Origin of the sequence: Rhizobium sp. BK379, from assembly GCF_014193955.1 — a bacterium.
Lineage (GTDB): Bacteria > Pseudomonadota > Alphaproteobacteria > Rhizobiales > Rhizobiaceae > Rhizobium.
In genome coordinates, this window is record NZ_JACIAD010000007.1 from 283,256 (window position 1) to 338,926 (window position 55,671).

The window sequence follows — 55,671 nt, forward strand, 5'->3', positions numbered from 1 at the left end:
GAATGAGGATGTCACCCGGGCCAAGCCGGATCCGGAAATGTATGTGACGACGATGGAGCGCTTCGGCCTCAGGCCGGATGAGTGCCTTATTCTCGAAGACAATGAATATGGCCTGAAGGCCGCGCGAGACAGCGGCGCTTACGTCATGCAGATCGGAACACCGGCCGACGTTGTGTATGGCCGGATCGTGTCCGAAATCAAGCGTGTATCGGAGGTGATGGCATGATCGTCCTGTTCCCCACCACGGGCACAAGCCCGCATTTCAGCCCGGAAGACTACGCCTATCCGCGCCCGCTTATCGAAGTGGCCGGAAAGCCGATGATCCTGTGGGCGATCGAAAACATGAAGTCGCTCGGCGGCGATACGCATTTCCTCTTCCTCGTCGATCAGCAGGATGCCGTCAAATATTCCTATGAGCGGATCTTCGACCTCAGCACCAATGGTCGCTCCGAAGTCGTCATGCTGAAAGGCGCGACCGCCGGTGCGCTCTGCACCTGCCTGATGGCGATCGACAGGATCGACCCGACCGAGCCGCTGGTGATTGCCAACAGCGACCAGATTATCGACACCCGCCTTGCATCCGTGATTGCCGAATTCGAGGCAGCCAAAGCGGATGCCGGCGTCATCACCTTCGAGACGATCCACCCGCGCTGGTCCTATGTGACGCTTGGCGACGACGGCCTGGTCAACCGTACATCCGAGAAGGATGTGATCAGCAACAAGGCGATCGCAGGATTCTATTATTTCCGCGAGGCCCAGATTTTCTTCAAGGCCGCGACCGCTGCCTTGAGGCACGGGGTGACGGTGGATGACCGCTACTATGTCAGCTCCTCGCTGAACGAGGTTATCCTGGATGGCGGCCGTGTCGTTTCCGCAAGCGTTCCGGCGGACCGCTACCACAGCTTCTACAATCCGAAGATGATCGAGAACTTCGAGCTCAATGGGGTCCGCCGCCTGTCCTCCGCACAGGCCCAGCGACCAGTGCAGCTGGTAGTTCCGGCCGCCGGCCGGGGCAGCCGCTTCGCCAAGGTCGGGTTCACCCGCCCAAAGCCCTTCATCGACGTACTTGGCCGGCCGATGATCCAGCATGTGCTGGAAAACACGCTGCCGCCCGGCGGACAGCCGACGGTCCTGCTGCTGCGAGAACATCTGGACAGCCAGGCGGATGCGGTGGCCGAACTGCGCTCGGAGGGCGTCGGGATCGTTTCGGTCGATCAACTCACCGAAGGCACCGCCTGCACTGTTCTGCTGGCGCGCCAGCACCTCGACGAGGAAGCTCCGCTTCTCATCGCCAATTCCGACCAGGTTGTGGACATGCGTATCGTCGATTTCATCGATGACTGCATGTCGCGCGATCTCGACGGATCGATCCTTGTGTTTCGCGATCCAAAGCGCGACCCGAAATGGTCTTTCGCCGAAACCGATGCGGCAGGCTTCGTGCTCAGGGTTGCCGAAAAGCAGCCGATCTCCGAACTGGCGACGGTTGGTATCTACTTCTTCCGCCGCGCCGGCGATTTCATGAAGGGCGCTCTCGACATGATGGTGCATAACGACCGCACCAACAACGAGTTCTATGTCTGCCCGGCCTATAATTACGCCATTCGCAATGGTGCGCGCATCGGCGTCTACGAGATCGACGTCAGGAACATGCACGGGCTCGGCACGCCCGAGGATCTGGCCGAATATCTGCAGGGTCGCGAGCCTGCCTATGCGTGACGTCGCAACCAGCCCGAGCGCTACGGCGCCGCTGAACATCATCATTCCCATGGCCGGGAATGATTTTGAGCGACCTGACGGCTCGGTGAAGGCGCAAACGCCGGTTGGAAAGACGACATTGCTCGGCGCCACGCTGGAGGCGCGCTCTTGGTGGAGCGGTGCGGCTGTGCCTGTTTTCGTGCTGCGGGACAGGCCAGCATCACAGCGCTACGCCCGCGAAACATTGCTGGCGCGCTATCCAACAGCGCGCATCGTTTGGCTGTCCGAAATGAGCGGTGGCGCCGCCTGGAGCGCTGCGGCCGGTATGGCACTCGTCGCGTTTCCGGACGCGCCTGTCGTCATCGATCTCTGCGATATCATGTTCGATTGCGATGCTGATATTGCCGACATCTTCGCTGCCGACGCCAATCTCGGCGGTCTCGCGCTCACATTCGCTTCCCGCCATCCGCAATACAGCTATCTCAGTCTCGGAAAGGATGGCCGGATGCAGGAGGCAAGGGAAAAGGTCGTCATTTCCGATCATGCATCGGCAGGCGTTTATGCTTTCCGCAACGCCGCCGTTTTTCATCTGGCTCTGGCCCACAGCCTGGAGAACCGAGCGCGCCTTTCGCATAACGGCCTGCTCTTTGTCTGCCCGATGCTGAACGGCGTGGTCGCTCACGGCTTCGATGTCCGGACGCTACCGGCGCGCAATGTGTTCGATGTGAAGATCGCAGACGCGGCCCTTGCCGGCTAGCGTCGACGACGGAGGAAATACTGGTGCCGTCCCGCTTCGACCGGGACAAGCGGAGCCTTGCTGACGATCCCTTGACGCGCTTCTCGGGATCAGAGGACGAGTAAACGGGAGATCATCATGACGGCCGGAACATCAAGCAGATTACCCTCTCTCGCCATTATCATACCCTGCTACAACAATGCTGAAACGCTTGCCGAGGCGCTCGACAGCGCTCTGGCACAGGATTATCCGGACTTCGAGGTTCATATCTGCGACAACGGCTCCACCGACGGCAGCCGGGAAATAATCGAATCCTACTCGTCTCCTTTGCTGAAGCCGGCTCTGCACCGCGACACCGTACCGCGCACGGACAATTGGAACCGCGCCTATACCGCCGGCGCGAATGCTGATTACCTCGTCACACTGCACGCCGACGATCGCCTCGCTCCGGGCGCGTTGCGCGCCATCGGGCGCGCGGCAATGCGCAACCCCGCCCTGATCCACGGCCGTTTCAGGCAGATCACCTATGAAGGAGACCCGATCCCTGGCCACCGCTTCGCGTGGAGTTACAGCAACAGCGGTGAGGCCTTCCGGGAATTGCTGCTGCTCAACAATATGGTCGCGATGCCGGGTGCGACGATCCGGACGGATGTCTTCTTCAAGGCCGGCCGCTGGGATCCGGCCTGGCAATATCTGCAGGATATGGAGCTCTGGTGGCGCTGCGGCGAGCTCGGAGAAGTGGCTTTTGTCGCCGACATGCTTGGCGACCACAGGGCATACAAGCATCCGCAGGCGCTGCACCGGCACGCTGAGGAACATCTGCGCTGGGCGACGCGCAGACTTCGCAACGCTCCAACCGCCCGCCTGCGGCAAGCCGCCGCCGACGGGCTGAACGCCTATCTCACGCGCCTCGAAGCGGAAGTGGATACCTTGCCGGATGTCGCGGCCAGTTTGGTAGAGCCCGTGAGGGCAGCCAGGGCAGCACTCGCGAAGGCACCGGGAACACGCGTAGATGCCCTTCGCCGGCAGAGACTGTTGCGCATGCGGGCCGCATCGCTCTCAGCTATCACAAAGCTCTTCGGGAGACTTTCGCCCTGGCAGGCCTTGTCGCGTTGACGATCGACGGCATCCTCGGTTGAGATCCGTGCAAGCGGTAGTCCTTCAAATCGTCTTCGTGGCACGACTACCGACTGGGCTGGATCCTGCTAGTTCCCGGGCCGTTTGACAGGAGGTCGTGATGAGCTTCATCGCGGCCGGTCAGCACTTGCTGCACGCGGATCCATACACGGCCGCCGCGACGGTCATCGTGATCCCCTGCGGCAAAGAGTGCAGCGAGAATGCCTGCCATCGCAAGCAGGATCGCGATGACAGGCATGGCCAAGGCCACCGGGTCTTTCTTCGGGATAGATCATGGATGACCGGGGAAGAGACGCGGCAGATGCCGCGTCGATATTGAGGTTAGTTGATGACCTGGATCACCTTGCGGGAAGAAGGCTCGACGATGACACGTTCATCGTTCACGATCGCATAGGCATATTTCGGATTGTCCGGAATGGGCGTTACGACAACAGTCTCCGGCAAGGCGTGGCCGACAACGACCTTTTCCTTGACGACCACGCGGGCCGAGGGAGCCGGAGCTTCGCGAACATAGGTGACGACCTTCTGCGGCGGCGGATCGATGGCCGTGCCGACAATTGCACCGGCTACGCCGCCGACTGCCGCACCAACCGGGCCACCGACGATCGCCCCGGTTACGGCGCCACCAGCTGCACCATTGACCGTTGAAGATTGGGCGAGTGCGATGCCTGACATGAGAGACGCGGCAACAGCCGTGCCCACAACTAGCTTGGAGAGCATTTTCTCCTCCTCTGGTTTCGAGGCGGCCTCCTTGACCGCTGCCAAATCAACGGCCCGCATTCCCCGCTGTTCCGGATCCCGGACCTCAGTCGGACTGGCTTCAGACTTTGGTCCGATGCCGCGCGGACTGAAGTCCCTGCTCCGGAACGCACTGCCTGCTCACCCGTTCGGCCCTCCATCGAAAGAGGAGTTAGTGATGGACGACAGGAACGAAATCCCGGAAATTTCCAGCGCATGGAACGCATCCCTGCTTGCGCTTGTCATCTTTCTTGCCGTCATGCTCTACGTCTTCGGCACGGCCATGTCGGGTGATACCGACGAGTTGACCGCCAGCATTCGCGGCGCCGATGTCGTCCAGTCCAGGTGAGGTGGAAAAGTCCGGCCGATGCGATAGTTTGCATGGATCATCGCAAATCAGGTTGGAAATGAACTGGCTCATACGGTGGAACGCCCGCTCCCTCGCCTCCCAATTCTTCATCATGGGAGGACTCGTCTCACTTGCCGCAATGTTCGGGATCGGGCTCATCGTCACCCGACTTATCGAGAATGCCGTCATTCACAATTCCGGGGCTGCAACAGCGCTTTACGTGGACAGCGTGGTCGCACCCCTGCTTCCCGACATGCAGACGGAATCGCTGCTCGATGACGCAAGTGCCCAAGCGCTCGATGAAACACTTGGACAGGGCGCACTTGGCCGCCGTCTCGTGTCGTTCAAGCTGTGGCGCCGTGACGGCACGATCCTCTACTCCAATGAAAAGGAGCTGGTGGGGAAGACATTTCCGGTCAATGGCAAACTCGCCCAGGCGTTTGCAGGCTCGCTGGTCGCGCGTTACGAAGTCGCAAGCGACCCTGAAAGCGCCGAAGAGCGCAATCTCGGCAGGGCGCTCATGGAAATATACAATCCTGTTTTGCAGCCTTGGTCGGGAGAGGCCGTGGCTGTGCTTGAATTCTATGAGACTTCCGAAGGGCTGGAAGACAGCCTTGCACAGGCACGGCTCTGGAGTTGGCTGGCCGTGGCCGGCCTGACCGCGATTTTCTTCCTCACCCTCTCCATTCTTGTCTTTCGCGGCAGCCATACGATCGAAGTGCAACGCGAAGCGCTAAAGGCCAGGGTAGACGAACTCTCCGCACTTCTGGCTGAAAATCGCGGCCTGCAACGCCGACTTCAATTGTCTTCCCAGCGCGCCGCGGCCCTGAACGAAACCTATTTGCGCGGCATCGGTGCCGATCTGCATGACGGCCCGGCGCAGCACATCGCCTATGCCTCGCTGCGGCTCGACAGCAACCTGCTTGTCGACGCCGCTGTCCAGCCGGAGGCACGCGAAAAGGAGCTCACCTGGATCCGTTCGAGTCTCGCCGAGGCGATGAAGGAGATCCGCGACATCTGCAAGGGACTGGTACTGCCGCAAATCGAGAAGGCTTCGATTACGGAAATCGTGAAACGCGTTGTCGAAGCCCACCAAGAAAAGACCGGCACTACTGTCGATACAAAAATTGACGAGGACGATCCGGAACTTGCCACCGCTCTCAAAATTTGCATCTACCGCTTCGTTCAGGAGGCGCTCAACAATGCCTATCGCCACGGTGGCGGCGTGGAGCAGGCAGTCAGAGCAACATCACACGGCGGCGCCGTCCGCGTCGAAGTCAGCGACCGAGGCGAGGGTTTTGATCCGACACTGGTGAGGCCGGCGAGCCTCGGCCTTGCCGGGCTCAAAGAACGGATCGATAGCCTTGGCGGGGAATTCGACATAATAACCGGCGAAGGCGGAACGACTGTCATCATGACCTTCGCGCCTATGGAAGTGGAGGATTAGGATGACGTCCATCAAAATCGGCGTGGTAGACGACCATCCCCTGTTCCGCGAGGGGGTCACCCGCAGCCTCTCCGAGGTCAGCGATTTTGTCGTCGTCGGAGAAGGTGCCAACACATCTGATGCAGCAATGATCGCCGCCGATACCCGTCCGGACGTGCTGCTTCTCGATGTGTCGATGCCCGGGGACGGCCTTTCGGTGATCGACGAGATCCTTTCCATAAGCCCGGAGACCAAAATTCTCATGCTCACGGCTTCAGAGGAAGTCGATACGCTGGTCGAGGCGCTGCAACGCGGCGCAAAAGGTTACATTCTCAAGGGTGTCGGCTCCCGCGGGCTGGCGGACGCCATCCGCACCGTTTTCAAGGGAGCCCGCTACGTCTCCCCCGCGATGTCAGCCAAAGTCATGGAATATTCGTTGAGCGGGCAGGCATCGGACAGGGACGCGCTTACTCCTCGGGAACGCGAGGTGATGGATCTCGTGGCGCAAGGCCTTTCAAACAAGCACATCGGCCTGCGTCTCGACCTGCAGGAGAAAACGGTAAAGCATCATATGACCCAGATCCTGACAAAACTCGGCGTAACGAACAGGACGGAAGCTGCCTTGCGGTGGCGCGAAAAACGCTAGCGCAGCAGGCGCGTGAGCCGCGTGCTGTCAGCCGACGTTGCCCGCCGGTTGATGATCGTACGGCCTTTCGAATCCTTCATGATGTAGCGCCCTGCACGTAGGGTTTCGGTTATTCCATTCGTATGCCGGACATCGATCGAGCCGTCCGTATCTTCGGTCGCGCGTGCACCCGATGTCGAGGACGCATTGCCCGTACTCCCGGCTCCGGTCGAGCTGGATCGTCCGCTCCCGCTACTATTGCCGCTGCCACCGGAATTACCGTTTCCGTTCCCCCCGCCGTTGCCGCTCCCGCCGCCATTGCCGTTGCCGTTTCCCCCGCCGTTACCATTTCCCCCGCCATTACCATTTCCGTTTCCGCCGCCGTTGCCGTTTCCACCACCTCCGCCATTGCCGCCGTTGCCGTTCCCATTTCCCCCGCCATTGCCGTTATCGTTCTTTGCAAAGGCTGCCTGGCTGGCGAGCGAGGGAAACGAACCCGCCACATCAACCTTCAGCGGCGCAGCGGCAAGAAAACTCGCGCCGCAGCCCATCAGAAAATTGCGCTTGGAGATCGCCATCGTCGCTTGCCTTGTCCTTTTTCCTCAAGTGTCTGCTCAAAGCAGGAAGCATGAGATTGACCGCTTGTTCCGAAATTGCAAGACGGTCGGACATAGGTGCCAGATGACCTCGGACTTTGGTCCGGGGCAAAAAGCAAGCGTCATCACCAAGGACGCGATCTTCTCACGGGAAGACTAAAATGATCTTGCCTAGATTACGGGAGCTACACACTGACGTCTTGGCCCGTCGAATGGCTGATAGCTGTTGTCCACAGCGCGATAGGAATTATAGCGGGCGGCGCACCATGATATATGCGGGCTCTGGGCTGCGCCCGCCGCGGGTAGCCCGACGGAGGGCTCTCTTTCTTCGATCACGCACGGTTTGCGGGGTCCCCCGTCAAAAGGCTGATATGTGTTGTCGGCCACATTGTAAGACCGATAACGTTGCTGGCACCGGCTGAGATGACGACCGTCAGCCGTCCATTCCTGCTTCGGCTGCTCGATCGCCCCTGTCATCGTTGCATCAGGCGGCGCAATGGCCGTTACGCCAACCAGCTTGGCCGGCGTTGAGGACAAATCGTTAGCCGCAGCTTGAAGGGGCGGAAGCCGCTCGTAATTTTGCGTTTTTGGATCAACGTGTGTCGGTATCGTCGTCCAGAGCGGCGCATCGAGGTTGGCGAAATGATGCGGCGCCGGTTCGCGAACCCCATAGGAGGCAAAGCCGAGACCGCCAACCAGAACGATCGGGATCACCGGCAGAAACATGGATGGTGTAGCAAGCGACTTCATGACTCAGTCTCTCATTCCCAGTTGACATAGAAATTAGGAAGTGAGGTTTCGGTTCCGCAGCCGGATGGGAAATCGCATCTTTTGATGCTTATTTGGCCGGGATGGTGAGCCGCCTCCTGTAAATAGGAATTTATTGCCATCGCCCCGGTTTTGACGGATAGCTGTTCTATCGGTTGATCCCGTCGACCGCAGCAGATTACGGACAGAAAGAGGAAGCATGTCGCAGAGAGCGGGCAGCGCCGACCTCCCCCTTCACGGAGGGCGCGTGCCGCCATGGCTGGGTAACCGCATGACGACACTCGGCGCTCTGATCGCCGAGGCAATCGTGCACCATTACGGGCGCGATGAATTCCTGCGCCGGCTTGCCCATCCCTTCTGGTTCCAGTCATTCGGCGCCGTCATGGGCATGGATTGGCATTCCTCCGGCATCACGACCAGCGTGCTCGGGGCGTTGAAACGTGGACTGACACCACTCTCCAAGGAACTCGGCCTTCATGTCTGCGGCGGGCGCGGTGCGCAATCACGCAAGACGCCGGACGAACTGATGGCGATCGGCGATCGCACCGGCCTTGACGGTGCCGGCCTTGCAAAGACAAGTCGCCTGGTCGCCAAGGTAGATAGCGCAGCGGTGCAGGATGGTTTCGATCTCTATCTGCACGGCTTCATCGTCGCCGATGACGGCCATTGGGTGATCGTCCAGCAAGGCATGAACGGCGACAAGCGTCAGGCGCGGCGCTATCACTGGTTTTCCGAAGGACTGGAGAGCTTCGTCAATTCCCCGCATGCGGCGATCGAAGGCCGCTCGCAGGGTGAGATCATCAATCTTGCCGACCGCCGTGCTGAAAAATCCCGTCACGACCAGCTCGATCTCCTTGCAACACTTGGACCGGATCGCATCATCCGCGAGGCGGCAGCCCTTGCCCTGGTGGCCGGTCCCGCACCCGCTCCTGAGCCGGCAGAACAGCCGATGCTACCGCACCTCATCATGCCCGCGCACCATGATGTCCGCGAAAGCGACGTCAATATGCGGCGGCTGCACGGCAACCTTGCTGCCGCTGCTGATCGTGGACCGGTCGATTTCGAGAATCTGCTGCTTGTGCCCGGCGTCGGCGCGCGCACAGTCAAGGCGCTGGCGCTCGTCGCCGAAGTCGTGCACGGCGCGCCCTGCCGTTTCTCCGATCCCGCCCGCTTTTCGATCGCTCACGGCGGCAAGGACAGGCACCCCTTCCCTGTACCGCTCAAAGTCTACGACGAGACCATCAATGTGATGAAATCCGCGATCGTGAAGGGCAAACTCGGGCGCGATGAGGAACTGCAGGCCTTGCGTCGTCTCGACGACCAGTCGCGCAGCATGGAGCGCTACGTCACCGGCCCCGACCTCAAGGAGATTGTCGCAGGCGAATTCCGGCAGTCCTCGGCCTTCGGCGGCCGAAGCGTCTTTGGCTGGGAACAGCCGCCGGAAGATACGCCTGTGGAAGAAACAGCACGCCCTCGTAAAGATCTCCGCTGAGCGCGTGCATGCCACCGGTATCGAGCATTTCGGCGGTTTTCATCTCGAAACGATGAGGAAGCGGCGCGAACGGAGTGTTCGTCGCCGAGAAGCGATCGACAGGAACATCCAGTCCTGAGATCGCTTCCTCGACATTGTTGAACGGCTACCCGATCAGCAGCTTAACCCAGGCCTCGACATCATCGCCGCTGCTCAGGTCCGGCCGCACCAATCCGTCGATCATAAAGGTCGGGGAGACATGGATGCCGTTCTGGCGGGCATATTTGCAGTGCCATTTGATCTCCTTGTCGAGATCGGGGATAGCGAAGGCCTCTTTCAGCGCCACGCCGCTGTAGTGCTCGAGGCGCTCGATGATCTCATTCGGGGTGGCATCCATATTAGGACCGCCGGCGTGACGCTCGAACTCGAATTCCTCACGATGGGCGGCGACGGCCGCCATGACCTTCTTTGCGGTTTCCTTGCCACCATTCAGTGTCGAGGCTGCAAGAACAGAACGCACGATCACGCCGGAATAGAGATGCCAGGGCTGCGACTGCAGGCGGATCTTGATTGTGATCCTGTCCGCTCCGGCCTGTTCGAGCAACGCATCCAGCTTGTTGAATGTCCTGACGGAATAGGGGCAGGTCGGCTCCAGAAAGGCCTCGAAAATGCGCGGTCCGAAACCCCAAGCGAGCGGGTCTGCGTGCCATGAAGTCGTTGTCATGTTCATGTCCTTTTGTCCTGCGGATCGATGTTACCGGTCAGCATAATCACCGGAGCAGCCTCCGTCGCTGATGATATGGCTGTTTCCTGCCTAATTATTCATGGCACATGAAAGGCATAAGACCGTTCGTTCCATCATCCCCCTTTCACAACGGCACCAAGCCGCTATGCTGTTCTCAGGGATCAGATGATGGATAATTCGATGACGCAGACACGGCAGGGGGGGTTGCGCGAGCGAATGACGATCCTCGGCGATGTCGATGCGGCCTCGTTCATTCCGTGGATCCGTCGCCATGCCGACAAGCTTGGACTGTCCCAGGATTTCTTTTACATGGGCGCCGACCGAATCGAACTTGAGGTCGCAGGTCCCGTTGAGCTGATCGACATGCTGGAAATGGGGTGTTCGCTCGGTCCAATCGACGTCTGGGTGGACGAGATTCAGCGCAGGATTGTAGACCCTGCCGACACACCGTAGCCCTGACCACATTTGGGGCCTGCCCTTTATTTAATCATTGTTGCCAATGCGGTTTTTTTATGCAAGCCTCTGACAGCTGAGGCCGCTAGCTCGGCAACCGTGCACGGCCGGCGGCACTAAAGCCTTGGGAATATTGAGGACTTATACGTTATGCCATCTGATACGGCCGGCTCTTGGACGCCAGTCGCCCTGTCTGCTGATCTGCCGCCGGCAACCGTCATACCGGCCTGGACGCCAGCAGGATCGATCGCTCTCTGGCGCACTCAGTCGGGGCGCGTATCGGCATCGTCGGATCGCTGTCCGCATCGCGGGATGCGATTGTCCCACGGCTTCGTGCGCGGCGAGGCACTCTCCTGCATCTATCACGGCTGGAGCTATTCTCCGGCGGGAGGATGCATCCGCATCCCTGCCCACCCCGACCTCGTGCCGCCGGAAACGATCCGTGTCGCAATTCATGAGGTCGAGGAATCGGGTGGTGTCATCTGGGTTGCCGTTGGAGAACCCTCGGCGTCACAGCCATCGCTTGATGATCTCTTGCCGTTGCGCTCGTTGACTGCCGAGGCCGGCATTCCGGCGCTCGAAGCCGCTGCGGGCGCGAAAATTGGTATGGACGGGCTCATTCCAATTGCGAACTGTCCATGGGTCCGGCTGCTATCGACTGAGCAAGCAGGACGCACGCTCATTCACGTCATGATCGAAAAGGATCGCAGCCCGGCGGACCGAGTCACGGCGTCCCGCGTCGCCGAAGCCGTGCGTCGGCAGGCGGAAGCGCGGCAGAAGGAGGTGGCATGACGAAGGCTGGCGCAATGATCGACGAATGGTATCCGGTCGGCCTTTTTTCCCGCCTCGGCGAAACCGGCACAAAGACCGCTCTGATGGGCGAGCCCATAGTAGTCGCGCGCACCTCCGATGACAATGCGCAGGTGACATCAGCCGATGGGCGCAGCCTTCCGGTCCGCATCCGCTACGGCCATGTCTGGTCGTCGCTGGGCAATCCCGGCAAGGAGCTTTTTGCCATTCCCGAGGCGGACCAGCCCGGCCGCCGCTTCGTCGATGTGGGCGTCGTGCGGGTGCGCTGCTCACCGCTGCGGGCGGTCGAGAACTTCCTCGACATTGCCCATTTCCCCTTCGTCCATACCGATATTCTGGGCGCCGAGCCTCATACGGAAGTCCAGAACTACAAGGTCGAGATCCGCGAAGACGAGGACGAGGTCTGGGCAACGCAGGTGAAATTCTATCAACCGCAGGCCGCCAAGTCGGCGACCGGCGGCATCACCACCGAATATATGTATCGCGTGCCGGCACCTACCTGCTCGGTACTCTACAAGACCTGCCCTCCCCGCCCCAGCGAATGGGACGTCATTACCCTCTTCGTCCAACCGCTTGCGGAAGACCTTTGCGACGTGTGGCCATGGATGGCACTCTTTGATGACGACACACCGATGACAGATCTCATTCATTTCCAGCAGATGATCTTCCTGCAGGACCGCTCGATCCTCGAGAACCAGATCCCAGCCCTTCTGCCGCTCGATCCCGGCATGGAAATACCGACGCGCGCGGACCTGACTTCGGTCGCCTACAGACGCTGGCTCAAGCGCCACAACTATATCTACGGTGCACAGTTGGTCGCGCAATGAAGCTCTACGACTACATTCTCTCGCCGAGTTGCTACAAGATCCGCCTGATGGCGGCGATCCTCGGTATCAAACTGGATATCCGGGCGGTGGATTTTCATCCAGGCGCTGAACATCGCGGCCCGGAACTTCTGGCGCTCAATCCGGCAGGGTCGATTCCGATCCTGGAAGATGGCGATCTCGTTCTGACGGAATCCTCCGCCATTCTCGCCTATCTCGCCGCCCAAGGCGCGCCGGAATGGTTGGGTACCAGCACGCCTGAAGAGACGGCGCGAGTGCAGCAGTGGCTGTCCTTCTCGCATCGGCTGACCGCCAGTCTCGGCGGCGCGCGGCTGCATGAAATGCTTCTGCGCCCCGGCAATATCGAAAGCCTTCAGGCGCAGGGCATCGCCGCGCTGCGCGAGCTGGAGGCTGGTCTCTTCGAACAGCAGCTTCGCGGTATGCGCTTCCTGGCGTCGAACCGCGCCACGATCGCCGATATCGCCTGTTTCCCCTATGTGGCGCTCGCGCCCGATGGCGGCATCTCGCTCGATCCCTATCCAAACATCCGGCTCTGGTTGAGGGCCGTCCGCAGCCTCGGCGGCTTCATCGAGATGCCCGGCATTCACCGCCTGCACGAGCTGAAGCCCGATCCTCATCCTGCGAAGGAGGAAAGCTGAGATGGCCGGCTACCTCCTGAAAAATTGCGCAGCCGTCATCGTCAATGAGGGCAACGGACCAAGCGTGCGCCGGAACGTGGACGTGCTGACCAATGGTCCGGCGATCCAGGCAATTGGCACGAACCTGTCACAGGAGCCCCTGCCATCAGGCACGATCGTCCAGGATGCCGCCGGCTGGTTCGTTTATCCCGGCCTCGTCAACACGCATCACCATTTCTTTCAGTGCTTCGTGCGCAACCGGGCCGATCTCGACTGGACGAAACTGTCGGTCATCGAGTGGCTGGACCGCATCTACCCGATCTTCTCGCGGCTGAACGAGGATTGCTTCTACCATTCCTCGGTTACCGCCATGGCCGAGATGATCAAGCATGGCTGCACGACGGCTTTCGACCACCAATATTGCTTTCCCCGGCACGCCGGAAAGCGCCTGATCGACCGACAGTTCGAGGCGGCCGAGCTTCTCGGCATGCGTTTCCATGCAGGCCGCGGCGGCAATACGCTGCCGAAATCCGAGGGATCGACGATCCCGGATGCCATGCTGGAAACGACGGATGAATTCATAGCCGATTGCGCCCGGCTGATCGACAGCTACCACGATGCCGGTCCCTTCAGCATGCGGCAGGTGGTCGTTGCGCCCTGCCAGCCGGTCAATTGCTATCGCGAGACCTTCGTTGAATCGGTGGCCCTTGCCCGCGACCGCGGCGTGTTTTTGCACACCCATGTCGGCGAAGGCGAAAGCCCTGTCATCGAGGCGCGGCACGGCATGCGTACGGTCGATTACTGTACGGAACTCGGCTTTGCAGGTCCCGACACCTTCTATGCTCACTGCTGGGAACTGACGCATGACGAACTCCGCAAGATGGCGGCAAGCGGCACCGGCGTCTCCCATTGCCCGGAGCCGGTCTATCTTGTCGGCGCAGAGGTGACGGATGTTCCGGCCATGTCGGCCTTCGACCTGCGCGTCGGGCTTGGCTGCGACGGCGCTGCCTCGAACGACAATTCCAACCTCATGCACTGCATCCACTCCGCCTATATGCTGCAATGCCTGTCGGCATCGACACGCGCTCACCCTGTCCCGCCGCCGGTCGATTTCCTTGGTTACGCAACGACGGGCGGCGCAAGCCTGCTCGGCCGCCGCGATATCGGCCGTCTCGCGCCGGGCATGGCAGCAGACCTTTTCGCGATCGATACGCGGCGGATGGACTATGTCGGCACGCGACACGACCCGCTGAGCCTGATTGCCAAGGTCGGGATCGGCATGCCGACTGACCTCACCATGATCAACGGGCGCATCGTCTGGCAGGCAGGTGAATTCACCGGTCTCGACGAATTCAAGCTTTTCGCGGACGCCGAAGCGGCGCTCGCGGCTGTGGAATTCTGAACAACCAAAAGAGGGGAACTGACATGTCCAACAATCTGACCCGCAGAACGCTGATGAAGAGCGCCGCGGCTGCTGGCCTTGCCACGGCCTTTGCCGGCCGCTCTGCATTTGCTGCCGACGAACCGCTCGGCATCGCTCTCGTCGTACCCTCGCCGATCGGCGATGTCGGCTGGGGTCACGCGCTTGCCGCCGGCATCGATCCGATCAAGGCCGCCTATGGCGACAAGGTGAAGGTCACGATCATCGAAAACATCGCCGAGGGCCCGGATGCCGATCGCATCATGAACAAGACGGTCGCAGACGGAAACCATTTCCTGATCGCCGGCTCCTTCGGCTATCAGAACGGTGCTTTGCAGATCGCTCGCCGCAATCCAAAGGTCACCGTCCTGCATGCCTCGGGCTTCCAGGTCGCGCCGAACTTCTCGCCCTTCGCTGCCAAATATTTCCAGGGCACCTATCTGCTCGGAATGGCGGCCGCCGCTGTCTCCAAGACCGGCAAGCTCGGCTCGGTTTCGGCCTTTGCCATTCCCGAACTGATCACCTCGATCAATGCCTTCACGCTCGGCGCGCAGGCCGTCAAACCCGACATCGAAGTCTCCGTCGTCTGGGTCAACTCCTGGTTCGATCCGGCCAAGGAACAGGAAGCCGCCAAGGCTTTGATCTCGCAGGGCTGCGACGTCATCTTCTCGAATGCGCAGGATACGCCTTCGGTCATCTCCGCCTGCGAGGAAGCCGGTATCTATGCCTTCAACCTGAACTCCTCGATGAAGAAATATGCCGAGAAGACCTATCTCGGCTGCGTGGCCACCGACTGGTCGCCCTTCTTCAAGGCATCGGTCGATGCCCACCTCGCCGGCACCTTCAAGGGCGCCAACGCCTTCCTCGGCGTTGCCGACAAGGTGGTCGAGGTTGTCGACTGGAACCCGGCCATCCCAGCCGACACGATGAGCAAGATCAAGGAAATCGAGGCCAAGATCGCCAGCGGCAGCTTCTCGCCGTTTACAGGCCCAATAGCCAAGGCGGATGGCAGTGAAGGTGTCGCCTCTGGCGCCACGCTGACGGACGCGCAGATCGTCGCGATGGATTGGCACGTCAAGGGTGTCAAGACGCCGTTGCCGAAATAAGCCATGGAAAGCCCGCTCCTGTCGCTACGCGGCATTTCCAAGAGCTACGGCCAGGTCCATGCCAACCAGCAGATCGACCTTGACGTCTCTCCCCGCTCGATCCATGCCATCCTCGGAGAAAACGGGGCCGGCAAATCGACTCTGATGAAGCTGATCTATGGCGTCGAGCAGCCGGACAACGGAACTGTTGCCTGGAACGGGCACAACCTCAGCCTTGCCTCTCCCGCAGAGGCAAGGCGTGCCGGCATCGGCATGGTCTTTCAGCATTTCTCCCTGTTCGAGAGCCTGACGGTCGTCGAGAATATCCGCCTGATCGTCGCCGGCAACAAAGCCGAACTTGCGGAGCGTATCCGCAAGCTCGGACACGAATTCGGCCTGGAGGTCGATCCGCTGGCCCATGTGCACTCGCTTTCGGTCGGCGAGCGACAACGCGTGGAAATCATCCGCTGCCTGATGACCAATCCGAAGCTGCTGATCCTGGACGAACCAACATCCGTCCTGCCGCCGCAGGCCGTGGAGAAGCTTTTCGAGACCCTGCGCCGGCTGCGCGACGGCGGCGTTTCCATCCTTTTCATTTCCCATAAGCTGGAAGAAATCCAGTCGCTCTGCGACCGCGCGACGATCCTGCGCGGCGGACGCGTGACCGGTCATGTCGATCCGCGCGAGCATGATGCCCATGACCTTGCCCGTATGATGATCGGCCGTGACATGCCGGAAGCCATGCCGGCGCTGCCGCTTGACGAAGGCGAGAAGCGGCTGGAACTGATAGGGCTCGATTACAGGCCGGATGATCCTTTTGCCGTGCCGCTCTCCCAGGTCAGCCTTGTCGTCCGCGCCGGAGAAATCCTCGGCATTGCCGGGATTTCCGGCAACGGCCAAAGCGAGCTTGCCGCGCTGATCTCCGGCGAAACGATCCTGCCGCGCGACCAACGCGACCAGATCTTCATGATGGGCAAGGATGTCGGCATGCTCGAGCCGGCAGCCCGCCGGCAGCTCGGATTTGCCTTCGTGCCGGAGGACCGGCTCGGCCGTGGCGCGGTCCCCGAAATGTCGCTCACCCTCAATAGCCTGCTAACCGCCCATCCCCTCAGTCTCGTCAAACGCGGCCTGCTCGACAAGGCACAGGCGACCGCGTTCACCAACGAATGCATCCGTGACTACGACGTACGCACGCGCGGTCCCGAGGCCGAGGCCGGCTCGCTCTCCGGCGGCAATTTGCAGAAGTTCATCGTCGGGCGCGAAATCATGCTGGCGCCGAAGCTGCTCTTCCTCGCCCAACCTACCTGGGGCGTCGATATCGGTGCTGCCTCGGCAATCCGCAAGCGGCTCATCACGCTGCGCAACGAAGGCATGGCAATCCTCGTCATTTCCGAGGAGCTCGAAGAATTGTTCGAGCTCAGCGACTTCATCCAGGTCCTTCACCACGGCACGCTGAGCCCGCCGCTCGTCACACGCGATACGAAGCCCGAGGACATCGGCCGATACATGATCGGCGCCCAGTCACAGCGCGAGAAAGCGATTGCATGAGCAGACCCGTGTTTGCCGCCTTGCCAACCCTTGTCCGCCGGGAACGCGCCTCGCTTGCCGCTACGCTGCTCGCCCCGCCGATCGCGCTCGCCGTCACGATCATCCTCAATCTCGGCCTTTATGTCGTCATGGGGCGTGACCCGGCCGCAGTCATCTATGCGATGCTGATCGAGCCCTTCTATTCCTGGGCGTCGTTTTCGGAGGTGCTCCTGAAGACCGGGCCGCTGCTGCTCATCGCGCAGGGGCTTGCGATCGGCTTTCGCGCCAAAGTCTTCAATATCGGCGCCGAGGGGCAATTCGTGCTGGGAGCGATCTTTGCCTCTGCCATTCCGATCTGGTGGCCGGACGCCACCGGCCAGTGGATCTGGCCGGCAATGCTGCTGCTCGGCATGATCGGCGGCGCGCTCTGGGCATCGCTAACTGCCTTCTGGCGCGTCCGGCTCAATGCCAACGAAATCCTGGTCTCGCTGATGCTGAGTTTCGTCGCCGCGCAGCTTCTCAATTATCTGCTGCTCGGCCCCTGGAAGGATCCGAATGGCTTCAACTTCCCGCAGTCGGTGATGTTCCAGTATGACGCCATGGTCCCGATCCTGTTTGAAGGAACGCGCGTCAACGTCTCGCTCATCCTCGCCGGTATCCTGTCGGTTGCAGCATGGATCTTCATGCAGAAGAGCTTCATCGGCTACAGGTTACAAGTCGGGGGGCTGGCGCCACGCGCTGCAAGCTATGCCGGTTTCAAAGAGAGCTGGGCAATCTGGCTGTCGCTGCTGATCGGTGGCGCAGCCGCTGGGCTGGCGGGTTCAGCCGAAGTCGCCGGCCCGCTCGGCCAGTTGCAGCGCTCGATCTCGACCGGCTACGGCTATGCGGCAATCATCGTCGCCTATCTCGGCGGCCTGCATCCGATCGGCATCGTCATATCCTCTATCGTCATGGCCGCACTCTACATCGGCGGCGACAATGCCATGGTCTCGGCCAACCTGCCGATTGCTGCCGTCCGTGTCTTCCAGGGCAGTCTGCTGCTCATCTATCTGATTGCTGTTGCCTTCGTCCGCTATCGCCTTGCCTGGCCCCCGGCCGCCATCCGGAGCCCATCATGAATGCGATCGAGTTCATCCTGGCCGGCATGCTGGCGGCTGCGACACCCTTTCTGCTGGCGGCCCTCGGTGAACTGGTCGTTGAACGCGCCGGGGTTCTCAATCTCGGCGTCGAGGGATTGATGGCATTCGGCGCCGTCATTGCCTTCATCATCGTCTATCATGGTGGCGGCCACATCCTCGCATTTGTCGCGGCCGGGCTCGGCGGCAGTCTGCTGTCACTGATCTTTGCCGGCATCATCCTCGGCTTCAACGCGAACCAGGTCGCGACCGGGCTTGCGATCGGCATTCTCGGCCAGGGCCTGTCGGCACTCTTCGGCAAGAGCTATGAAAGCCTGACAGTCAAAGCGCTGCCGAAAATCACAATTCCGGGCCTTTCCGAGATCCCGGTCGTCGGCGGCCTCTTCACACAGGATATCGTTGTCTGGCTCTCGCTTCTGGTGACGGTCGCGATCTGGGCGACTTTCGCCTATGCGAAGGTTGGACTGGTCATTCGCGCCGTCGGTGAAAACCCGAAAGCAGCCCATGCGATCGGCTACCCTGTCATTGCCGTCCGCTTCGCCGCCGTGGCATTCGGCGGAATGATGGCGGGCTTTGCCGGCGCCTATGCGTCAACGATCTATACGCCGCTCTGGGCGGATGGAATGATTGCCGGCCGCGGCTGGATCGCCATTGCGCTCGTCGTCTTCGGAACCTGGCTGACAGGCCGGATATTCCTCGGCGCGTGTCTCTTCGGTGCCGTATCGCTGATGGGGCTAGCCGCGCAGGCGACTGGGCTCGACGTGCCCTCGCAGTTGCTGGCGTGCCTGCCCTATCTGGTAACGATCGTCGTACTCGGCATCATCTCCGCGGACCGCCGCTTGTTGAAGCTAAACGGCGTCGCTTCGCTCGGCGAGCCGTTCGAACGGTAGAGGAGGTGCGGCCGTCGGCGCCGGCCGCGGGGCGCGATCAATCGTGCCTTGTAAGGAAGGCAGAAACAACGTCCAGGCAAAGCTCGCGTTCCTCGACATGCGGCATGTGGCTGGAATTCTCGAAGAGCACCCATTCGCAACCCTGCACATGATCGACATAGGGTTTGACGACGAGCGGAGTCGCCTCGTCATATTTGCCAGAGATCAGAAGCGTGGGCGCCTCGATAAGCGGCAACCGACCTTCGATCGTCCAGTCCTTCATCGTGCCGATGACGTGGAATTCAGTCGGACCGTTCATGTTGCGGTAGACGGTATTGTCCTCGTCCATGATCGCAAAAGTGCGCGCGACTTCCGGCGGCCAGGGAGAAACCCGGCAGACATGCAGGTCATAAAAGACGCGCGACGCGGCAATATAGTCCGGATCGGTGATGGTTCCGGCTTCCTCGTGTTTCAGAAGCGTGTCCTGCACCGCCTGCGGCAGCTCTCGACGCAAGCGGTTCGCCTCGGCCACCCAGGTATGCATGTTGGCTGGCGAATTGGCGATGACGAGCGCCTTCAGGCCCTTTGGCCGGCGCACCGCATGTTCGGCGCCAAGCATGCCGCCCCAGGACTGGCCGAGGAAGGCATACCGATCCTGAATGCCGAGATGTTTCAGGAGCGCATCGAGCTCTTCGAGGAAGAGCGCCGGCGTCCAGAAATCCGGTCCCTTGTCGGGTAGTCGCGTGGAATTGCCGTTGCCAAGCTGATCGTAGTGGATGACAGCGCGGCCATCGAGCTCCGCAATACCCTTGAAGGAATCGACATAATCATGCGTGCAGCCGGGGCCGCCATGGGCAACGACAAGCGGCAACATGCCGGAATCGAGCGAACCGGTGATGCGATACCAGGTCTGGTATTCGCGAAACGGCAGAAAACCTTCCTTCGTCGAAACTGCGGCCACTTATATCTCCATCCTCTAGGGCAATGATGGAAAAGCATAACGTGGCCGAAAAGCCGAAGGCAGCTATTAGAAGTTATAGGATGGGCGGTCTTCCAGCAGCCGGTAATGAGTGGCGCGCACCACCGCCTGCGTGCGGTTGCGGGCGCCGAGCTTCTTGGCCGCCGCATTGAGATGCATGACGACCGTCGGCACGGAACGATTGATGATGCGCGAAATTTCCTTGGCCGAAAGTCCCTCTGCCGAATGGCGCAGGCATTCCCGCTCCCGCTCTGTCAAACGGACCTTGCCGACCCGCAGCGCCTCAGCATCGAAAAGCGAATAGGCGGCCTCATGGAAGACATGGGCCAGCAGATTGAAATCGGCGATATAACGTAGTGCGTGGTGCTCGAAATCGCTGTCAACGCCGAAACGGATGCCGGTCACAGTCGCATAATCGCCGCGCGGCATATGGACGGGAACCGTCACGCCCATCGACATGTCGCGCTCGTTGAGGAAACGCGTCACCGGCGCCGTGTCGTCACTCATGAAGCGGTTGATCAGAGTGTCGGCGTCCCTGTCATAGTTCCAGAAGAAGGGCGCCGAGGTACGCAAGGCCACCTGTTGCACCGGATCGATGCGGAAATAGCCGCGGTCGAACCAGTATTCGCGCATATCTTCGGAGATATTGCGCAGCTTTAACATCGACGGAATCATGATCCCTCCGTCGATGTCATAAGGCACCGGCGTGTAGTCGTAGATCAGGGCCTCGAAACCGATCTCTTTCATTGCCGCGAAAACCTGATCGATACGCCCGTCCAGCGTCTGATGGGCTGAGAACTGCCGTCTGATCGTTCCGATTTCGTCAAGCATGGCGGACTCCCGGTGGTTCCCCACCCTATCACTTCTTATAGCTGGCGAAGAGCGTCGTTTCGGATAAAAATTTAGCCATGCCCAATTATTGAGCAAGCGAAATCTTCTGCCGGAGCGGTGAATGTGGCGTGAAATCGAGCCTGAGGCGCGACATGAGATTGAAGTCGACGGCTACAAGGTGATTGCCTACAGCTTCGGAACCGGCAGCGAGACTGTTTTCTGCCTGAACGGCGGCCCGGGTCTGCCCTGCGACTATCTGCGCGAGGCTCATTCCTGTCTCATCGACAAGGGTTACCGCGTTGTCGCCTTCGACCAGCTCGGCACCGGCGCCTCCGACCGGCCGACCGACGCATCGCTCTGGACCATCGGCCGCTATGTCGAAGAAACCGAGACGGTGCGAAAGGCGCTGGGTCTCGGTAAAGTCCATATGCTCGGCCACTCCTGGGGCGGCTGGCTCGCGATCGACTATGCACTGACCTATCCGGAAAACCTGCAGACGCTGATCCTCGAAGATACCGTCGCCGATATGCCGCATCTGATCTTGGAGCTGGAGCGGCTCCGGGCCGCCCTCGGGCCTGAGACGGTGGCGATGATGCAGAAGCATGAGGCGCAGGGAACCTACAATCATCCGGAATATCTCGCAGCCGTGACGATCCTGAACTATCGCCACGTCTGCCGCTTGCCGGATTGGCCGGCGCCGGTGCGCCGCTCTTTGGATGACTGGAACATGGGTCCCTATGAGACCATGCAGGGGCCGAACGAATTTCTCTATATCGGCAATCTGAAGGACTGGAACCGTGTTCCCGACCTGCCTCGGGTGAAGGCGCCGGTATTGATTACGACGGGGGAACATGACGAGTTGACGCCGGCTTGCGCGCTGCGCATGAAGCTTGCGTTGCCAAATGCCGAACTCAAGGTTTTCGCAAACGCCAGCCACATGCCGTTTTACGAAAACCCGCACGACTATTATCCCGCACTGGTCGATTTTCTATCGCGGCACAGGGCAAGCTGATGCAAGATCAGGTGATCGGAACCCGCCGAAGACAAGGGGGCGAGCGCCGCCATGCATCGCTATAAATTCATACTGACCCGGCCGGTCCAGTTTCTGCCCGTTATCTTCGGCATCAGCGTCATCACCTTCATCCTGGTGCGATTGATCCCCGGCGATCCCGCCCGCAACATTCTCGGCACGCGCGCAACACCGACGGCGCTTGCCAACATTCGCGCGCAGTACGGACTCGATCAGCCGATGTGGCTGCAATATTTCTACTTCCTCAAAAACCTCGCGAATGGCGAAATGGGCAAGTCGATCCTCTACAAGATCGACGTTTTTCCGCTGATTGCCACGCGCATCGAGCCGACGATCGCGCTGGTACTGACAAGCGTCATCCTGTCGATCCTGATCGCCGTGCCGATGTCGGCGATTGCAGCTCGCAACGCTGGCCGCGCGCCTGATCATGCAGTACGCGTCATCTCCACATTCGGGATCGGCTTTCCGCCTTTCTGGCTCGGCCTGATGCTGATCATTTTTTTCAGCGTCGAACTCGGCGTCCTGCCCGTCTCCGGCTACGGCACGACACTGGGTGACAAGCTCTCCCATCTCATTTTGCCGGCGTTGACCGTTGCGTTGTCGCTCTCGACGGTGCTGACCCGCAGCCTGCGCTCCGCGATGATCGAATCCCTGAAATCGGATGTAGCGACAGCCGCTCGCGCCCGCGGCATGCCTGAGAGCATTGTCTTCTGGCGCCACGTCCTGCCGAATTCGCTGGTACCGACAATCAATCTTCTGGCCGTCAACATTGGCTGGCTGATCGGCGGCACCGTCGTCGTGGAAAGCGTCTTTGCCCTGCCGGGCATGGGGCAATTGCTGGTGCGCGCCATTTTCTCGCGCGACTACATGGTCGTTCAGTGTGTGGCCATGACCTTTGCCTGCGCCACCGTGCTCGTCAATTTCATTGCCGATATCGTCACCGTCGCTGTCGATCCGAGGGTGAAGCTATGAGCGTCGAGGCCTTTACTCCCTCTCCGGTCGCCTGGCGCCGTTTCCTCGGCCGCCGGCTGACACTCGTCGTCGGCGCCGGCATTCTCCTGTTCTTCCTGCTTCTGGCGATCGCCGCACCATTGGTCGCACCGTATGATCCGATCCTGCAGAATGCCGATGTGCGGCTACAGCCGCCCTCCTTCGCCCATCTCTTCGGCACAGACAATTTCGGCCGCGACATACTTTCGCGCGTCATATGGGGCGCCCGAATCGACCTGCAGATCGCCGTCATCGGCGTGATCTTCCCGTTCCTGATCGGCACGACGGTCGGCACCATAGCCGGCTTCTTCGGCGGTATCGTCGATGCGGTTTTCATGCGCCTCGTCGACATCATTCTCGCCTTCCCGTTTCTTGTCTTGATGCTGTCGATCATCGCCATTCTCGGCCCGGGCCTCAGCAGTTTCTACATTGCCATGGCGCTGGTCGGCTGGGTCTCCTATGCACGCCTCATCCGCGCCCAGATGCTGGTCCTGAAAAGCAGTGACTACGCGGTCGCGGCCGTCAGCCTCGGCTTCAGCCGTTTCAGGATCATGTTCCGCCACCTTCTGCCGAACGCCATTGCCGGCTCCATCGTCTTTTCCATGTCTGATGCCACACTGGTGCTGCTCAGCGGCGCGGCGGTCAGCTATCTCGGCCTCGGTGTGCAGCCTCCGCTCGCCGAGTGGGGCGTCATGGTCGCGGAAGGGCAGAGCTTCATCACAACGGCATGGTGGATCACGCTTTTCCCAGGCCTATCCATCGTCTGCCTCGCCTTCGGCTTCAGCATGCTGGGTGATGCGCTCGGCGAACTTCTCGGAGTTCACGAATGAGCGCTTCGGTCCTTTCCGTCCGTGACCTGACAGTCAGGGTTCATCTCGATAGCGGCGCGCGGACGCTGATCGACCATGTTTCGCTTGATCTCGCCAAGGGCGAAATCCTCGGCCTGGTCGGTGAGAGCGGCTCGGGAAAGAGCCTGCTCTGCCGCTCGCTCGTCCGGCTGCTGCCCTCCTCTCTGATCAAGATCGAGGGCGGCGCCGTCCTGCTCGAAGGGCGTGATCTCACGACGGCAAGCGAAGCCGAGATGCTGGAAGTTCGGGGCGGCGAGATCGGCATGATCTTCCAGAACCCGACGAGCCACCTCGATCCGGTCATGCGCATCGGCGACCAGATTTCCGAGGGCATCCGCTATCATCAAGGGCTCGGCGCCAAGGAAACACGTGCGGCGGCGATCGAGATCCTGACGCAGGTTGGCTTTCCCGATCCCGTTCGCCAATATGACAGTTATCCGCACGAGTTTTCCGGCGGCATGCGCCAGCGCGCCATGATCGGCGTGGCGCTCTCCTGCAACCCGAAGATCCTGATCGCCGACGAGCCGACGACGGCACTCGACGTGACGATCCAGGCGCAGATCCTGAAACTCTTGCTGGAGATCCGAGAAAAGCGCGGCCTGTCGATCATCCTCATCACCCACGATCTCGGCATCGTCGCCCAGACCTGCGACCGCATCGCCGTCATGCGCAATGGCAAGCTGCTTGAACAGGGGCCGAAACGGACGATCCTCTCCCGGCCGCAGGACGCCTACACGATCAATCTGATCAACAGCCATCCCTCCATGCCGGACGAGGCGCCAATGCCGGAGCCGCTGCTCGCGTCTTCGGCAGCATCGACCAAGCCGCTTCTTGAGATCGACGACCTGCATGTGCGTTTCAAGGTTGGCGGCAGCCTGTTCAAGAGCAGTGCCAAGACGGTAGGCGCCGTTTCCGGTGTCAGCCTGCAGGTCATGCCGGGCGAAACCATCGGCATCGTCGGCGAATCCGGCAGCGGCAAGAGCACACTCGCACGCGCCGTGCTGGGGCTGACGCCGATCTCCTCAGGTCATGTGTCCTTCGGAGGGATCGATCTCGCTCAGCAGCGGGCTGCCGGACTCGCAAAGCTGCGGCGTGAGACGGCCATGGTCTTTCAGGACCCTTATAACGCACTCAATCCGCGCCTCACGATCGGGCAGATGCTTGCCGAGGTGCTGAAGGTGCAGGGCAAGGTGCCGGCATCGGCCATTCCGGAGAGGATCGGCGAATTACTCGATCTTGTCGGGCTGGAGCGAGAGTTTGCAAATCGCAAACCTCGCAGCATGAGCGGTGGTCAGTGCCAGCGCGCCGGGATTGCCCGGGCGCTCGCTGTCGATCCGAAGCTCATCATTGCTGACGAATGTGTTGCGGCCCTCGACGTCACGATCCAGGCACAGATCATCGCGCTTTTCCGCGAACTAACCGCAAGAATGAACCTGACGCTGATGTTTATCGCCCATGACCTGGCGATCGTGCGCAATCTCTGCGAACGCGTGGTCGTCATGTATCGTGGCGAGATCGTCGAAGAAGGCCTCTCGAAAGAGGTCTTTGCGCGGCCGAAACATCCCTATACCGCGGCGCTGATCGCCGCCATTCCCGATATCGATCCGGACAAGCCGCTTCTGAGCAGCGCCAGCTTCGAAGCCGAGCTGCAATCGATGCCGGCACTACCCGTCAAACGCATGCCATAACAACGAAGGGAACGAACGCATGATCACCAGATGGAAATCAATCGGGCTTGCAGCGCTTCTTGCGGGCCTGACGCTCAGCGCATCCTATGCCGAAGCCGCCGGTGTGCTTACCATCGGCCGTCGCGAGGATTCGACGACATTCGACCCGATCAAAACGGCGCAGAACATCGACAACTGGGTCTTTTCCAACGTCTATGACGTGCTGATCCGCGTCGACAAGACCGGCACCAAGCTGGAGCCTGGCCTGGCCGAGAGCTGGACGGCGTCCGACGACGGACTGACCTATGTCTTCAAGATCCGCGATGCGAAATTCTCCGACGGCTCGCCGCTGACGGCGGAAGATGCCGCCTTCAGCCTGCTGCGCATCCGCGACGATCAAGGCTCGCTCTGGAGCGATTCCTATAAGGTGATCGACACGGCCGTCGCAAGCGATCCGCATACGCTGACGATCAAGCTCAAGAACCCTTCCGCGCCCTTCCTGTCGACGCTGGCACTGCCGAATGCATCCGTCATTTCCAAGGCCGGCATCGAATCCATGGGGGCCGACGCCTACGCTGAAAAGCCCATTTCGTCAGGCGCCTTCACCGTAGAGGAATGGCGCCGCGGCGACCGCATCATCCTTAAGAAGAACCCGAATTTCTGGCAGGCAGACCGGGTAAAGCTCGACGGCGTCGAGTGGATCTCGGTGCCTGACGACAATACCCGCATGCTGAACGTGCAGGCAGGCCAGCTCGACGCGGCGATCTTCGTGCCCTTTTCGCGCGTCGAGGAGTTGAAGAAGGACGCCAACCTCAACGTATTGGCCGATCCTTCGACCCGTGAGGACCATCTGCTGATCAACCATGCCCATGGCGATCTCGCCAAGAAGGAAGTACGCCAGGCGCTCGACATCGCAATCGACAAGAAGGCAATCGTCGATGCCGTCACCTTCGGCCAGGGCACGGTCGCCAATTCGTACGTTCCGAAGGGCGCGCTCTATCATTACGCCGACAATCTGCAGCGCCCCTATGACCCAGAAAAGGCCAAGAAGATGCTGGCCGACGCCGGCGTCACCAACCTGACGCTGAACTACCTGATCCGCGCCGGTGACGAGGTGGACGAGCAGACCGCCGTACTGGTGCAACAGCAGCTCGCCAAGGCCGGCATCACTGCCAACCTCCAGAAGGTCGACCCGAGCCAGGAATGGGACATGACGGTTGCCGGCGATTACGATATCTCGGTCAACTACTGGACCAACGACATTCTCGACCCGGACCAGAAGACGACCTTCGTGCTCGGCCACGATTCCAACAACAACTACATGACGAACTACAAGAACGATGCCGTGAAGGAGCTGGTCGCCAAGGCCCGCCTGGAACTCGATCCGAAAAAGCGCGAGCAGATGTATATCGATCTGCAGAAGACCGCCAAGGACGACGTCAACTGGATCGATCTCTACTACAGCCCCTACATCAACGTCGCACGCAAGAACATCGACAACTTCTACCAGAACCCGCTCGGCCGCTTCTTCCTGGAAGACACGGTCAAGAACTGAGCCCGGACCTTGCTAGCGTACTCCGCCTCTCAAGGCGGAGTACGCTTTTGACAAGAGAGCGGATATACCAGCCCCGGTTAGAGAGCCGAGAAAATGGCGGCGTCTCTGCTTTCGGCGGTTTCGATCATAAGGTCGCCGCTGATCTTGCCGCCTGCTCGTAATAGCCCGAGAGAGCTCTCAGGTGGGAGGCGATACCCGACAAATCCTCCTGCGATAGTCCCGACACTTTCGTCGCCTCGACCAGAAGCCGCTCGCGGATTTCCGAATATCGCGTCAGCGCCTCCAGGCCTTTGTCGGTGACCTGGATGACTTTTTCCTTGCCGGATTTTCCGGTTTTGACGAGGCCGGCCGCATCAAGCTTTTTTACCGCGTAGTTGGCGACATGAGTGTCTTCGATATCGAGCACGAGGCAGAGGTCGGACAATGTCTTCGGCCGGCCGCGATGGCGAACCGAGTGAATGATGAGGATCTCGACCGGCGACAGACTGGGCACCCCGGCGGCAGCCATGCAGCGCACCATCCAGCGATTAAACGCGTGAGAAAAGAGGACCGATCCGTATTCGAGCTCCGAAAGAGCCGGCGAGCTGCCGAGTGCCAGATGGGCCGACGAGACGATCAGATCGCGGGGCGCCTTTTGTTCTTTCGATTTTTCCATTGAACGCACTTCCATCCCAATTGCTCAGGCATCTCTCGGTCCGTACCCGCCGCCTGTTGGCGTCACGACAGTAAAGGCTTCACCCGCTTCCAACACCGTGTGGGCAGCACCGATCAGTTCATCAATCGTACCGTCATTTCGGCGAACGTAGTTGCGGCCGGTCTGTCCATCTTCGCCACCTTTCAGCCCGAACGGCGCCACGCGGCGATGACCGGAGAGAACGGCAAATTCCAGCGTCTCGAGCGTGCGGATCGTTCTCTGCGTGCCGTTGCCGGCATGCCACTGACCGCGGCCACCGGAATTTGGCCGGATATGGAAATCCTCGAGCACAACGGGGAAACGGCTCTCCAGGATTTCCGGATCGGTGAGGCGCGAATTGGTCATATGCGTGTGCACGGCATCCGCACCGTTGAAGCCCGGGCCTGCCGGCGCGCCAGAGCAGATGGTTTCGTAATACTGGTACTTGTCGTTGCCGAAGGTCAGGTTGTTCATCGTGCCCTGGGCCGCGGCCATGGCGCCGACGGCACCGATCAGGCAATTGGTAACGGCCTGGCTGACTTCGACATTGCCGGCAACGACGGCTGCCGGATAAACGGGCGTCAGCATGGTGCCATCGGGAATGACGATGCGGATCGGCCGCAGGCAGCCGGCATTCATCGGAATATCGGCTTCGACCAGCACCCGGAAAACATAGAGCACGGCAGCGCGCGTCACCGGCGCCGGCGCGTTGAAATTGTCGGAGCGCTGCGCTGAGGTGCCGGTAAAATCGACGGTTGCTTCGCGTTTTTCCCGATCGATGGAAATCCTGACGACGATCTTGCAGCCCTGATCCATCTCATAGGAAAATTCGCCGTCCGGCAGGCGGTCGAGGACACGGCGCACGCTTTCGGCGGCGTTGTCCTGCACATGGCCCATATAGGCATCGACCACGTCCTCGCCGAAGAGCGCGATCATCTTCTTCAGTTCCGCCACACCCTTTTCATTGGCGGCAACCTGCGCCTTCAGGTCGTTGACGTTCTGCGCCAGCGTGCGCACTGGATAACGCGCACCAGTAAGCAAATCCGCAAGAGCGTCTTCGCGGAATTTGCCACGATCGAGCAGCTTGAAATTGTCGATATAGACGCCTTCCTCCTCGATATGCGTCGCGAGAGGCGACATCGAGCCCGGGGAGATACCGCCGATATCGGCATGGTGCCCGCGGCTCGCCACCCAGAAACGGATGCGTGTGCCGGCATCGTCGAAGACGGGCGTACAGACCGTGAGATCGGGCAGATGCGTGCCGCCATTGTAGGGCGCATTGATCAGGAAGACGTCGCCCGGATGAATGACCGGATTTTCGCGGATGGCAGTGGCGACAGACGCGTCCATGGAACCGAGATGAACCGGCATATGAGGCGCATTGGCGACGAGATTGCCGTCCGCATCGAAGACCGCGCAGGAAAAGTCGAGCCGTTCCTTGATGTTGACGGAATAGGCCGTGTTCTGCAGCGTGACGCCCATCTGCTCGGCAATCGACATGAAGAGATTGTTGAAGATCTCCAGCATGACCGGATCAGCCTTGGTGCCGATCGCCGTGCGCTCCGGCAGCGCCTTGATGCGGGTGAGCACGATATGATCGCGCGACGTCAGCTTCGCCTGCCAGCCGTCTTCCACGACGATGGTCTGGTTCGGCTCAATGATGATGGCCGGTCCGGTCACGGTCTGGCCGGGCTGAATGCCATCGCGCATGACGACAGCCGCGTCATGGCTTTCGCCCTGCGAATGGAACAGGGTGTGTCGGATGGGCAATGCCTCGCCCTCAGCCGCTTCGCCACGATCAACGTCGATTTCGGCGGCCGCACCGCCGATGCATTCCACCTCGACGGCCTCCACGACCAATGGCTTGTCCTCGGCGACGAAGCCGAAGCGGCGCTTATGCAGGATCTCGAATTCCCTGCGCAGGCGCGGCGCGTCGTCATCCTGCGGGAACAGTGCCTCGACGGCGAGCAGCGTATCGGTGCCGGCATAGCGGATATGTGCACGCAACACCGTCTTGATCTTGCCGGCCTCGACGCCCTGCGCCACCAGCTCCGGCAGGCACTCGCCCTGCAATTCTCTGCCAAGCGCTGTCATCGCTGCCGGTGCGGCCGCATCGAGCGGCACGCCGAGCGCCTTCTGGCGGGTGGAGCGGATATCGGCAAGGCCCATGCCATAGGCCGAGAGCAGGCCGGACATCGGATGAAGAAGTATGCTCTTCATACCGAGCGCATCGGCCACCAGGCAGGCATGCTGGCCGCCGGCACCGCCAAAGCAGTTCAATGCGTAACGCGTCACGTCATAACCGCGCTGGACGGAAATCTTCTTGATCGCCTCGACCATATTGGCAACGGCGATGCGGATGAAACCGTCGGCTACCTCTTCCGGGCTGCGTCCGTCACCGATCTCCGCTGCAAGCGCGGTGAATTTCTGCCGCACCGTCTCGATATCGAGCGGCTGGTCCTGGTTCGGGCCAAAGATCGTCGGGAAGAAATCGGGCAACAGCTTGCCGGCCATGACGTTGGCATCGGTCACCGCAAGCGGCCCGCCATTGCGGTAGCAGGCGGGGCCTGGGAAAGCGCCTGCGGAATCAGGCCCGACGCGGAAACGGCCGCTTTCGAAATGCAGGATAGAGCCGCCACCGGCCGCCACGGTATGGATCAGCATCATCGGTGCACGAACACGCACGCCCGCCACTTCCGTTTCGAAGGCGCGCTCATATTCGCCATCGAAATGTGCGACATCCGTTGAGGTGCCGCCCATGTCGAAGCCGATCACGTGGCCGAAACCTGCCTGTTCGCCGGTCTTGGCAAGACCGACCACACCGCCGGCCGGGCCGGACAGGATCGCGTCCTTGCCCTGAAACATATCGGCCGCTGTCAGCCCGCCCGAAGACATCATGAACATGACGCGCGCACCGGTTCTCGCGACGTCGAGTTCATCGGAGACCTGGCGCACATAGCGGCCGAGCACCGGCGAAAGATAGGCATCGACAACAGTCGTATCGCCACGACCGACCAGTTTGATCAGCGGCGAGACTTCGTGGCTGACGGAAACCTGCTCGAAGCCGATGGCGTGGGCGATGCGTGCGGCTGCCGCCTCGTGCGCGGGATATTTGTAAGCGTGCATGAAGACGATGGCCACGGCGCGGTAACCCTTGCCTCGCAGATCGCGGAGTGCTGCTTCGGTCGCGGCTTCATCGAGTTTTGTCTCGACGGTACCGTCAGCCAGTACGCGCTCTTCGAGCCCGACCACATCCTGATAAAGCGCTTCCGGCTTGACGATCTCCGTCGCAAAGATCTTCTTGCGCTCCTGATAGCCGATGCGCAGCGCATCGCGAAAACCCTTCGTCGTCACAAGCGCCAGAGGTTCGCCCTTGCGCTCCAGAAGCGCATTGGTGGCAACGGTTGTGCCCATGCGGACCTCGCCGATCAGCCCGGCCGGGATCGCCTCCCCTGCAGTCAGGCCGAGATGCTGTCGGATTCCGTGGACGGCGGCATCGCGATAGGCTTCCGGGTTTTCAGACAGCACTTTGCGGGCGTGGAGTGCACCGAACGGGTCGCGCCCGACGATATCGGTGAAGGTGCCCCCACGGTCGATCCAGAAGTCCCAGCTACCAGCCGCAATGCCCGACAAAATCGCCTCCGCCGTTCGTTTCCAACATCACTAAGAAATTATCGATAAATCGTCAACGTTTTACAGAGAACAAAGTCGCCACAGGTATCGATGGAAGGACGGCGTAGCAGAAGCCGGATATTCAGGCGCAAAAAATCGAACGCCGCGGCACAAGGGCCGCGGCGACAAAATTGGCGGAAATCTAGGATCGTCGAAGACTGGCGCCATGAAGGCATCGGCGCCGCTATTCGATCAACGCGAGGTCAGATCGTCGGGCAGTTCGGCATTGTGGTACTTGCGATAGATGTCGCGCAGCACCTTGTTGTCGAAATTGGTCTTGACCCACTGGTCGAGCCAGGTCTTGAGACCAGCTTCACCCTTCGGAATACCGATGCCGAGATTGGTTTCCTTCTGCGTGAACTTCACCTGCAGCGGATGATCGGCCATCTTCTTGTTGATGCCGTTGATGACAGCCGACTGGCTGGAGAGGATATCGACCTGGCCGGAGACAACAGACGTGATCAGCGTTGCGTCATCCTCGAAGCGAACGATATCTGCGCCCTTCGCATTGGCGGTGATGTCCTGGTCGTTGGTGGTCGCGCGGGTAACGCCGATGCGCTTGCCATCGAGATCGGCATAGTTCTTGATCTCAACGCTCGGCTGAGCTGCGACGACGAGTGCCAGCGTCGCATAGGGAACGGAATAATCGATCGCCTTCTTGCGTTCCTCGGTAATGCCAAGCGAAGAGACGACCATGTCGGCCTTGCCTGTCTGGACCGAGGGAACGCGGGCAGCGTTGGTGATTTCCACCAGTTCCAGTTCGACGCCGAGATCCTTGGCGATCAGCTTCGCGGTTTCGACGTCCGAACCGGTGGGCTTGAGGTTTTCATCGACGAAGGAATATTCCGGAATGCCCATCGCGACCGCGATGCGCACCTTGCCCGCCTTCTTGATATTGTCGAGCACGTCGGCATGGGCAACACTTGCCAGCGCCAGCAAGCCTGCGCCGGCCAACAGTGCCAGTTTCGAAATCATTGTCTTCGGCATACTCCAAGTCTCCTCTACCTGATTGCCTCTGCCCGCTCTCTGTCGGGCCTCCTGTAAAACCCGCACCGGTTCATCCGGCGCAGGCAATTCCCTCCCGCAAGTACCGGGGTCTAAAGCTCTGCAGCCATGAATTCCTTGAGCTCCGGTGTCTGCGGATTGCTCAGGATATCGGCGCCACCCGTCTCCCAGACCTTGCCGGTATGCATGTAGATGACGCGGTTGGCAGCGCGCTTGGCAAAGCCCATCTCGTGGGTGACGACGATCATCGTCATGCCGCCGCGGGCGAGATCTTCCATCACGCGCAGCACCTCGCCTGTCAGCTTCGGGTCGAGAGCAGACGTTACCTCATCGAAGAGCATCACCTTCGGCTGCATGGCGAGTGAACGGGCGATTGCCACGCGCTGCTGCTGGCCGCCCGACAATTGCTCCGGATAGGCATCGATCTTTTCCGAGAGACCGACCTTGGCGAGCACCTGCCTCGCGATCTCGAAGGCCTGGTCCTTGCGCATGCCCTTCACGCGGCGCAGCGCCAGCATGATGTTTTCGGCAACCGTCATATGCGGGAAGAGGTTGTAGCTCTGGAACACCATGCCGATATCCCGGCGCAGTGTCCGGAGATCGAGCTTCGGATCTTCCACGCGGTGGCCGCACACTTCGATCGAGCCGTCCTGGATCGTCTCCAGCCGGTTGATGCAGCGAAGTGCGGTGCTTTTGCCGGAGCCGGACTGGCCGATCAGCGCCACCACCTCGCCGGCATTGATCTCGAAGGAAACGCCCTTCAGCACTTCCAGAGCGCCGAAGCGCTTGACGACATTGGTGAGTTTAACGGCGACCGACATTGAGCTTCCTCTCGAGAGAGCGGCTCCAGACCGACAGCGGGTAGCACACAGCGAAATAGAGAAGCGCTGCGATGCCGAACACCAGGAAGGGCTGGAACAGGGAGTTGTTGATGACCTGCGCCGCACGTGTCAGCTCCAGGAAGCCGACGACCGAGGCGAGCGAGGTATTCTTGACGAGCTGGACGAGAAAACCGACCGTCGGCGGCGTGGCGATCCTCAGCGCCTGCGGCAGGATCACATCACGTAGCGCCTGCCAGCGCGTCAGGCCGAGACATTCGGCCGCCTCGAACTGTGTACGCGAGATCGACTCCACCGAACCGCGCCAGATCTCGCCGAGATAGGAGCTCGAATAGATCATCATGCCGAGGCCGGCCGCCACCAGCGGCGGCACCGAGATATTGATGACCCCCAGGCCGAAATAGAGGATGAACATCTGGATGAGCAGCGGCGTGCCCTGAACGATCTGGATATAGATGAGGGCAGCGCGCCGCAGCCAGAGGAAGCGCGAAATGCGGCAAAGCATCACGAAGAAGCCGGCGATGCCGCCCAGCACGAAGGCGAGTGCAGACAGCACCACCGTCCAGACGAGGCCATCCAGCAGATAGATGAGGTGATTGAAGGAAAATCCACCGAGCATGGCGACCTCTAGAGCGACGTGCCGAGCCGGCGGCGGCGCGGAAAGGCGATGAGACCGAGGCCATAGAAGCCCGCCCGCATCAGATAGGTAATGGCGATGTAGAGGACCGCGACGACCATATAGGTTTCCAGTGATCGGAATGTATTCGACTGGATGTTGTTGGCGACGCCCGTCAGCTCCTCGGCCGAGATCTGCGAAGCGATCGAGGTCGACAGCATCATCAGGATGAACTGGCTGGAAAGTGCCGGATAGACGCGTTCGATCGCCGGCAGGAGAATGATGTCACGGTAGATCTGCAGCTTCGACAGGCCGAGCGCCTCGGCTGCCTCGATCTGGCTCGGATGGATGGAATCCATGCCGGCGCGGATGATCTCGGCCGTATAGGCGCCGACATTGATGACCATGGCGAAGACAGCGGCGGCAATGATCGGCAGGCGGATGCCGACCGACGACAGTCCGAAGAAAATGAAGAAGATCTGCACGATGAAGGGCGTGTTACGCACTGTCTCGACATAGATACTGACAAGGGCACGCAGCGGCCCGATAGTCGAACGACGGGCTATGGCGCAGGCAACGCCAATCACCAGACCGATGACCACCGAAAAGACGGTGATCTCGATCGTGACAAGCGCGCCCGACAGGAAGTCGCTCCAGTAGGGCAGCAAGGCCGAAAAATCGAACTGGTACTGCATGTCCTCCTCCATTCCGGCCACGCCAACTCCACCGACGCGGCCTCGCCTTTCCCGTGGGAAGGCGTCATGTCTCCTCCTGGCTGTCGCGTCAGCGCGCCAGCCAGCCTCCATCGACGGGCAGAACCGTGCCGTGTACATAGTCGGATGCTGACGACGCCAGGAACACGGCAGCACCGCCGATATCGCCGGGCTCACCCCAGCGGCCCGCCGGGATTCGGGCCAGGATGCTGGCATTGCGATCGGCATCCTCGCGCAGCGCCGTCGTGTTGTTGGTCACGAAATAGCCGGGAGCGATGGCGTTGACGTTGACGCCCTTGCCCGCCCATTCGCAGGCAAGCAGCCGGGTCAGACCCGCAAGTCCGCTTTTTGAGGCGGTGTAGGACGGGATGCGGATGCCGCCCTGAAAGGAGAGCAGCGAAGCGATGTTAATGATCTTGCCGCGCCCTTTTTCGAGCATGTGGCGGGCAGCAGCCTGAGACAGAAAGAAGGCTGTCTTCAGGTTGACATTCATCACCGCATCCCAGTCTTCCTCGGTAAAATCGATCGCGTCGGCGCGGCGGATGATGCCGGCATTGTTGACGAGGATATCGAGGGCTCCAAAGCGCTCCAGCGCTTCCGCAACGATCGGCTTGACCGGCTCGATCGTGCCGAGATCGGCTTTGATGACGTGGAATTTTGCACCCGCCTTGGCGACCAGTGCTTCCGTCTCGTCCATAGACGAGCGGCCGACGGCGACGATCGAGGCACCCGCTTCGGCAAGCGCTACGGCAATGCCCTGCCCGATGCCGGTATTGGCACCGGTAACGACGGCCGTTTTTCCCGAAAGATCGAAAAGTGCCTGCATCGCCGTCACCTCAGATCGCCGATTGCGATATGGTCCATATCGGTAAAGCTCTTGTTGTCGCCGGCCATCGCCCAGATGAAGCTGTAGTTCTTGGTGCCGGCGCCGGAATGGATCGACCAGGGCGGTGAGATGATCGCCTGCTCGTTGGCGACGAGCATGTGACGTGTCTGCTGTGGCTCGCCCATGAAATGGAAGACGCGCTGGTCGGCATCGAGATCGAAATAGAGATAGGCTTCCATGCGCCGGTCATGCGTGTGGCTCGGCATGGTATTCCAGATGCTGCCGGTCTCGAGGCTGGTGAAGCCCATGGTCAGCTGACAGGACTGGCAGACCTCCGGGTGGATATATTGATAGATCGAACGCTTGTTGGCGGTTGCCGCCTCGCCCGGCGTCAGGTGCCGCGCCTTGTCACGCGTCAAGAGCACCGTCGGATGGCTGGCATGAGCGGGCGTCGAAACCAGGTAGAATTTTGCCGGACTGCCGGCATCGGCACTTTCGAAACTGACGTCGACGGCGCCTTTGCCGACATAGAGGCAATCGTACTTCGCCAGAGCGTAGCTGGTGCCATCGACGATCACGCGACCGGCGCCGCCGACATTCAACACACCGAGCTCGCGCTCGGCCAGAAACGTTTCCTGGCCAATCGCCTTCGGCGCGGTCAGCGTGAGAGCCGCCCCGAGCGGCGCAGCACCGCCGATCACCATGCGATCATAGTGGGAATAGGTGAGCCGGATGTCGCCAGGCACAAACACCGTCTCGACCAGGAAGTGATGCCGCAGGGTTTCCGTATCGAAACCCTTGACAGCTTCGGGATGGGAGGCGTGTCGCACGTCAATCTGCATTGGAATTATCCTTCTCTCCTCCGGAGGCCACCATCTGCGGGGCATCCTCAATGAAATAGGCTGGGTCGAGCATCTCGGCCTGCTCGACCTCGTGCAGCAGCTTGCCGAGATGGAACTCCATGGCGGCCTTTGCGCCATCCTTGTCGCCCATCCGCATGCAATCGATCACGGCTGCATGCTCCTCGATGACGCGCGTCAGGCGGCCTTGCTGCGGCAGCGTCAGCAGGCGGTAACGATCGCTGTGAACCTTGACCTGCTGGATGATTGCCCAGATGCCGGGGAAGCCGGCGATAGTGCTGATGAGCTGGTGGAAATCATTGTCGATGATATGGAAGGCTGCGACATCACCGTCGCGGTGACAGGCATCGAGATCAGCAAGATTGCGTTCCAGCGCCCTTAGACCCGCCGGCGTCATCTTCTCGACCGCGATCGAAACCGTTGTATCCTCCAGCGCCTTGCGCACGAGCATCGCCTCGTAAAGCGCCCGCCGCGGAATACGGGAAACGAACGTGCCCGACTGCGGGAAGACGTCCACCAGACCGTCATCGGCAAGACGGATGATCGCCTCGCGGATCGGCGTGCGGCTGACGCCGAACTGGGCTTCAAGCTCCTTCTCGTTCAACAGCTCCATCGGCTTTCGGCGCAACGACACGATGTCATCGAGAAGCGCATTGTAGACCAGCGTCGCCGCTCGCGGTGCAGCTGCGCGCTGATGCGAGAGCACCGTGACGCCTTGAAGGGAGCGTTTCTTGCGCGTGATTCCGGTGGGCGAATTCATCGCGTTCCTTCACCGGCAAGATTTGAACATTGGGTATCTAAAGCCATCGATAACCGCCTCCCTTCGGCCTGATGACGGAAGTAATATATTAGTATCCAACTTCTGACAAGCGCATCCTTCGTTTTCGAAAATTGCTTCGTGGAAGGATTGGCGCGGGATGAGGGCAGCCATCAATGCTGCCCATCTTGGATGCTCGAAAGCCACAACTCATTATGCAGCCCGATGGTATGCCGCTGCTACGGCAACAACCATAGCGCGATTGCGTCAACCCGACATTCCGTAAGCGACGCCGTATTTAAGACAGCATTGAAAGACGGCTCTAATGCGCCATTTTTTGACGTAACCAGAATGGCTGTTGCAGCCCTAAAGCAGGCTCAATGCGGGGGTCGGCGTGCGGTGCCGCCGGCGCCCGGGTTCAGGATGCACCGCGACCAGAGGGAACAAAAAAATGAAAGTACTTTTGGCATCCACCATTCTCGCAGCTGGCGCCATGCTCGCGGGCGGCAGCGCTTTTGCCGCCGATTGCGGCAATATCACCATCGCAAGCATGAACTGGCAGTCGGCAGAAGTGGCTGCAAGCCTCGATAAGTTGATCCTCGAGGAAGGTTATGGCTGTTCGGCAGAAATCGTCAGCGGCGACACCGTCCCGACGCTCACCTCCATGGCGGAAAAGGGAGAGCCGGACGTTGCGCCGGAAGCCTGGGTCAGCCTGCAGCCGGAGCTGGTCAAGCGTGGCCTCGAAGGCGGCAAGGTCGTCCAGGGCGCCAAGATCCTCTCTGACGGCGCGATACAGGGTTGGTGGATTCCCAAATACATCGCCGACGCCCATCCGGACATCAAGACCATTCCTGATCTCCTGAAACATCCCGAACTCTTCCCGGCGCCGGAAGACAAGAGCAAGGGCGCCGTCTTCAACGGGCCGCAGGGCTGGGGCGGCACTGTCGTTACCGCGCAGCTCTTCAAGGCCTATGATGCGGAGAAGGCAGGCTTTACGCTCGTTGACACCGGTTCTGCCGCAGGTCTCGATGGCTCGATCGCCAAGGCCTACGAAGGCAAGCAGGCCTGGGTCGGCTATTACTGGGCTCCGACCTCGCTGCTCGGCAAATACGAGATGGTCAAGCTTGGATACGGAACGGAATATGATGCGGCCGAATGGAAGCGTTGCACTTCTATTGCCGATTGCGCCGATCCCAAGCCGAATGCCTGGCCGTCCGATGATGTGCAGACGCTGATCAGCAAGAGTTTTGCCGATCGCGGCGGCCCTGCCATCGATTACCTGAAGAAACGCGCCTGGACCAATGACACTGTCAACAAGCTGATCGCCTGGATGACCGATAACCAGGCGACAGGTGAAGACGGCGCCAAATACTTCCTGAAGAACAACGAGCCCCTCTGGAAAGACTGGGTCTCGCCGGAAGCCGCCGAAAAGATCAAGGCTTCGCTCTAAGCACTCGGACATGACATGGGCAGCCTCGGCGCTGCCCAGACAATCCTTCGGCGCGACGGCCAAAACAACAATCGGCCGCCGCCACTATCTATTTGGGGACCGGTATGGATTGGCTCTGGAAATTTCCGACAATGAATGACGACATGCTGCGCGAGCTGAAGAAGAGCGTCGACGAAGGATTTCGCGCCTTCACCCGCGCCTATGGCGACAGCATCGAGGCTGCGTTCAGCCCGCTGCAAAGCTTTCTCATCTGGGCAGAGCGGCTGCTGACCGGCACACCCTGGCCAATCATTCTCATCGCTTTTGCCGCAATTGCCTGGTTTGCCAGCCGCAGCTGGAAGGTCGTCATTGGCTGTGTTCTAACGCTTCTTGTCATCGGTTATTTCGACATGTGGCAGGATACGATGAAGACCGTGTCGATGATCTTCGTCTGTACCGTGCTTTCGATCGTCATCGGTCTCCCGCTTGGCATCATGATGGCGCGCTCGAATGCGATGCAGAAAATCGTCAATCCGATCCTCGACGTCATGCAGACCATGCCGAGCTTCGTCTACCTGATTCCCGTCGTTATGCTTCTCGGCATCGGTCGCGTACCTGGCGTCATCGCCGTTGTCATCTACGCGCTGCCGCCGATGATCCGCCTCACCAATCTCGGCATCCGCATGGTGGACGAGAATGTGCTGGAGGCAGCTGACGCCTTCGGTTCGTCGAGCTGGCAGAAACTTCGCAACGTCCAGCTGCCGCTGGCGCTGCCAACCATCATGGCCGGCATCAACCAGACGATCATGATGGCGCTCGCCATGGTCGTCATTGCTTCCATGATCGGTGTTCAAGGGCTTGGCCAGCCGGTTCTCAAAGCCATCTCCAACCAGTACTTCACCCTCGGCGTCTTCAATGGTCTCGCAATCGTCGGCATTGCCATCATTTTCGACCGGATCAGCCAGGCCTATGGCCTGCGGCTCCAGAAGCACCGGGAGATCGTGCATGGGTAGTAATTCGATCGAGATCCGGAGCCTCTTCAAGATCTTCGGTCCGCGCGGCCGTGATTATGTGGACGCCGTCAACAAGGGCATGTCGAAGACCGAGCTCAACAGGGAGCACGGTCATGTGCTCGGGCTGAAAGACATCAACATCACCATTCCCGGCGGCAAGATCACCGTGATCATGGGGCTTTCCGGCTCCGGCAAATCGACGCTGATCCGCCACATCAACCGACTGATCGACCCGACTTCGGGCGAAGTCCTCTATGGCGGCGAAGATGTCTGTCGCATGGACGCCTTGCAGCTTCGAGAATTCCGCCGCCGTAGGACGGCCATGGTCTTCCAGCGTTTCGGTCTGCTGCCGCACCGCAACGTGCTGCAGAACACTGTCTATGGCCTGGAGATCCAGGGTGTCGCCAAGGCGGAGCGCGAGGAGCGGGCCAATGCCTGGATCAAGCGCGTCGGCCTGGAGGGCTTCGGTGGCCACTATCCGAACCAGCTCTCCGGCGGCATGCAGCAGCGCGTCGGCCTGGCGCGAGCCCTAACCAACGACGCCGAAATTCTCCTGATGGACGAGGCCTATTCGGCGCTCGACCCGCTGATCCGCGTCGATATGCAGACCGTCCTTCTCGATCTGCAGAAGGACCTGAAGAAAACGGTCGTCTTCATCACCCACGATCTCGATGAGGCGCTCCGGCTCGGGGAGAAAATCGCCATCCTGCGTGACGGCGAGGTGATCCAGCAGGGTTCGGCGGCTGAAATCGTCCTCAACCCCGCCAATGATTACATCGCCGCCTTCGTAAAGGAGGTCAATCGGGGCCGGGTCATCAAGATCGGTGCCGTCGCGAAGCAAATTCCGGTCGAAAGCCAGCTGCAGCTTTGCGAAGATATGGATATCGAAGGGGCATTGCGCGAAATGTCCCGCGCCGACGTCTCGTCCGCCACTGTCATATCACAGGAAGGTCAATCGCTCGGCGGCGTTTCATTGCAGCAAATGCTGGCGCTGCTCCTTCACCAGGCATGAAAATCTTAAGCAATCATTCGGCATGGGCTCAAACACATGCCGTTTGTTTAAACATGGTTAATTTTTTCGTTATAATGATCGTGGAGAAGGAACCGAACGATACGTCCGGATGTTGATAGCACGCTGTGGAGGACCGTGAAGATGTTCAAATTTTTCTCGATGAAGCCGTCGACCGAAGACTTCGATGCTGACACCGGCACCTATGCCGACGGCATGACCGACCGCTACTATCGTGATCTGACCGGCCGCACCGAACACCGCTACCGCTCGGCCCATGAGCGCGATTACGGCGCAGCCCGCGAGATCGTCGAATTGGCGCCACACGGCGTCGTCGGCGGCTGATCGCCTCTCGCTTCTTTGTTGATATCAGGCGCGCAACGTTTCCTGCGTTGGCCTGCGCAAACTGCTTGCAAGAACAGTTTTGTTGCGGCCCTTGGCCTTGGCGTCGAGAAGGGCCGCGTCGGCGCGGCTGACCAGCGTATCGACCACGCCTTCTGCAGGTGATGCCGCCACTCCGATGGATACCGACACCGCACCGATGATCTGACCTGAATGTGAAAGTGCCGCTCCACCGATCTGCGCGCGCAGCTTTTCAGCTAATTCGAAACCATCCTCCTCGCTACAGTCCGGCAGCAGAATTGTGAATTCCTCGCCACCGAAGCGGAATGCGTTGCCGATATCGGCCACAGCGCTGCGCAGAACCTGCCCGACATACTGCATGACCATGTCGCCCGCATCGTGGCCGAACTGGTCGTTGAAACGCTTGAAGTGATCGATGTCGATCATCAGGCATGCGAGCGGCTCCTGGCCCTTGTCGCGCCCATGTCGGTGCAACGTTTCGTCCAGGAAACGGCGGTTGAAAAGCGCCGTTAGCGGGTCGCGGATGGCGAGATCGGTCAGCTTTTCACGAAACTGCAGGTTGGCGACCGCCAAGCCCACATTTTCGGCGATCAGTTCCAGATAGAGGCGAACACTGTCCAGCGCCGGTATTTGCCCGTGGCGCTCCTCCAGATAGAGAAGACCAATCATGTCACCCTGCGCCGTCAACGGGAAACAGGAGGAGGCAACACCGCTTCCTTCCACATGCTGGCAGGGCACATCTCCATCGCCGGTGCCGCTCATGTGCGGGCGGCCGCGCCGCAGGCCCCAGCACGCACTGGCGGGAAAAGCCGCCTGCGCATTCACAGGCTCCAGCCATGTGCCGGTTTGCGCAAGAACGGATTTGTCCTCGTCGAGGATATAAAGACTTCCGGCAATACCCGGAAAGATCTGCGGCGCGAAGCGCGCGACGACATCGGCCAGTTCATATTGATTTTCACAGGCCTGAAGGCGGTGCATCATCTGCAGGATGAGATCCTTGGTATGCTGGTCAGCGCGTCGCTCCGCGTCCAGACGCTCACGCTCAAGCCCGTTTTCACGAAAGATCTGGATCGCTTCGTTCATTTCGCCGATCTCATCACGGCGATGATCGTCAGGGACCTCGACCGCATAATCCTGCTTGGCAAGTCGGCTGACGATGCCGGTCATGCGCACCAGAGGCATAGCCACGCGACGGCGAAGGATAAAGTAGAGCACGGCAAGAAAAAGCAGGCCTGTCATCGCCAGCATGATCTTGGCGACAAGGTTCCATTGGTCGCTGCGCCGGCGCGCGTCATCGAGCGCCGCTCCCGTGCGTGTCGCCGTGACGTCGCGCAGATGCCCGGCCGACTCCATCAGTGCCGTCTGCAACCGCTCATGCTCGGAACCGAAAAGCGTTTGCTGCGCTGCCTGTCTGTCACCCTTCTGGAAAGAATCGATCGCGGCGGCTTCCACGGCGTCAAGTGCCTCAGCCTGCTTGTTCATGCCCTCGATAATATTCCGCTCCACGGCGGATATGTCTCTCGCCGCGATCTGCTCGGCCGCCGTCTCGCGCCGCCGTTCGGTTTCCGCGTCCGCCTTGAAGGCATCGAGGTGGCGCTGTTCGCCGCGCATGACATAGAGCCTAGCCTCATCGCTGGAGAGTTCGGCACCCACCTCGAGCTGTTCGGTCAGCGTATCGAGAACAAGATGCTCCTCAACCGCACGCCGCTCATCCTCTGCACTACGCGACGACATGATAAAGGCGGCAGCCGAAAGCGCCGTGAGGATCACGGTAATGCCATAGGCCCAGTTGGTGATGGTGCTGATGCGCATAACTTCCACTTTATTTACAGAGACTTACCGTTCCCGAAAATCTCAATGTTACAAAAAAGTGAGAAGCCTATTATTTCACAGATCGAGTTCAGAAAAAATTAATAGGCCCGTAGCGTTTCCGCTCGGGCCTTTTTCATTGGTTTAGACTTCGCGACCGCAAACGCACCGTGCCCAAAGCAGAATGGCAGGTTCGATCACTGTCTTCGTAACTGGTCGGGTTTGTGAGCCGCTCTTTTGCCGGACTTTTCGCTCTCGACAATATATTGCGGATCCGTCTTCGAGGCCTTTACCTGGTGCCCTTTGATTTTCGTTGGCGCCGTCTGCTTCTTGACCACGCTGCCGACCGTTTCGCCCTGGCTCGTATTCCAGGATACCTTGTCGCCCTTCCTGAGCTTCTCACCCATCGTCTTTCCTTCCAGCGAAACAAGTTGTCTTGCAGGAACGCTTCAATGACGGGTTTGGTTCGTACAGCATGATCCGATAGCACGCGGCTGCGAATCACAGCGCGGTCCGTCAAGGCAAGGAAATGTCGAAAGGAAACCTGCTAAGAATGCAGCGCATGGCGGGCGAAGACTGCCCACACATTACCCCGGACGCGGCGACCGCCGCGTCCGGGGTAGATTCATGATCAGACGAGATCGAAGCGATCAGCGTTCATGACCTTGTTCCATGCGGCAACGAAGTCCTTGACGAACTTCGCCTTGGCATCGGACTGGCCATAGACTTCAGCGAGCGCGCGCAGCTGCGAATGCGAGCCGAAGATCAGGTCGATGCGCGTACCGGTCCACTTGACCACGTTGGTCTTGCGGTCGCGGCCTTCATAAACGCCGTCCTTGCCGGCGAGCGGTGCCCAGACGGTGCCCATGTCGAGCAGGTTGACGAAGAAGTCGTTCGTCAGCGCTTCCGGATGCGCGGTGAAGACACCATGTTCCGGCTTGCCGGCCGTCAGCACACGCAGGCCGCCGACGAGAGCCGTCATTTCAGGCGCGGTCAGCGTCAGCAGCTGGGCACGGTCGACAAGGGCTTCTTCCGGCTTCATGAACTGCAGACGCTTGCTGTTCACATAATTGCGGAAACCGTCGGCGCGCGGTTCGAGAGCCGCGAAGGAAGCGGCATCGGTCTGCTCCTGCGATGCATCCATGCGACCCGGCGTAAACGGCACGACGATGTCCTGGCCACCTGCCTTGGCAGCCTTTTCGACACCGGCCGCACCGGCAAGCACGATCAGGTCGGCGAGAGAGACCTTCTTGCCGCCGGTCTGGGCTGCATTGAAGTCCTTCTGGATGCCTTCGAGGGTGCCGAGAACCTTGGCGAGCTGTGCCGGCTCGTTGACTTCCCAGTCCTTCTGCGGGGCAAGACGGATGCGCGCGCCATTGGCGCCGCCACGCTTGTCGGAACCGCGGAAGCTCGAAGCGGATGCCCATGCGGTCGAGACGAGTTCCTGAACGGAGAGGCCGGACGCAACGACCTTGGCCTTGAGTTCAGCAATGTCCTTGTCGTCGATGAGCGCGTGATCGACGGCCGGGATGACGTCCTGCCAGATCAGGTTTTCTGCGGGAACTTCCTTGCCGAGATAACGAACCTTCGGGCCCATATCGCGGTGGGTAAGCTTGAACCAGGCGCGGGCAAAGGCGTCTGCGAACTGATCCGGGTTTTCGAGGAAGCGGCGCGAGATCGCCTCGTAGATCGGGTCGACGCGTAGCGCGAGGTCGGAGGTGAGCATTCGCGGCAGGTGCTTCTTCGAAGAATCGAAGGCATCCGGAATGGTGGCGCCGGCGCCCTTTGCGACCCACTGATGGGCGCCGCCCGGGCTTTTTTCCAATTCCCATTCATAACCGAACAGGTTCCAGAAGAAATTATTGCTCCATCTGGTGGGGGTCGTCGTCCAGGTGACTTCCAGCCCGCTGCCGATGGCATCGCGGCCGACACCGCTGTTGAACTTGCTCGCCCAGCCGAGGCCCTGCGCCTCGAGTTCGCCACCTTCAGGATCGACGCCGACAAACGATGGGTCGCCCGCGCCGTGGGTCTTGCCGAAGGTATGGCCGCCGGCGATCAGTGCCACGGTCTCTTCGTCATTCATCGCCATGCGGGCGAAGGTCTCGCGGATGTCGCGAGCCGATGCAAGCGGATCAGGAGTGCCGTTCGGGCCTTCCGGATTGACATAGATCAGGCCCATCTGCACGGCGCCGAGTGGTTCTGCCAGCTCGCGTTCGCCGCTGTAGCGCTCGTCGCCAAGCCAGGTGCCTTCCGGACCCCAGTAAAGCTCTTCCGGCTCCCAGACGTCGGCACGGCCGCCAGCAAAACCAAAGGTCTTGAAGCCCATGGATTCGAGCGCTACGTTGCCGGTGAGGATCAAGAGGTCGGCCCAGGAAATGCTGTTGCCGTATTTCTGCTTGATAGGCCAGAGCAGGCGGCGGGCCTTGTCGAGATTGACGTTATCAGGCCAGGAGTTGAGCGGCGCAAAGCGCTGCTGACCCTGACCGGCGCCACCGCGACCGTCGGTGATGCGATAGGTGCCGGCGCTGTGCCAGGCCATGCGGATGAAGAGACCGCCGTAGTGGCCGAAGTCTGCCGGCCACCAGTCCTGTGAGTCGGTCATCAGCGCGTGAAGATCCTTCTTCACCGCATCGAGATCGAGCTTCTTGAACTCTTCGGCATAGTTAAAATCCTTGCCCATCGGATCCGAAAGACCGGAGTGATGGTGAAGCATCTGCAGGTCGAGCTGGCTCGGCCACCAGTCGCGATTGCGTCTGGCGCTTGCTCCCGAATGATCGACGGGACATTTGCCCGCGCTGTCAGGTTTCTGGTCCATAGTTTTCTCCTGTTGCTCCAGGCAGCCATCCAGGGACAGCCTGTCCGTTAAACTATTGGGCCTGATTGCATGCTTGACGCCTTGCTGCTGATCGAGCGGGCTAGCATGCATCCTCCCTCCCCTCCCTTTTATCGGAAGCGTGTGATAATTTTAAGTTGGATTTACTGATAGCTGCGATAAGTTCATCTTATGACCAACCTGACGCTCAAACAGCTTCGTTATTTTGAAGCGCTGGCACGCCATGGCCGCTTCCGGCATGCGGCCGACGCCTGCGCCATTTCGCAACCCGCTTTGTCCATGCAGATCAAGGAGCTGGAGGAAGAACTCGGCGGAGATCTCTTCGAGCGCGGCGCGCGTGAAGTCAGGCTGACCGCCTTCGGACAGCTCTTTGCGATGCGTGTGCGCGACATTCTGAGAGCTGTCGACGAGCTCGGAGATCTTGCCCGCGCCTCGCAGGACAGACTGCTGACGCGGCTGAGAATCGGCATCATCCCGACCATCGCCCCCTATTTGCTGCCGGCGATCATCAGCGATCTGAACAGGACCTTCGACAATATCGAAATACAGGTGCGCGAAACCTTGACGACCAGACTGGTTCACGAAGTGGCTCAGGGCGAGCTGGATCTGGCAGTCGTCGCATTGCCGGTGTCCCAGCCGTCGCTTACCGAGATCAAACTATTCGAGGAAGAGTTCGTGTTGGTTCGCCACCGCGAAGACGAGGGCAAGCCGGTGCCGGAACCCGAGGCGCTGCGCGAAATGCGCCTGCTTCTCCTGGAAGAAGGACATTGCTTCCGGGATCAGGCCTTGTCCTTTTGCGGCATCGAATCGACTCGCCCTCGGGAGATCATGGAGGGCAGTTCGCTCTCGACGCTCGTACAGATGGTCAGCGCCGGCATCGGCGTCACCCTGATCCCTGAAATGGCGGTGCCCGTGGAGACACGCTCGGCGGATGTCTCCATTTCCCGATTTCGCACGCCTCAGCCGTTGAGAACGATCGGCATCATCTGGCGCAATTCGACGCCCCTGGTCAAACAACTGCTGCAGATTTCAGAGGTCATTCGTCACTCGGCCGCGAGCCTGCATCAGCATGTCGATCCGGCACGAGCCCGTGTCAAAGGCTGATTTCCGCTGCTCCACTGGCCCGCCCCCGGCCGCGCTCTAGCTTCCCACGCTTGAAACCTTCGGAAATAGAGCACGGGAGCGGCTGAATTGGATCTCATCGACCTGATGCCCATAACGCCGAACTGGACGGATATCGCACTTCGTCTGACAGCAACGATCGTCGCTGGCGCATTTATCGGTCTCGACAGGGAGCGAGGCGGACATGCCGCCGGATTGCGCACCACCATTCTCGTTGGTCTCGCAGCTTGCCTTTCGATGATCCAGGCAAATATCCTCCTGGCAACGAGCCAAAGCGCAAACGGATCGATGGATATCCTGCGCTTCCCACTCGGCGTCCTCACCGGCGTGGGCTTCATCGGCGGAGGCGCAATCCTTCGACGCGGCGACATCGCAACCGGTGTCACCACCGCGGCGACCCTGTGGCTTATAACGGCAATTGGCCTGTGTTTCGGCGGCGGTCAGATTGCCGTGGGCTCCGTTGTCACCATCCTTGCCGTCCTCATCCTTTCGCCGCTGAAGCATGTCGACCGATGGATATCAGGCGACCAGAAGGGCACCGTATCGATCAGACTGGAAAACGTTTCAGGATTTCCCGATGTGAAGGCGGCAACTCCTGAACTTTCCGAGGCGATCTTCACGGGGCTGAGGGATATCGAGGGCGGGCATCGCCAACTGATCTACGAGATCAGGTGGAAGTCTGTCCGAGGTGTTCCAAGCGCGGATCAAGTTGCTGCATCGCTGGAAAAAAGCTTCCGTGTGACCCGGTTCGAGTATCGCACGACAGCGACATGAATAACCAGCTTTAGGCAGCACCGGCATGGCCTCCACGCAACGCACTACGCTGCAAAAATTGTCGGCTCTTTGTGACCAAAGGAAGCCGCTCGCTGCAGCCGCATTCCCATGCGGCCGCAATATCGGTCATCGTTTTTATTGCAGACCGGCCTTGTCCAGGCCGTAAAGCTTGTCCGCGGTGCCCGGAACGGCCTTGACCGCAATGCTGATCCGGTTCCATGCGTTGATGGCCATGATCTGGAAGGTCAGGTCGGATACTTCCTTCTCGGAAAGCTGGCCGCGGACCTTCTCATAAAGCTCGTCCGGCACACCGGTGTCGGAAAGCTTGGTGACCGCTTCCGTCCACGCAAGGGCGGCGCGCTCGCGCGGGCTGAACAGCGTCGATTCACGCCAGGCGGCGACGTGATAGAGACGGAGTTCACGTTCGCCATGGATCTTTGCTTCCTTGGAATGCATGTCCACGCAGAAGCTGCAGCCATTGATCTGGGACGCGCGGATTTCGACCAGATCCCTGGTCGTCTGCTCGATGGAGCTCTCCTTCAATTCCATGCTGAAGGCGGAGAGCTTTTTGACGAGCTCTGGTGAAAGCTGGGCGTAATTCAGTCTTTGCGTCATGTCATCCTCGTCCTTCAAAATCGTTCATTTGGGGAACAGACCGCCGAGGCAGGCGGTCACGGAATGAGTACCAAGCGCGAGGAAAAACGGTAGCTAACCATCGGTTGGGGATAGATCCAACGACCTTGTTGGCAACGCAACCCTGTCTGAGATTTCGGGCGTGGCTGCGGGATCTGCATTGGTCGCACGACCGTGCTTATCGGGGTGCGTGCTTACGCATTTCTGTCTCGATGAAATCCGAAAAGAGCTGCAGGCGGTAAGTCGGCATCCTGCCAAAAGCGTGGACGGCCTGGAACGGCATCATCTCCAGTTCGAGCTCGGGCAGAAGCTGGATCAATTCCCCTCTATCCAGCTCCTCCTGAACGATGCATTTCATCAGATAAGCGACGCCCACACCGCTCAAGGCCGCGATCCGGATCGCTGTCGCTGTGTCGAGGTCCACCTCTCCTGTGGGCATCATCGTCGAGCCATCGCCAAAGCGAACGGGATATGTACGGCCGTCGATCGCGTAGCGCGCGAAGGGTATTTCACGCAACCTTTCCACCGAGCTCACCGGTCGCCATGTCTCGATGAACGCAGGCGATGCGACCAATACCATCTCCAGATGCACCAGCGTGCGCATCATCAAGTCGCTTCCCGTGACCTTGCCGACGCGAAATGCGATGTCATAGTTTTCGCGGATCAGGTCCACGTGCCGATCCGTCGTCCCGAGATCGAGCGTTATGCCGGGATGCTGCGGCAGGAAGCGTGTGAAGATGGGCGGCATGAGAAGCCTCGCAAGCTCGCTTGGCAGGCTCACACGCAAATGACCGGTCGCGCCGCGATCCGCTTGAAAGACATCCGAAGATTCTTCGATCTGCCGGAGAAGTGGCGCAATGTTTCCGAAGAAGGTTTCTCCATCCGGTGTCAGTGTAAGGAGACGTGTCGAGCGACGAAAGAGCTTGAGCCCGAGCAGGCTTTCCAGCCGGGAAACGCTTTTCGATACGCCCGACGGCGTTGTCCGCAGGCTGCGCGCCGCCGCACTGAAGGATCCGGTTTCGACGGTTCGGACAAACGCTACTAATCCCGCTGCCTCACCTAGCAAATTACCCACGGCGCGATGGTCACCCATGTGCATGATTGCGGAATACCGATCGAATGGCTTGCAGCAGGTAGGACCGCCGGCGATCATGCTGCATGGCATGATTGCCCATGTTCCCGCTCAACGCTTCCCGATAGGCGAGATTTGCTGCAAGATCCTCCGCGAGCTCGGGGCGACCGCCCAGAAGTGGTGCAAAAGCTTCCTTGCTGATTTCATAAACGGTCACCCGTGTTACCGCCTGAAGCGCATGGCTCTCGCCAATTCCGGCAAGGAAGCCACCTTCGCCAAAAAAATCGCCGGGCGCCAGCCGCGCCGCCTCCTCGCCGTCTCTTCTCATCGAAACGATCCCGGCCCGGATGATCATCAGGCTGGCAAGAGAATCGCCTTCTTTTGCGATCTCATCACCGGGGGAAAAAATGCGCCTGGTCGCGGATGCCGCGAGCGCTGTTGTCTCCTCCTCTGTAAGCACCGAGAAAATGGGGATCGCTTCGATGAGGCTTTGCGCCGGGCCCGTGCTGGAGGCCGATGCATTCTGTGCAATGACCTCAGTCGCCGTGATGACCTTGCTGAGCGGCATCGCAAGCTGAAGTCCGCTGGACTTGCAGTGTCGGTATACGAGGTCGATGACCTCACTGCGGGCGACACCTCGCTTCAGTGGACTGGTGACTTGAAAATACAGTTCCACATCAACCGCACTGGCGTCGATGCCGACAAGTGAAACGGCCGGCGGCGGATCCTTGATGATGGAGTTGCAGCTATCCAGCACCGTTTGCATGACGCCGCGGATGACGTGCGGCATGCGTGTCGGCACAATCCGGATCGACAGCGTAATCTGATGATTTTCATCTGGCCTGCTGATATTGGTCAGCCCAAGCTTGGCAAGCACGCTGTTCGGCAAGACGACGATATTGTGAGCGGCTGTCAGCAGATGCGTCGAGCGCCAGTTGCTGGCAACGATCCGTCCTTCCGTGCCGTCGCTGAGCAAGATCCAATCGCCGATGACATAGGGGCGCCCCAGGGTCAGCGCGATCCCGGAGAACACGTCCCCCAGCGTATTCTGCAAGGCAAGACCAAGGATGACGGCAATGACGCCTGATGTCGCCAGCAACGTCCCGATCGGAACGCCAAAGACGAAAGCCATGACCGACAAGGCGACACCGAGATAAACGACCGCGATCAAAAGGTCCTGAATGAGCCTCGCCTCCCGTGGCCTCCCATCCAGTACGATGTAGATGCGCAGAAAGCCGATGACGGCCCATGAGAGATGCACCCACCAGAATATCTTCGCAGAGACAAAGAGCGCACTCATGCTTTCCAGATGCGGTGGGTCAAAGCGAAACGGGACAATCCCTCCCAGCAGAAGAACAATCGTCATCGAGGTAAAGAAGGCGATCTGCACGATCAGGCGCGCGTATGGCCGGGACCGTCCCTGCAGATGCCATACGACGATGCCTGCTATGCCCAGGACATTCAGCAAGACGACGAACGAAGCGATTTCCTGCGGCATCCGGTTTTCTCATCGGCAAAATATACAAGGAATACAGCCGTCGCTTGGGGCAGAGACAGGCTGATCGGGAGAGATAGCTTGAACTCGCTCCTGCCGGTCTATGGCCGACGGCGGGTTCTCAGAAAGGCGGCTAAAGGCATCTTGGAACCCGCCTCAACATCGACGCCTCTGAGTTCGGGCGGTCATTCCAGCCGTTTAGCAGAATACGGACCTTCAACGCGCTTTCGTAAAATCCACTGTCATAAAGGCGAAGCATCATCGGGCCTTTGGCAATAAGTCCTCGGCGCATAGCATATTCGCCCCTCAGCCCACCTGACCATTAAAACAAGAGTGGGCTTGACACCAAACCTGATATGCTGGCCGCTTGCACCGCAAAAAGAGCCAACGCGTTGAGCACGATGCCGGATCGAAGCGCCGTGCTTCTGGCCAAACATAGAGTCCGCGGTTAACGAGACGAAAAATGCATAATCTCGACAGTGCCAACCGTCATTCCCTCGCGAACTGGCTGATTTCAGGCGTTCGAGACGAGTTGCAGGTTGAGCCCATATTTCTGCAACTCTGCGACCGTCTTGTTTCCTGCGGCGTTGCTCTCAGCCGCGCCAGCCTCCATCTTCGCGTTCATCATCCCCAGTGGCTCGGAACGAGAGTCGTCTGGGTCAAGGATCACAGGCAAGCGGATATCACGACGATCGGTTACGATGTCGAGGCGACCGACGCTTTTCTCAGAAGCCCGTTTCGCGCCGTTATCAGAAGCGGCGTCGAGATCCGCCAGCGGCTCCAGATCCACGGGCCGCATCAATTTTCCGTCTTCGAAGAGCTGAAGCAGGAGGGCCACACCGATTACATCGCCTGGCCGATCGACCATACCCAGGGCAAACGACACCTTGCGACGTTTTCGACGAGCGAACCGGGCGGATTTACCGATGAGGAAATGGCACTCTTCCGCGAGATCCTTCCGCTGTTTTCACTGGTCAGCGAAATTCGCCTCAAGAACCAACTGGCGCTGACACTTCTGCAGACCTATGTCGGCCCGCATGCCGGGGAACAGATCCTGGATGGAGCGACGACGCGCGGTAGCGGGACGTCGGTGAATGCCGCCATCATGATCTGCGATCTCAGAAACTTCACCAAGCTCTCCAATCGCCGGCCACGCGATGAGGTTATTTCCATTCTGAATCAGTATTTCGATGCCATCGCCGATCCGATCGAAAGACACGGCGGAGAAATCCTCAAGTTCATGGGGGATGGATTGCTGGCCGTCTTTCCCCTGGAGAAGACCGATGCCTGCACCGGTCTCCTTCAGGCTGTCATCGAGGCGCAAGAGGCGATCAAACGCTTCCAGGGAGCGGCATTCGGATACGAAGTCCGCTACGGCACGGGCATTCATCTCGGAGAGGTGATGTACGGCAATATCGGCTCGAAAAAGAGGTTGGATTTCACCGTGATCGGCCCCGCCGTGAATATCGCCTCCCGCCTTGAAGCCTTGACGAAAGAACTGCAGCGCCCGGCCCTGATGTCGGCCGATTTCGTTCGGATGGCAGGATGTTCGGACCAGACGGAATGCCTGGGTTTCTACAACCTCAGAGGTTTCGAAGAACCGGTCGAGGTTCACGCTCTTTGCCTTCCCCCGGTCGGAGGATGACGCCCGTCGGTAAAGATCAGGGTCTATCGTTTGAGCCGCAGCCCCTCGTCCACCATCACATTGCAATCCAGAATATAGCCGGCTCCACGCGCCGTCTTGATCAGGCTTGGTTTTGACGGCTCCGTTTCCAGTTTGCGTCGCAGGCGCAGAACCAGCGCGTCGATACTTCGATCGAAGACCTCTTCCGAATGGACGCGACTTGCCGCAAGCAGCCGCTCACGGGACAGGACTTGTTTCGGTGCGTTCAGGAACGCGACCAAAAGATTGAATTCGGCGGCGGTCAGTTGCGTCTCGCCAACGCCCGGCCGCGTCAGTATTCGCTGACGCATGGAGAGCATCCAGTCGCCAAACATGTAAGTACGGCGCTCCTGCCCGGCATCGGGCGCGGACCTCACCCTCATGGCCGCCTTCAGCCGTGCCAGGAACTCTCGCAGGCCGAATGGCTTGGTGATGTAATCGCTTGCGCCAAGCTCAAATCCCAAGACCTTGTCGGCCTCCTCGGTGCGATCGGCACTGGTGATGATGACAGGCGCCGCCGAGAGTGTTGCCAATTGCTGCACGATCTCAAGGGCGTCCTCTCCCTTAAGGTTAAGATCGACGACGAACGCATCGATCACGTCCCTGGAAAGCGCATTTTGCAATTCATCGCCAGCGCTGACGGCAGTAACGCGAAACGACTGTTGCATGAGAAAATCACGGATGAGACTGCGCGCAGAGTGATCGCTATCGGCAACGAGAACATGCTGCATGGGCTTCTCCGTCCGGCACGGGAACGGAGCACAGCCCAGCCGAATATGACAATGACTTGCGATGAGTTGTCTTCAATGGCGCCCCTCCCCGCTCATAGTCGAAGCGCGCCTGTCGGACGATCAAACGTCCGTTTGGGTTTCACCCGAAAATCTGCGGGTTTACGGTGTTCCTGAATCGCCGCTCTTCAGATCCCTTGGTGCCCAAGGCTGACATTTGGGCGTCCGAATGGCCATTGATGAAACGGAAGTATAGCTTCTCACAATCCCCATAAAATATAGCTTCTCCAAGCTTGGTTCGGCGACACTACTCCTCCCAAAGCAACCCGTTCGCGGCACCTACCAAGCATCTCGAAACAAGGAGAACTATATGGATCCGCAACACTTTCGGCCAACGCGCCGAGATACGATGGCGGGGGCGATTACATTTGCAGTCGCTGCCGCAACCTTGAGATTTTCTGCATCCGCAATGGCTGATGAGCCAAAGAACGCAAAGGAAGAACACACCATGAGCACCGAATACGTCACGACCAAAGACGGCGTCCAGATCTTCTATAAGGACTGGGGTCCGAAGGACGCTCAGCCGATCGTCTTCCACCACGGCTGGCCGCTGAGCGCTGATGACTGGGACAACCAGATGCTTTTCTTCCTCGGCAAGGGTTATCGCGTCATTGCGCATGACCGCCGCGGACACGGCCGCTCGACCCAGGTCAGCGACGGTCACGACATGGACCATTATGCCGCCGACGCTGCGGCCGTTGTCCAGCATCTCGACCTCCGCAACGCAATCCACGTCGGCCATTCGACGGGCGGCGGCGAAGCAACCCACTATGTCGCACGTCACGGAAAGGGGCGCGTCGCCAAGCTCGTTCTCATCGGGGCCGTCCCGCCGATTATGGTCAAGACGGCGGCCAATCCGGGCGGCCTGCCGATTGAGGTCTTTGACGGCCTTCGCACAGCACTGGCAGCCAACAGGTCGCAGTTCTATATCGACCTGGCCAGCGGCCCGTTCTACGGCTTCAATCGCCCAGGTGCTCAAGTCTCGCAGCCAATCGTCCAGAATTGGTGGCGGCAGGGCATGGCCGGTGGAGCAAAGGCCCATTACGACGGCATCAAGGCGTTCTCGGAAACGGACTTTACCGAAGATCTGAAATCGATCGAAGTGCCCGTTCTCGTCATGCACGGCGACGATGACCAGATCGTCCCTGTCGCCGATTCCGCACCGCTTTCCGCAAAATTGCTGAAGAACGCGACCCTGAAGATTTACAAGGGCCTGCCCCATGGCATGGCCACCACGCATGCCGACATCGTCAATGCCGATCTGCTCAGCTTCTTTAAGGCCTGATGATTTGGGGCGCTGCTGAGGCGCCCCCTTTTTTCGAATAGCATTGCGATGAGCTTCGGGAACTGTCGATCGGCAACGCACCACCCAAAACGATCAAAGCCCCTTCCGGGGCTTTGATTATTTCAACGCAGATTTTGATGCCCGGTCAGTGACCCGGAGGCGGGGTAGCCGTCTTGACCCATTCGGAGTACCGCGTCTTGCCGATCCTTACCTGATTGCCGGGCATAAGGGAGCCTTCCTTCAGCAGAGCACCGAAATAACGGGTCTGATCATCGGCAACCACTTCGCGCTTGTCGCCGATCTGCCGCATATAGCGGGTGACGGCATCCGCAATCTTGATCGGTTCCGGACCGGCGATTTCGACGGTGGCGTTCAACGGATTACCGAGAACGACATCGACGAGCGCGTCGGCAACATCGTCCGAGAAGATCGGCTGCATCATCGCCGGTGAAAGGTGAACCTTGTCGCCCTGCACGCCGGATTGAGCGATGCCGAACATGAATTCGAAAAACTGCGTCGAGTGAACCAGGGAATAGGGAATCCCGGATTCCTTGATGATCTTCTCCTGGGCAAGCTTGGCGCGCATGTATCCGCTCTCCGGAAGGCGTTCCGTGCCGACGACGGACAGTGCAACATGATGCTTGACGCCTGCAGCCGCTTCGGCGGACGCAATGTTGCGACCCGCGGTCTGGAAGAATTCCATCACGGCCTTGTCTTCGAAGGACGGGGAGTTGGAGAGGTCGACCACGACCTGTGCTCCCTTGAGAACGTCGGCAAGCCCCTCGCCGGTAATCGTATTGACGCCGGATGCGGGAGAGGCGGCAATAGTCTCGTGGCCCTTGGCCTGGAGGCGCTTGACGAGCTTCGAACCGATCAAGCCGGTTCCGCCGATAACGACGATTTTCATAATCTGCTCCTTTTTGCTGTACCAAAGAGTTGAATGAACCTCCCGCCGCGCAAGCGAGGCGGGCGGTAGTCAGGTCAGACCGACTTTGTCCGGACCGGGCGCTGCGCCAGCAGCCACAACCCCGCGAGCATGGTGAGAGGCTCTAACGATCTCTCTGTAGAATGAATGGGTTGCGTCATCGGTTCGGTCCCGGATTCCTGTGGAAGAGACGGCAGCCAGGATCTAAGCCTAAGCGATTGTGGTTGGACGCATACCCAAACATACGTTGGGGATCGGACCGCGACCCATGTACCCGACCAGAAATTCAGCCGGGAATACCCGGCCAGACGGGCTGCGGCCATTCGGCCGCCGCGAGAAAAGATCGAGGCAAGCCGGTCTTTCCGGAGTTCGATTGCTTCGGGCGCGGAACGGCTCAGGCATTAACCCCGCTGAAGCTGTTCAACCTTGCGCACGAGATCTGCCAGAGAGCGGCACTGCATCTTGCGCATGAGGCTCATGCGGTGAAGCTTGACCGTCATTTCGCTGATACCAAGCTGGTAGGCGACCTGCTTGTTCATCAAACCGCTC

At 60.0% G+C, this 55,671-nt stretch carries 55 protein-coding genes (2 of these 55 only partly in view); 31 read left to right on the plus strand and 24 right to left on the minus strand.

Translation table 11 applies throughout. The features are described 5' to 3' along the window. The 5 genes from FHT93_RS27445 to FHT93_RS27465 all read left to right on the plus strand — a co-directional run. Positions 1 to 226 carry the end of an HAD family phosphatase gene (locus FHT93_RS27445; RefSeq protein ID WP_112545258.1) on the plus strand. It extends 404 nt beyond the left edge of the window, so 226 of the gene's 630 nt are visible here — the last part of the coding sequence; its start codon lies beyond the left edge, outside the window; its stop codon occupies positions 224 to 226. Continuing rightward, positions 223 to 1,716 (plus strand): glycosyltransferase family 2 protein, encoded by a 1,494-nt coding sequence (locus FHT93_RS27450; protein WP_183850399.1) that lies wholly within the window; start codon positions 223 to 225, stop codon positions 1,714 to 1,716. Before FHT93_RS27445 ends, FHT93_RS27450 begins: the two co-directional genes overlap by 4 nt. Further along, positions 1,709 to 2,452, plus strand: a complete 744-nt coding sequence (locus FHT93_RS27455) for a hypothetical protein (RefSeq protein WP_210299415.1) — start codon at positions 1,709 to 1,711, stop codon at positions 2,450 to 2,452. Before FHT93_RS27450 ends, FHT93_RS27455 begins: the two co-directional genes overlap by 8 nt. Before the next feature lie 117 nt (positions 2,453 to 2,569). Continuing rightward, on the plus strand, positions 2,570 to 3,547 hold the full coding sequence (locus tag FHT93_RS27460) for a glycosyltransferase (RefSeq protein ID WP_113145340.1): 978 nt from the start codon (positions 2,570 to 2,572) through the stop codon (positions 3,545 to 3,547). A 121-nt stretch (positions 3,548 to 3,668) separates the two neighbouring features. After that, entirely contained in the window at positions 3,669 to 3,887 is a 219-nt protein-coding gene (locus FHT93_RS27465) for a hypothetical protein (protein WP_183850401.1), read from the plus strand. A gap of 2 nt (positions 3,888 to 3,889) precedes the next feature. On the opposite strand, the gene FHT93_RS27470 is transcribed toward FHT93_RS27465, so the two are convergent. Continuing rightward, positions 3,890 to 4,288, minus strand: coding sequence for a DUF1236 domain-containing protein (locus FHT93_RS27470; protein ID WP_112545477.1), 399 nt, complete (start codon positions 4,286 to 4,288; stop codon positions 3,890 to 3,892). Positions 4,289 to 4,484: 196 nt separating this feature from the next. Between FHT93_RS27470 and FHT93_RS27475 the strand changes: the two genes are divergently transcribed. From FHT93_RS27475 to FHT93_RS27485, 3 genes are read left to right on the plus strand one after another with little or no spacing between them, the layout of a single operon-like run. Further along, positions 4,485 to 4,655 carry a hypothetical protein gene (locus FHT93_RS27475; RefSeq protein WP_183850403.1) on the plus strand — a complete coding sequence of 57 codons (171 nt, stop codon included), beginning with the start codon at positions 4,485 to 4,487 and terminating at the stop codon, positions 4,653 to 4,655. A 58-nt stretch (positions 4,656 to 4,713) separates the two neighbouring features. Further along, complete coding sequence (locus FHT93_RS27480) at positions 4,714 to 6,102, plus strand: sensor histidine kinase (RefSeq protein ID WP_183850405.1); 1,389 nt, start codon at positions 4,714 to 4,716, stop codon at positions 6,100 to 6,102. A gap of 1 nt (position 6,103) precedes the next feature. After that, complete coding sequence (locus FHT93_RS27485; RefSeq protein ID WP_112545254.1) at positions 6,104 to 6,727, plus strand: response regulator transcription factor; 624 nt, start codon at positions 6,104 to 6,106, stop codon at positions 6,725 to 6,727. On the opposite strand, the gene FHT93_RS27490 is transcribed toward FHT93_RS27485, so the two are convergent. Then, entirely contained in the window at positions 6,724 to 7,284 is a 561-nt protein-coding gene (locus FHT93_RS27490; RefSeq protein ID WP_183850406.1) for a hypothetical protein, read from the minus strand. The genes FHT93_RS27485 and FHT93_RS27490 overlap by 4 nt on opposite strands. Before the next feature lie 189 nt (positions 7,285 to 7,473). Then, positions 7,474 to 8,052 (minus strand): BA14K family protein, encoded by a 579-nt coding sequence (locus tag FHT93_RS27495; protein ID WP_183850408.1) that lies wholly within the window; start codon positions 8,050 to 8,052, stop codon positions 7,474 to 7,476. A gap of 217 nt (positions 8,053 to 8,269) precedes the next feature. On the opposite strand from FHT93_RS27495, the gene FHT93_RS27500 reads away from it, so the two are divergent. Continuing rightward, complete coding sequence (locus FHT93_RS27500) at positions 8,270 to 9,562, plus strand: DUF763 domain-containing protein (RefSeq protein WP_183850410.1); 1,293 nt, start codon at positions 8,270 to 8,272, stop codon at positions 9,560 to 9,562. 145 nt (positions 9,563 to 9,707) lie between these two features. Here FHT93_RS27500 and FHT93_RS27505 read toward each other — a convergent pair whose 3' ends face one another. Beyond that, complete coding sequence (locus FHT93_RS27505; RefSeq protein ID WP_112546361.1) at positions 9,708 to 10,265, minus strand: thioredoxin domain-containing protein; 558 nt, start codon at positions 10,263 to 10,265, stop codon at positions 9,708 to 9,710. Between the two features lie 201 nt (positions 10,266 to 10,466). On the opposite strand from FHT93_RS27505, the gene FHT93_RS27510 reads away from it, so the two are divergent. The 9 genes from FHT93_RS27510 (at position 10,467) to FHT93_RS27550 (ending at position 19,069) form a co-directional block, all read left to right on the plus strand. Next, positions 10,467 to 10,739, plus strand: a complete 273-nt coding sequence (locus FHT93_RS27510; RefSeq protein WP_183850412.1) for an acylphosphatase — start codon at positions 10,467 to 10,469, stop codon at positions 10,737 to 10,739. Between the two features lie 150 nt (positions 10,740 to 10,889). Then, on the plus strand, positions 10,890 to 11,531 hold the full coding sequence (locus FHT93_RS27515) for a Rieske 2Fe-2S domain-containing protein (protein WP_113202043.1): 642 nt from the start codon (positions 10,890 to 10,892) through the stop codon (positions 11,529 to 11,531). After that, entirely contained in the window at positions 11,528 to 12,376 is an 849-nt protein-coding gene (locus FHT93_RS27520; protein WP_183850414.1) for an aromatic ring-hydroxylating dioxygenase subunit alpha, read from the plus strand. The genes FHT93_RS27515 and FHT93_RS27520 overlap by 4 nt, the downstream gene beginning before the upstream one ends. Then, positions 12,373 to 13,032, plus strand: a complete 660-nt coding sequence (locus FHT93_RS27525) for a glutathione S-transferase family protein (RefSeq protein WP_112969138.1) — start codon at positions 12,373 to 12,375, stop codon at positions 13,030 to 13,032. Before FHT93_RS27520 ends, FHT93_RS27525 begins: the two co-directional genes overlap by 4 nt. 1 nt (position 13,033) lies before the next feature. Continuing rightward, positions 13,034 to 14,413 carry an amidohydrolase gene (locus FHT93_RS27530; protein WP_183850416.1) on the plus strand — a complete coding sequence of 460 codons (1,380 nt, stop codon included), beginning with the start codon at positions 13,034 to 13,036 and terminating at the stop codon, positions 14,411 to 14,413. Between the two features lie 23 nt (positions 14,414 to 14,436). Further along, positions 14,437 to 15,537, plus strand: a complete 1,101-nt coding sequence (locus FHT93_RS27535; protein ID WP_113202046.1) for a BMP family ABC transporter substrate-binding protein — start codon at positions 14,437 to 14,439, stop codon at positions 15,535 to 15,537. A gap of 3 nt (positions 15,538 to 15,540) precedes the next feature. Then, positions 15,541 to 17,064 (plus strand): ABC transporter ATP-binding protein, encoded by a 1,524-nt coding sequence (locus FHT93_RS27540; protein ID WP_183850418.1) that lies wholly within the window; start codon positions 15,541 to 15,543, stop codon positions 17,062 to 17,064. Beyond that, the gene (locus FHT93_RS27545; protein ID WP_112546330.1) at positions 17,061 to 18,161 is read left to right on the plus strand and encodes an ABC transporter permease; all 1,101 of its coding nucleotides are present in this window, start codon (positions 17,061 to 17,063) and stop codon (positions 18,159 to 18,161) included. Before FHT93_RS27540 ends, FHT93_RS27545 begins: the two co-directional genes overlap by 4 nt. Further along, positions 18,158 to 19,069 (plus strand): ABC transporter permease, encoded by a 912-nt coding sequence (locus FHT93_RS27550; protein ID WP_112969134.1) that lies wholly within the window; start codon positions 18,158 to 18,160, stop codon positions 19,067 to 19,069. The genes FHT93_RS27545 and FHT93_RS27550 overlap by 4 nt, the downstream gene beginning before the upstream one ends. Before the next feature lie 37 nt (positions 19,070 to 19,106). Here FHT93_RS27550 and FHT93_RS27555 read toward each other — a convergent pair whose 3' ends face one another. Then, entirely contained in the window at positions 19,107 to 20,009 is a 903-nt protein-coding gene (locus FHT93_RS27555; RefSeq protein WP_183850420.1) for a proline iminopeptidase-family hydrolase, read from the minus strand. A 66-nt stretch (positions 20,010 to 20,075) separates the two neighbouring features. Continuing rightward, positions 20,076 to 20,858: a LuxR family transcriptional regulator gene (locus FHT93_RS27560; RefSeq protein WP_183850422.1), complete on the minus strand. Its 783-nt coding sequence runs from the start codon at positions 20,856 to 20,858 to the stop codon at positions 20,076 to 20,078. Positions 20,859 to 20,979: 121 nt separating this feature from the next. Between FHT93_RS27560 and FHT93_RS27565 the strand changes: the two genes are divergently transcribed. The 5 genes from FHT93_RS27565 to FHT93_RS27585 are packed head-to-tail and all read left to right on the plus strand — an operon-like array spanning position 20,980 to position 26,948. Next, positions 20,980 to 21,870, plus strand: a complete 891-nt coding sequence (locus FHT93_RS27565; protein ID WP_113208414.1) for a proline iminopeptidase-family hydrolase — start codon at positions 20,980 to 20,982, stop codon at positions 21,868 to 21,870. A gap of 51 nt (positions 21,871 to 21,921) precedes the next feature. Further along, on the plus strand, positions 21,922 to 22,860 hold the full coding sequence (locus tag FHT93_RS27570) for an ABC transporter permease (RefSeq protein ID WP_183850424.1): 939 nt from the start codon (positions 21,922 to 21,924) through the stop codon (positions 22,858 to 22,860). Continuing rightward, positions 22,857 to 23,708: an ABC transporter permease gene (locus FHT93_RS27575; protein WP_183850426.1), complete on the plus strand. Its 852-nt coding sequence runs from the start codon at positions 22,857 to 22,859 to the stop codon at positions 23,706 to 23,708. The genes FHT93_RS27570 and FHT93_RS27575 overlap by 4 nt, the downstream gene beginning before the upstream one ends. Next, on the plus strand, positions 23,705 to 25,414 hold the full coding sequence (locus tag FHT93_RS27580; RefSeq protein WP_183850428.1) for an ABC transporter ATP-binding protein: 1,710 nt from the start codon (positions 23,705 to 23,707) through the stop codon (positions 25,412 to 25,414). Before FHT93_RS27575 ends, FHT93_RS27580 begins: the two co-directional genes overlap by 4 nt. 19 nt (positions 25,415 to 25,433) lie before the next feature. Further along, a complete protein-coding gene (locus FHT93_RS27585) occupies positions 25,434 to 26,948 on the plus strand; it encodes an ABC transporter substrate-binding protein (RefSeq protein WP_183850430.1) in 1,515 nt (504 codons plus the stop codon). A 124-nt stretch (positions 26,949 to 27,072) separates the two neighbouring features. On the opposite strand, the gene FHT93_RS27590 is transcribed toward FHT93_RS27585, so the two are convergent. The 9 genes from FHT93_RS27590 to FHT93_RS27630 form a co-directional block, all read right to left on the minus strand. Further along, a complete protein-coding gene (locus FHT93_RS27590) occupies positions 27,073 to 27,603 on the minus strand; it encodes a winged helix DNA-binding protein (RefSeq protein WP_113145328.1) in 531 nt (176 codons plus the stop codon). 24 nt (positions 27,604 to 27,627) lie between these two features. Further along, the gene (locus FHT93_RS27595; RefSeq protein WP_183850432.1) at positions 27,628 to 31,254 is read right to left on the minus strand and encodes a hydantoinase B/oxoprolinase family protein; all 3,627 of its coding nucleotides are present in this window, start codon (positions 31,252 to 31,254) and stop codon (positions 27,628 to 27,630) included. Between the two features lie 231 nt (positions 31,255 to 31,485). Continuing rightward, complete coding sequence (locus FHT93_RS27600) at positions 31,486 to 32,280, minus strand: transporter substrate-binding domain-containing protein (RefSeq protein WP_112546321.1); 795 nt, start codon at positions 32,278 to 32,280, stop codon at positions 31,486 to 31,488. A 110-nt stretch (positions 32,281 to 32,390) separates the two neighbouring features. Then, the gene (locus FHT93_RS27605) at positions 32,391 to 33,119 is read right to left on the minus strand and encodes an amino acid ABC transporter ATP-binding protein (protein ID WP_113014378.1); all 729 of its coding nucleotides are present in this window, start codon (positions 33,117 to 33,119) and stop codon (positions 32,391 to 32,393) included. Further along, the gene (locus tag FHT93_RS27610) at positions 33,103 to 33,756 is read right to left on the minus strand and encodes an amino acid ABC transporter permease (protein WP_112546319.1); all 654 of its coding nucleotides are present in this window, start codon (positions 33,754 to 33,756) and stop codon (positions 33,103 to 33,105) included. Before FHT93_RS27610 ends, FHT93_RS27605 begins: the two co-directional genes overlap by 17 nt. A gap of 8 nt (positions 33,757 to 33,764) precedes the next feature. After that, a complete protein-coding gene (locus tag FHT93_RS27615) occupies positions 33,765 to 34,448 on the minus strand; it encodes an amino acid ABC transporter permease (RefSeq protein ID WP_112546318.1) in 684 nt (227 codons plus the stop codon). A gap of 88 nt (positions 34,449 to 34,536) precedes the next feature. Continuing rightward, positions 34,537 to 35,292: a 2-dehydro-3-deoxy-D-gluconate 5-dehydrogenase KduD gene (gene kduD, locus FHT93_RS27620; protein ID WP_113014380.1), complete on the minus strand. Its 756-nt coding sequence runs from the start codon at positions 35,290 to 35,292 to the stop codon at positions 34,537 to 34,539. 5 nt (positions 35,293 to 35,297) lie between these two features. Next, positions 35,298 to 36,134 carry a 5-dehydro-4-deoxy-D-glucuronate isomerase gene (gene kduI / locus FHT93_RS27625; RefSeq protein ID WP_183850434.1) on the minus strand — a complete coding sequence of 279 codons (837 nt, stop codon included), beginning with the start codon at positions 36,132 to 36,134 and terminating at the stop codon, positions 35,298 to 35,300. Continuing rightward, the gene (locus FHT93_RS27630) at positions 36,124 to 36,912 is read right to left on the minus strand and encodes a GntR family transcriptional regulator (protein WP_183850436.1); all 789 of its coding nucleotides are present in this window, start codon (positions 36,910 to 36,912) and stop codon (positions 36,124 to 36,126) included. Before FHT93_RS27630 ends, kduI begins: the two co-directional genes overlap by 11 nt. Positions 36,913 to 37,360: 448 nt before the next feature. Here FHT93_RS27630 and FHT93_RS27635 point away from each other — a divergent pair, with 448 nt between their 5' ends. The 4 genes from FHT93_RS27635 to FHT93_RS27650 all read left to right on the plus strand — a co-directional run bounded on the left by FHT93_RS27635 (position 37,361) and on the right by FHT93_RS27650 (position 40,705). Further along, positions 37,361 to 38,359, plus strand: a complete 999-nt coding sequence (locus tag FHT93_RS27635; RefSeq protein ID WP_112546314.1) for an ABC transporter substrate-binding protein — start codon at positions 37,361 to 37,363, stop codon at positions 38,357 to 38,359. Positions 38,360 to 38,463: 104 nt separating this feature from the next. Beyond that, entirely contained in the window at positions 38,464 to 39,351 is an 888-nt protein-coding gene (locus FHT93_RS27640; RefSeq protein ID WP_112969122.1) for a proline/glycine betaine ABC transporter permease, read from the plus strand. Then, complete coding sequence (locus FHT93_RS27645; RefSeq protein ID WP_183850438.1) at positions 39,344 to 40,363, plus strand: glycine betaine/L-proline ABC transporter ATP-binding protein; 1,020 nt, start codon at positions 39,344 to 39,346, stop codon at positions 40,361 to 40,363. Before FHT93_RS27640 ends, FHT93_RS27645 begins: the two co-directional genes overlap by 8 nt. 141 nt (positions 40,364 to 40,504) lie before the next feature. After that, positions 40,505 to 40,705, plus strand: a complete 201-nt coding sequence (locus FHT93_RS27650; protein ID WP_246715548.1) for a hypothetical protein — start codon at positions 40,505 to 40,507, stop codon at positions 40,703 to 40,705. 24 nt (positions 40,706 to 40,729) lie between these two features. On the opposite strand, the gene FHT93_RS27655 is transcribed toward FHT93_RS27650, so the two are convergent. From FHT93_RS27655 to katG, 3 genes are all read right to left on the minus strand, one after another. Next, positions 40,730 to 42,535, minus strand: a complete 1,806-nt coding sequence (locus tag FHT93_RS27655; RefSeq protein WP_183850440.1) for a diguanylate cyclase — start codon at positions 42,533 to 42,535, stop codon at positions 40,730 to 40,732. 194 nt (positions 42,536 to 42,729) lie between these two features. Further along, positions 42,730 to 42,939, minus strand: a complete 210-nt coding sequence (locus FHT93_RS27660) for a DUF2945 domain-containing protein (RefSeq protein WP_113014385.1) — start codon at positions 42,937 to 42,939, stop codon at positions 42,730 to 42,732. A gap of 224 nt (positions 42,940 to 43,163) precedes the next feature. After that, complete coding sequence (gene katG / locus FHT93_RS27665) at positions 43,164 to 45,347, minus strand: catalase/peroxidase HPI (protein WP_183850442.1); 2,184 nt, start codon at positions 45,345 to 45,347, stop codon at positions 43,164 to 43,166. Between the two features lie 189 nt (positions 45,348 to 45,536). Between katG and FHT93_RS27670 the strand changes: the two genes are divergently transcribed. Both FHT93_RS27670 and FHT93_RS27675 read left to right on the plus strand, forming a co-directional pair. Continuing rightward, positions 45,537 to 46,469 (plus strand): hydrogen peroxide-inducible genes activator, encoded by a 933-nt coding sequence (locus FHT93_RS27670; protein WP_183850444.1) that lies wholly within the window; start codon positions 45,537 to 45,539, stop codon positions 46,467 to 46,469. A gap of 105 nt (positions 46,470 to 46,574) precedes the next feature. Continuing rightward, positions 46,575 to 47,261 (plus strand): MgtC/SapB family protein, encoded by a 687-nt coding sequence (locus FHT93_RS27675; RefSeq protein WP_183850566.1) that lies wholly within the window; start codon positions 46,575 to 46,577, stop codon positions 47,259 to 47,261. Positions 47,262 to 47,396: 135 nt separating this feature from the next. Here the strand turns inward: FHT93_RS27675 and FHT93_RS27680 are convergent, their stop codons facing one another. From FHT93_RS27680 to FHT93_RS27690, 3 genes are all read right to left on the minus strand, one after another. Next, positions 47,397 to 47,876: a carboxymuconolactone decarboxylase family protein gene (locus tag FHT93_RS27680; RefSeq protein ID WP_113014387.1), complete on the minus strand. Its 480-nt coding sequence runs from the start codon at positions 47,874 to 47,876 to the stop codon at positions 47,397 to 47,399. Between the two features lie 196 nt (positions 47,877 to 48,072). Then, positions 48,073 to 48,969 (minus strand): LysR family transcriptional regulator, encoded by an 897-nt coding sequence (locus FHT93_RS27685; protein ID WP_112546357.1) that lies wholly within the window; start codon positions 48,967 to 48,969, stop codon positions 48,073 to 48,075. Positions 48,970 to 48,979: 10 nt separating this feature from the next. Beyond that, a complete protein-coding gene (locus FHT93_RS27690) occupies positions 48,980 to 50,464 on the minus strand; it encodes a cyclic nucleotide-binding domain-containing protein (RefSeq protein WP_183850446.1) in 1,485 nt (494 codons plus the stop codon). A 460-nt stretch (positions 50,465 to 50,924) separates the two neighbouring features. Between FHT93_RS27690 and FHT93_RS27695 the strand changes: the two genes are divergently transcribed. Beyond that, positions 50,925 to 52,106, plus strand: coding sequence for an adenylate/guanylate cyclase domain-containing protein (locus tag FHT93_RS27695; protein WP_183850447.1), 1,182 nt, complete (start codon positions 50,925 to 50,927; stop codon positions 52,104 to 52,106). Between the two features lie 23 nt (positions 52,107 to 52,129). Here the strand turns inward: FHT93_RS27695 and FHT93_RS27700 are convergent, their stop codons facing one another. Continuing rightward, a complete protein-coding gene (locus FHT93_RS27700) occupies positions 52,130 to 52,855 on the minus strand; it encodes a winged helix-turn-helix domain-containing protein (RefSeq protein WP_183850449.1) in 726 nt (241 codons plus the stop codon). Between the two features lie 505 nt (positions 52,856 to 53,360). Here FHT93_RS27700 and FHT93_RS27705 point away from each other — a divergent pair. Next, positions 53,361 to 54,197 carry an alpha/beta hydrolase gene (locus FHT93_RS27705; protein ID WP_112546356.1) on the plus strand — a complete coding sequence of 279 codons (837 nt, stop codon included), beginning with the start codon at positions 53,361 to 53,363 and terminating at the stop codon, positions 54,195 to 54,197. A 145-nt stretch (positions 54,198 to 54,342) separates the two neighbouring features. Here the strand turns inward: FHT93_RS27705 and FHT93_RS27710 are convergent, their stop codons facing one another. Both FHT93_RS27710 and FHT93_RS27715 read right to left on the minus strand, forming a co-directional pair. Further along, positions 54,343 to 55,104 (minus strand): SDR family oxidoreductase, encoded by a 762-nt coding sequence (locus FHT93_RS27710; protein WP_112546303.1) that lies wholly within the window; start codon positions 55,102 to 55,104, stop codon positions 54,343 to 54,345. Between the two features lie 419 nt (positions 55,105 to 55,523). Next, positions 55,524 to 55,671, minus strand: partial view of a response regulator gene (locus FHT93_RS27715; protein WP_113014391.1) — the 3' end only. Its footprint extends 491 nt past the window's final position; 148 of the gene's 639 nt are visible here — the last part of the coding sequence; its start codon lies beyond the right edge, outside the window — the gene reads right to left on this strand; the stop codon is at positions 55,524 to 55,526.

What these genes read in the sequence shown, in the direction of transcription:
- FHT93_RS27640 (WP_112969122.1), top strand. Translation starts at nt 38,464, where the DNA reads ATGGATTGGCTCTGGAAATTTCCGACAATGAATGACGACATGCTGCGC.
- FHT93_RS27480 (WP_183850405.1), top strand. Translation starts at nt 4,714, where the DNA reads ATGAACTGGCTCATACGGTGGAACGCCCGCTCCCTCGCCTCCCAATTC.
- FHT93_RS27505 (WP_112546361.1), bottom strand. Translation starts at nt 10,265, where the DNA reads ATGACAACGACTTCATGGCACGCAGACCCGCTCGCTTGGGGTTTCGGA.
- FHT93_RS27550 (WP_112969134.1), top strand. Translation starts at nt 18,158, where the DNA reads ATGAATGCGATCGAGTTCATCCTGGCCGGCATGCTGGCGGCTGCGACA.
- kduI (WP_183850434.1), bottom strand. Translation starts at nt 36,134, where the DNA reads ATGCAGATTGACGTGCGACACGCCTCCCATCCCGAAGCTGTCAAGGGT.
- FHT93_RS27475 (WP_183850403.1), top strand. Translation starts at nt 4,485, where the DNA reads ATGGACGACAGGAACGAAATCCCGGAAATTTCCAGCGCATGGAACGCA.
- FHT93_RS27655 (WP_183850440.1), bottom strand. Translation starts at nt 42,535, where the DNA reads ATGCGCATCAGCACCATCACCAACTGGGCCTATGGCATTACCGTGATC.
- FHT93_RS27600 (WP_112546321.1), bottom strand. Translation starts at nt 32,280, where the DNA reads ATGCCGAAGACAATGATTTCGAAACTGGCACTGTTGGCCGGCGCAGGC.
- FHT93_RS27675 (WP_183850566.1), top strand. Translation starts at nt 46,575, where the DNA reads ATGCCCATAACGCCGAACTGGACGGATATCGCACTTCGTCTGACAGCA.
- FHT93_RS27570 (WP_183850424.1), top strand. Translation starts at nt 21,922, where the DNA reads ATGCATCGCTATAAATTCATACTGACCCGGCCGGTCCAGTTTCTGCCC.
- FHT93_RS27700 (WP_183850449.1), bottom strand. Translation starts at nt 52,855, where the DNA reads ATGCAGCATGTTCTCGTTGCCGATAGCGATCACTCTGCGCGCAGTCTC.
- FHT93_RS27565 (WP_113208414.1), top strand. Translation starts at nt 20,980, where the DNA reads ATGTGGCGTGAAATCGAGCCTGAGGCGCGACATGAGATTGAAGTCGAC.
- FHT93_RS27545 (WP_112546330.1), top strand. Translation starts at nt 17,061, where the DNA reads ATGAGCAGACCCGTGTTTGCCGCCTTGCCAACCCTTGTCCGCCGGGAA.
- FHT93_RS27590 (WP_113145328.1), bottom strand. Translation starts at nt 27,603, where the DNA reads ATGGAAAAATCGAAAGAACAAAAGGCGCCCCGCGATCTGATCGTCTCG.
- FHT93_RS27645 (WP_183850438.1), top strand. Translation starts at nt 39,344, where the DNA reads ATGGGTAGTAATTCGATCGAGATCCGGAGCCTCTTCAAGATCTTCGGT.
- FHT93_RS27690 (WP_183850446.1), bottom strand. Translation starts at nt 50,464, where the DNA reads ATGCCGCAGGAAATCGCTTCGTTCGTCGTCTTGCTGAATGTCCTGGGC.
- FHT93_RS27490 (WP_183850406.1), bottom strand. Translation starts at nt 7,284, where the DNA reads ATGGCGATCTCCAAGCGCAATTTTCTGATGGGCTGCGGCGCGAGTTTT.
- FHT93_RS27535 (WP_113202046.1), top strand. Translation starts at nt 14,437, where the DNA reads ATGTCCAACAATCTGACCCGCAGAACGCTGATGAAGAGCGCCGCGGCT.
- FHT93_RS27485 (WP_112545254.1), top strand. Translation starts at nt 6,104, where the DNA reads ATGACGTCCATCAAAATCGGCGTGGTAGACGACCATCCCCTGTTCCGC.
- FHT93_RS27585 (WP_183850430.1), top strand. Translation starts at nt 25,434, where the DNA reads ATGATCACCAGATGGAAATCAATCGGGCTTGCAGCGCTTCTTGCGGGC.
- FHT93_RS27510 (WP_183850412.1), top strand. Translation starts at nt 10,467, where the DNA reads ATGACGCAGACACGGCAGGGGGGGTTGCGCGAGCGAATGACGATCCTC.
- FHT93_RS27460 (WP_113145340.1), top strand. Translation starts at nt 2,570, where the DNA reads ATGACGGCCGGAACATCAAGCAGATTACCCTCTCTCGCCATTATCATA.
- FHT93_RS27450 (WP_183850399.1), top strand. Translation starts at nt 223, where the DNA reads ATGATCGTCCTGTTCCCCACCACGGGCACAAGCCCGCATTTCAGCCCG.
- FHT93_RS27520 (WP_183850414.1), top strand. Translation starts at nt 11,528, where the DNA reads ATGACGAAGGCTGGCGCAATGATCGACGAATGGTATCCGGTCGGCCTT.
- FHT93_RS27560 (WP_183850422.1), bottom strand. Translation starts at nt 20,858, where the DNA reads ATGCTTGACGAAATCGGAACGATCAGACGGCAGTTCTCAGCCCATCAG.
- FHT93_RS27710 (WP_112546303.1), bottom strand. Translation starts at nt 55,104, where the DNA reads ATGAAAATCGTCGTTATCGGCGGAACCGGCTTGATCGGTTCGAAGCTC.
- FHT93_RS27630 (WP_183850436.1), bottom strand. Translation starts at nt 36,912, where the DNA reads ATGAATTCGCCCACCGGAATCACGCGCAAGAAACGCTCCCTTCAAGGC.
- FHT93_RS27605 (WP_113014378.1), bottom strand. Translation starts at nt 33,119, where the DNA reads ATGTCGGTCGCCGTTAAACTCACCAATGTCGTCAAGCGCTTCGGCGCT.
- katG (WP_183850442.1), bottom strand. Translation starts at nt 45,347, where the DNA reads ATGGACCAGAAACCTGACAGCGCGGGCAAATGTCCCGTCGATCATTCG.
- FHT93_RS27465 (WP_183850401.1), top strand. Translation starts at nt 3,669, where the DNA reads ATGAGCTTCATCGCGGCCGGTCAGCACTTGCTGCACGCGGATCCATAC.
- FHT93_RS27650 (WP_246715548.1), top strand. Translation starts at nt 40,505, where the DNA reads ATGTTCAAATTTTTCTCGATGAAGCCGTCGACCGAAGACTTCGATGCT.
- FHT93_RS27670 (WP_183850444.1), top strand. Translation starts at nt 45,537, where the DNA reads ATGACCAACCTGACGCTCAAACAGCTTCGTTATTTTGAAGCGCTGGCA.
- FHT93_RS27660 (WP_113014385.1), bottom strand. Translation starts at nt 42,939, where the DNA reads ATGGGTGAGAAGCTCAGGAAGGGCGACAAGGTATCCTGGAATACGAGC.
- FHT93_RS27540 (WP_183850418.1), top strand. Translation starts at nt 15,541, where the DNA reads ATGGAAAGCCCGCTCCTGTCGCTACGCGGCATTTCCAAGAGCTACGGC.
- FHT93_RS27705 (WP_112546356.1), top strand. Translation starts at nt 53,361, where the DNA reads ATGAGCACCGAATACGTCACGACCAAAGACGGCGTCCAGATCTTCTAT.
- FHT93_RS27680 (WP_113014387.1), bottom strand. Translation starts at nt 47,876, where the DNA reads ATGACGCAAAGACTGAATTACGCCCAGCTTTCACCAGAGCTCGTCAAA.
- FHT93_RS27495 (WP_183850408.1), bottom strand. Translation starts at nt 8,052, where the DNA reads ATGAAGTCGCTTGCTACACCATCCATGTTTCTGCCGGTGATCCCGATC.
- FHT93_RS27455 (WP_210299415.1), top strand. Translation starts at nt 1,709, where the DNA reads ATGCGTGACGTCGCAACCAGCCCGAGCGCTACGGCGCCGCTGAACATC.
- FHT93_RS27500 (WP_183850410.1), top strand. Translation starts at nt 8,270, where the DNA reads ATGTCGCAGAGAGCGGGCAGCGCCGACCTCCCCCTTCACGGAGGGCGC.
- FHT93_RS27610 (WP_112546319.1), bottom strand. Translation starts at nt 33,756, where the DNA reads ATGCTCGGTGGATTTTCCTTCAATCACCTCATCTATCTGCTGGATGGC.
- FHT93_RS27695 (WP_183850447.1), top strand. Translation starts at nt 50,925, where the DNA reads ATGCATAATCTCGACAGTGCCAACCGTCATTCCCTCGCGAACTGGCTG.
- FHT93_RS27470 (WP_112545477.1), bottom strand. Translation starts at nt 4,288, where the DNA reads ATGCTCTCCAAGCTAGTTGTGGGCACGGCTGTTGCCGCGTCTCTCATG.
- FHT93_RS27515 (WP_113202043.1), top strand. Translation starts at nt 10,890, where the DNA reads ATGCCATCTGATACGGCCGGCTCTTGGACGCCAGTCGCCCTGTCTGCT.
- FHT93_RS27525 (WP_112969138.1), top strand. Translation starts at nt 12,373, where the DNA reads ATGAAGCTCTACGACTACATTCTCTCGCCGAGTTGCTACAAGATCCGC.
- FHT93_RS27615 (WP_112546318.1), bottom strand. Translation starts at nt 34,448, where the DNA reads ATGCAGTACCAGTTCGATTTTTCGGCCTTGCTGCCCTACTGGAGCGAC.
- FHT93_RS27575 (WP_183850426.1), top strand. Translation starts at nt 22,857, where the DNA reads ATGAGCGTCGAGGCCTTTACTCCCTCTCCGGTCGCCTGGCGCCGTTTC.
- kduD (WP_113014380.1), bottom strand. Translation starts at nt 35,292, where the DNA reads ATGCAGGCACTTTTCGATCTTTCGGGAAAAACGGCCGTCGTTACCGGT.
- FHT93_RS27580 (WP_183850428.1), top strand. Translation starts at nt 23,705, where the DNA reads ATGAGCGCTTCGGTCCTTTCCGTCCGTGACCTGACAGTCAGGGTTCAT.
- FHT93_RS27530 (WP_183850416.1), top strand. Translation starts at nt 13,034, where the DNA reads ATGGCCGGCTACCTCCTGAAAAATTGCGCAGCCGTCATCGTCAATGAG.
- FHT93_RS27635 (WP_112546314.1), top strand. Translation starts at nt 37,361, where the DNA reads ATGAAAGTACTTTTGGCATCCACCATTCTCGCAGCTGGCGCCATGCTC.